Annotated in this window: 33 protein-coding genes and 1 pseudogene (2 of these 34 only partly in view); 32 read left to right on the top strand and 2 right to left on the bottom strand. The window is 26.2% G+C overall.

The window, feature by feature from the left end; translation table 4 throughout:
- Window positions 1-288: the final stretch of a lipoprotein 17-related variable surface protein gene (locus MYPE_RS04025; RefSeq protein WP_044891295.1), read on the top strand. Its footprint begins 4056 nt before the window's first position; the window shows 288 of its 4344 coding nt (coding positions 4057-4344); its start codon lies beyond the left edge, outside the window; it ends in the stop codon at window positions 286-288.
- Window positions 289-532: 244 nt separating this feature from the next.
- Here MYPE_RS04025 and MYPE_RS04020 read toward each other — a convergent pair whose 3' ends face one another.
- Window positions 533-2014 carry a transposase gene (locus MYPE_RS04020; protein ID WP_044891294.1) on the bottom strand — a complete coding sequence of 494 codons (1482 nt, stop codon included), beginning with the start codon at window positions 2012-2014 and terminating at the stop codon, window positions 533-535.
- A 610-nt stretch (window positions 2015-2624) separates the two neighbouring features.
- Between MYPE_RS04020 and MYPE_RS04015 the strand changes: the two genes are divergently transcribed.
- From MYPE_RS04015 to MYPE_RS03915, 20 genes and pseudogenes are all read left to right on the top strand, one after another.
- Window positions 2625-3389 carry a DeoR/GlpR family DNA-binding transcription regulator gene (locus MYPE_RS04015; RefSeq protein ID WP_129374514.1) on the top strand — a complete coding sequence of 255 codons (765 nt, stop codon included), beginning with the start codon at window positions 2625-2627 and terminating at the stop codon, window positions 3387-3389.
- Window positions 3379-5595, top strand: a complete 2217-nt coding sequence (locus MYPE_RS04010) for a PTS fructose transporter subunit IIABC (RefSeq protein ID WP_011077598.1) — start codon at window positions 3379-3381, stop codon at window positions 5593-5595. Before MYPE_RS04015 ends, MYPE_RS04010 begins: the two co-directional genes overlap by 11 nt.
- Complete coding sequence (locus MYPE_RS04005) at window positions 5549-6463, top strand: 1-phosphofructokinase (RefSeq protein ID WP_011077597.1); 915 nt, start codon at window positions 5549-5551, stop codon at window positions 6461-6463. The genes MYPE_RS04010 and MYPE_RS04005 overlap by 47 nt, the downstream gene beginning before the upstream one ends.
- A 264-nt stretch (window positions 6464-6727) precedes the next feature.
- Window positions 6728-9856 carry a hypothetical protein gene (locus MYPE_RS04000; protein WP_044891293.1) on the top strand — a complete coding sequence of 1043 codons (3129 nt, stop codon included), beginning with the start codon at window positions 6728-6730 and terminating at the stop codon, window positions 9854-9856.
- 210 nt (window positions 9857-10066) lie between these two features.
- On the top strand, window positions 10067-13192 hold the full coding sequence (locus MYPE_RS03995; protein WP_011077595.1) for a hypothetical protein: 3126 nt from the start codon (window positions 10067-10069) through the stop codon (window positions 13190-13192).
- Between the two features lie 288 nt (window positions 13193-13480).
- On the top strand, window positions 13481-16609 hold the full coding sequence (locus MYPE_RS03990) for a hypothetical protein (protein WP_011077594.1): 3129 nt from the start codon (window positions 13481-13483) through the stop codon (window positions 16607-16609).
- A 188-nt stretch (window positions 16610-16797) separates the two neighbouring features.
- A complete protein-coding gene (locus MYPE_RS03985) occupies window positions 16798-17715 on the top strand; it encodes a type I phosphomannose isomerase catalytic subunit (protein ID WP_044891292.1) in 918 nt (305 codons plus the stop codon).
- Window positions 17716-17801: 86 nt separating this feature from the next.
- Window positions 17802-19736 carry a PRD domain-containing protein gene (locus MYPE_RS03980; protein WP_011077592.1) on the top strand — a complete coding sequence of 645 codons (1935 nt, stop codon included), beginning with the start codon at window positions 17802-17804 and terminating at the stop codon, window positions 19734-19736.
- A complete protein-coding gene (locus tag MYPE_RS03975) occupies window positions 19721-19984 on the top strand; it encodes a hypothetical protein (protein ID WP_011077591.1) in 264 nt (87 codons plus the stop codon). Before MYPE_RS03980 ends, MYPE_RS03975 begins: the two co-directional genes overlap by 16 nt.
- A gap of 89 nt (window positions 19985-20073) precedes the next feature.
- A complete protein-coding gene (locus MYPE_RS03970) occupies window positions 20074-22203 on the top strand; it encodes a PTS fructose transporter subunit IIABC (protein WP_011077590.1) in 2130 nt (709 codons plus the stop codon).
- A complete protein-coding gene (locus MYPE_RS03965; RefSeq protein WP_044891291.1) occupies window positions 22188-22499 on the top strand; it encodes a hypothetical protein in 312 nt (103 codons plus the stop codon). Before MYPE_RS03970 ends, MYPE_RS03965 begins: the two co-directional genes overlap by 16 nt.
- Before the next feature lie 345 nt (window positions 22500-22844).
- A complete protein-coding gene (locus MYPE_RS03960; protein ID WP_011077589.1) occupies window positions 22845-25976 on the top strand; it encodes a hypothetical protein in 3132 nt (1043 codons plus the stop codon).
- A 175-nt stretch (window positions 25977-26151) separates the two neighbouring features.
- Window positions 26152-27534: an ATP-binding protein gene (locus MYPE_RS03955; protein WP_011077588.1), complete on the top strand. Its 1383-nt coding sequence runs from the start codon at window positions 26152-26154 to the stop codon at window positions 27532-27534.
- A 75-nt stretch (window positions 27535-27609) separates the two neighbouring features.
- On the top strand, window positions 27610-28347 hold the full coding sequence (locus MYPE_RS03950; protein ID WP_011077587.1) for a hypothetical protein: 738 nt from the start codon (window positions 27610-27612) through the stop codon (window positions 28345-28347).
- A 206-nt stretch (window positions 28348-28553) separates the two neighbouring features.
- On the top strand, window positions 28554-29126 hold the full coding sequence (locus MYPE_RS03945; RefSeq protein WP_044891290.1) for a hypothetical protein: 573 nt from the start codon (window positions 28554-28556) through the stop codon (window positions 29124-29126).
- A 198-nt stretch (window positions 29127-29324) separates the two neighbouring features.
- Window positions 29325-32297, top strand: a complete 2973-nt coding sequence (locus MYPE_RS03940; protein WP_011077585.1) for an MG321/MPN456 family lipoprotein — start codon at window positions 29325-29327, stop codon at window positions 32295-32297.
- A 181-nt stretch (window positions 32298-32478) separates the two neighbouring features.
- The gene (locus MYPE_RS03935) at window positions 32479-35484 is read left to right on the top strand and encodes an MG321/MPN456 family lipoprotein (protein WP_044891289.1); all 3006 of its coding nucleotides are present in this window, start codon (window positions 32479-32481) and stop codon (window positions 35482-35484) included.
- Window positions 35485-35626: 142 nt separating this feature from the next.
- The gene (locus MYPE_RS03930; RefSeq protein ID WP_011077583.1) at window positions 35627-38524 is read left to right on the top strand and encodes an MG321/MPN456 family lipoprotein; all 2898 of its coding nucleotides are present in this window, start codon (window positions 35627-35629) and stop codon (window positions 38522-38524) included.
- Window positions 38525-38650: 126 nt separating this feature from the next.
- Complete coding sequence (locus MYPE_RS03925) at window positions 38651-41569, top strand: MG321/MPN456 family lipoprotein (protein WP_011077582.1); 2919 nt, start codon at window positions 38651-38653, stop codon at window positions 41567-41569.
- Between the two features lie 112 nt (window positions 41570-41681).
- Window positions 41682-44595: pseudogene (locus MYPE_RS03915) on the top strand (MG321/MPN456 family lipoprotein).
- A gap of 19 nt (window positions 44596-44614) precedes the next feature.
- Here MYPE_RS03915 and MYPE_RS03910 read toward each other — a convergent pair.
- Complete coding sequence (locus tag MYPE_RS03910; RefSeq protein WP_011077579.1) at window positions 44615-45544, bottom strand: hypothetical protein; 930 nt, start codon at window positions 45542-45544, stop codon at window positions 44615-44617.
- Window positions 45545-45845: 301 nt separating this feature from the next.
- Between MYPE_RS03910 and rpsD the strand changes: the two genes are divergently transcribed.
- The 11 genes from rpsD to MYPE_RS03855 form a co-directional block, all read left to right on the top strand.
- Window positions 45846-46454 (top strand): 30S ribosomal protein S4, encoded by a 609-nt coding sequence (gene rpsD, locus MYPE_RS03905; protein WP_011077578.1) that lies wholly within the window; start codon window positions 45846-45848, stop codon window positions 46452-46454.
- A 356-nt stretch (window positions 46455-46810) separates the two neighbouring features.
- A complete protein-coding gene (locus tag MYPE_RS03900; protein ID WP_011077577.1) occupies window positions 46811-48580 on the top strand; it encodes an ABC transporter ATP-binding protein in 1770 nt (589 codons plus the stop codon).
- A gap of 2 nt (window positions 48581-48582) precedes the next feature.
- Window positions 48583-50376 carry an ABC transporter ATP-binding protein gene (locus MYPE_RS03895; protein WP_011077576.1) on the top strand — a complete coding sequence of 598 codons (1794 nt, stop codon included), beginning with the start codon at window positions 48583-48585 and terminating at the stop codon, window positions 50374-50376.
- Between the two features lie 342 nt (window positions 50377-50718).
- Window positions 50719-51177: a hypothetical protein gene (locus MYPE_RS03890; RefSeq protein WP_011077575.1), complete on the top strand. Its 459-nt coding sequence runs from the start codon at window positions 50719-50721 to the stop codon at window positions 51175-51177.
- A gap of 367 nt (window positions 51178-51544) precedes the next feature.
- The gene (locus MYPE_RS03885) at window positions 51545-52087 is read left to right on the top strand and encodes a hypothetical protein (protein WP_011077574.1); all 543 of its coding nucleotides are present in this window, start codon (window positions 51545-51547) and stop codon (window positions 52085-52087) included.
- Between the two features lie 425 nt (window positions 52088-52512).
- Complete coding sequence (locus MYPE_RS03880; RefSeq protein ID WP_011077573.1) at window positions 52513-53055, top strand: hypothetical protein; 543 nt, start codon at window positions 52513-52515, stop codon at window positions 53053-53055.
- A gap of 367 nt (window positions 53056-53422) precedes the next feature.
- On the top strand, window positions 53423-53986 hold the full coding sequence (locus tag MYPE_RS03875) for a hypothetical protein (protein WP_011077572.1): 564 nt from the start codon (window positions 53423-53425) through the stop codon (window positions 53984-53986).
- A 427-nt stretch (window positions 53987-54413) separates the two neighbouring features.
- The gene (locus MYPE_RS05455; protein WP_011077571.1) at window positions 54414-54923 is read left to right on the top strand and encodes a hypothetical protein; all 510 of its coding nucleotides are present in this window, start codon (window positions 54414-54416) and stop codon (window positions 54921-54923) included.
- A gap of 145 nt (window positions 54924-55068) precedes the next feature.
- Entirely contained in the window at window positions 55069-57096 is a 2028-nt protein-coding gene (locus MYPE_RS03865) for a cysteine peptidase family C39 domain-containing protein (protein WP_044891287.1), read from the top strand.
- A gap of 112 nt (window positions 57097-57208) precedes the next feature.
- On the top strand, window positions 57209-57445 hold the full coding sequence (locus MYPE_RS03860; RefSeq protein WP_160162152.1) for a hypothetical protein: 237 nt from the start codon (window positions 57209-57211) through the stop codon (window positions 57443-57445).
- A 55-nt stretch (window positions 57446-57500) separates the two neighbouring features.
- On the top strand, window positions 57501-57671 hold the 5' end (the start) of the coding sequence (locus MYPE_RS03855) for a GNAT family N-acetyltransferase (protein WP_011077569.1). It continues 516 nt past the right edge of the window; 171 of the gene's 687 nt are visible here — the first part of the coding sequence; its start codon is at window positions 57501-57503; the stop codon falls past the right edge of the window.

The raw sequence follows: 57671 nt of genomic DNA, 5'->3' as shown, positions 1-57671 counted from the left end.
TTAGATCCAACTACAAATACTGTATTACAAGAAAGCTCAAAAACTTATACAGGATTTGCTAGAGTAATTGATACTTCTGTTGGAACTAATTGAGCAGTAGTTGCAGCTTCAGCAATTGTTCCAATGATTCTATTAATTATTCCAGTAGTAGTATTTGGATATATCCAACAAAGAAGAGATATGAAAACTATTGCTAAAAAACTTTCTACTAGACTTCAAGAAGAGCAAGAAAGAAAGAGAAGAATGCAAAGAAGACAGCAACTTCTTGCTAAAACTAAAAACTTTTAATCTTAGAAAATGATAGTTAAATGACTATCATTTTTTTATTTTTTAATTTTACAGAAGATGAAATTCTAATAACCTATTTTTATGAATTAATTGAAAATAGATTTTTGCTTTCTTGCTTATTAATGTTAATTTTATGTGACTTTGTCACTATTAAATAGAGCTTGGAGCAACTAAATTATATCAATGAGAAAAATATAATTTAGTTGCTTTTTGATATTTTTGGTTTTTGCTTTTTATTGCTCAATTAAATATTTAAAGAAAGTTCAATTTCTCTAATTTTAATTTTTTCCTCCCTTTCTTTTAAACTGTCGCTTCATCTTTCTAAAGCTATTCTTGTGTTTTCATTTTTTTGATAAATAGCTTTAGAAGCAGCTATACTTTTTCTTTTAATTTTTTCTAATTTTAAAAACTCATTATCATGAATCTCATTTATATATTCGTTTAATAAATCATCATTTATTTCTCTGGCAAAATATTTTGTATTTTTATCAAGTACAAATTTTTCACCCGTTAACATGTTGGTTCTTAATAAGATTTGATTTTTCATATTAACTCTTTTATCTTCTTTGGTGAACAAACCCATAGCCTTCCCATTATGGAAAAAATAAAAACCTTTTAGAACTTTACAAATCTTAGTTGTATAGAACAAGTCTTTTAAATCATCTTTACTTATTTTTATGAATTGGTTTCTTTTTCCTTTTTCAGACTTTTTATATCTTTGATTGTAAGCGTCAACAATTAACTGATAGTTCTTTTGTATTTTTTCTTTAGTATTCAAACCATGTTTTAAAAATAATTTGTAATAAATTTGTTGTGCATTTTTAAATGATCTTTCAACATTAGCTTTAAAAGTTGGTTGGCTTTCTGACTTAACTTGTATTTCTAGTTTATTTAAACAATAAGTTAAATTGGTAACTGAATTTTCAGATCAAAATGTTTTTCTTCTATCTGTTTTTATAATGTTTGGAGCTCCATACTTTTCTAGGACCTGTTTAAGTAGTTTACAATACCCAAAATTTGTTTCCTCATCATCAATTCAAAAACCTAGTAACTTACCAGTCCCAGCATCAATGGCATGGTATATGTAGTATTTTTTAATTCCTATTCAAACACTAACGCAAGCATCTACTTCAACTATGTGACCAAAATCATAGTTGTGTTTTACATAAGGGGGATTTTTAGTTTTTAAATATTCTGTGTACGTTGGTTTATATTTTCTTAGAAATTCCAAAATTTTTTCCTGGATTTTTAACTCTGCTAAATTGCCTTCTTTAAGTTTTTTCTTCATAGTTTTTCTTGTGGTCTTTTTTGAATATGAAGTGAGTAAAAAATTTTCATTTAGAAGTTTATTTACAAATCCGTATTTAACATTAAACTTGTCTTTTATTTCATCTAAATAAAAATCTAAATGAGTCATTTCATAATGACCATCACTCATTTCTTTGCATGGAGTAGTTACTTCAATATATTTCTCTATAATTGCTCTTTTTACTTCATCTTTTATTTTGTTAACATTTTCCTTATTTTTGTTTTTATGGCTAATCAAAAAAGTATTATCTTTAAAACTTTTTATAAACCTTCTAGACTGTTTGATTGAATATCCTGTTTTATTACTTAAAGTTTTTGGATTTAACTTTCCTTTTTTATTCAAAGAACCCATTTCTTCTAAAATTCAGAACCTACTATTTTCAAATTTTGTTAAATTGTTTTTTATTATTTCTTTCATAAAAAAACACCTCACTAGATTAAACTCCAAGAGGGACAAAATCACAAATAATTGATTAGTCTTTTTTAGGGACAAAGTCTTGTAAAATCCACAATTAATTGAAAATAGATTTTTGCTTTCTTGCTTATTAAGTAAAATTTTAATAAAATTTAAATGTGCGAATTGTTAAGTAATAAAAAGTTTAATTTATCTAAAGAATTGGCTCTAAATTAAATACTAGTCATAATTTATGAAAAGTAACTTATTTTATAAGAATGAGTAAAAGGACATTTCTCTGACCAGGAAATGTTTGATGAAAAGGAAGGTAAAACAAAGTTTAATAAGTAAAGAAAGATGAAATATTTTTTTGAAAGTAAATTTATGAAGATTTATTAAATAAATAAAATGTAATGAACGCATAAAATTCGGTTGGACTTAAATGAATGGTAAGATGTAATTTATTTAGGACAAATGTGCATTTAACATTATTTGTTTAAGAAAGACTTTTAACAGGATGTATCGGGAATCCTGTTTTTTTATTCCCCTTAACAATTTATTTAAACTTATTCAAATTTATTTATAATTATTCACTTTTAAAAAAAGTTTATATATAATACTCTTTGGAGTGAATATGTCAATTTTAATAGAGCAAAAAATTATAGAGTATTTAAAACAAAAAAAGGTTGTTAAACCAAAAGAGATTGAACAAGTGTTTAATTTGACTCTTTCTACTACTAGAAGATACCTAGTAAAGTTAGAAGAGAAAAATATGATTAGAAGAACATTTGGTGAAATTATCTATAATGATGATCTTAAATCTAATGTTGATGCAAATGCTAATAATAAAATATTAGAGAATATAAATCAGAAAAAAGAAATTGCAAAAAAAGCAGTTAAATTAGTTGGTCAATATAAAACCATCTATTTAGACTCTGGTTCTAGTTGTTATTTCTTATTAGATTACTTAGACAAAGATGTAGTAATCTATACTAACTCAATCTTAAATGCTACTAGAGCAATTAATTTAGGTTTTAAAAATGTAAATATAATTGGTGGAACTATTAAAGAAGGAACTTTATCAATTGTAGATATTGATATGGACTTCATTAATAAAATTAACTTTCCAATTGCTTTTATGGGAGTTAATGGAATTAATGAAAAAGGGATTTTGACTACTCCAGAAAAAAGAGAAGGAATAACAAAAAAGATTTTAGCTTCTAAAAGTGATTTAGTTGTTGTGTTAGCTGAAAAACAAAAAATCAATCAGCAAAGTTTGTATGACTTTACACCAATTAATAAAAAGATCTTGGTAGTAACTGATCATGATAAATTGATTAATTTAGAAAATGAAAATCTTTTTTTCATATATACGAAAGGCGAAAGAAATGAAAACTAATGAATTTTTTAAAAAAGATTTAGTTGTTACCAATAAATCTTTTAAAGACAAAAAAGAAGCATTGTCTTTCTTTGCAAACTTATTAGTTGAAAAGAAATATGCTAAAAATTCAGAAACAGTTTTAAATAAAGCATTAGAAAGAGAAAGCCAATTTAGTACTGGAATTGGTAATGGATTAGCTATTCCTCACATTAGAGATGATGTGATGAATAAGTCTGTAATTCTATTTGCAAATATTAAACCAGTTAACTGAGAATCCTTAGACAACCTTCCTGTTGAAAAAGTTTTCTTTATTGCTATGAGCAGTAAAGAAGGCGAAAACTCTCACATGGATGTAATTGCAAATCTTTCTAAATTATTTATGAATCAAGAATTTGTAGATAAGTTAGCAAAAGTTAATTCATATGATTCATTAATTAAATTAATTAATGAATATACTGAATCTGAATCTAAAGAATCAGTTACTCAAGAATCTAAAAAAGAAACTAGTGAAAGCAGTGGATATGATGTTGTAGCTATTACTGCTTGTCCAACTGGTATTGCTCATACTTTTATGGCAGCTCAAAGATTAGAAGATGGAGCAAAAGAATTAGGTATTAAAGTAAAGGTTGAAACACAAGGGACAGATGGACCTAAAAATGTTTTAACTCAAGAAGAAATTAATAATGCTAAAGGTGTTATTATTGCAGTTGATAAAGTTGTCCAATTAGATAGATTTGCTGGTAAAGAAAATGTATTAGAAATGGGAACTAAAGCTGTTATTAAAGATCCTATTAAAGAATTAAAAAGATCTTTAAATAAAGAAGGAAAGAAGATGGAAGGTAAAAAAGCTTCTAGCAATAGTACTGAAATTGGTTCAGAAGATTTAATTACCTTCAAAGGCTTTGGTAAAAAATCATATAAAGCAATTATGAATGGGGTAAGCTACATGCTTCCATTTGTAGTGTTTGGTGGAATTATGATTGCTTTAGCATTTTTAATTGATATCCAAAATGCAGGGGACGGAAATTATGGTTCAGTGCTACCAATTGCAAAATGATTTAAGTTATTTGGTGGGTTAGCATTTGATGTAATAGTTCCAATTTTATGTGCTTATATAGCATATGGAATGGTAGGTAAGTTTGGATTACTTCCAGGTTTTGTTTGTGGTTTTATGTCTATTGGTAAATTTGTAACAACAGTTGATATTAATACTGGGAATATTAACTGACTACAACAAGTTACTGGAAGTGATGCTCAAAGTGGATTCTTTGGTGGTATCATTGGAGCATTTTTAACGGCTGCTGTTTTAATTGTTCTTATTAAATATGTATTTGTTTACTTACCGCAATCATTAAATGGAGTTAAAAACATTTTATTTATCCCTTTATTTGGAACTTTAATTATTGGTGCATTATTCTGAATTATTAACATTCCTTTAATTTATGTAAACTATGGATTTAGACAATTCTTGAACATCTTACAAGGACAATCTTATCTTTCTGCACTTCTAGGTTTAGTTATTGGTGCTATGATGGCATTTGACTTAGGTGGTCCAATTAATAAGGCTGCATATGTATTCTCAACAGTTTCATTAACAGCAGCTGATGGTTCTAGTCAAGCTACAATTGCAATGGCTGCAAGTATGGCTGGTGGTATGGTTCCTCCAATTGGTATTGCTTTATCTCTAACATTCTTTAGAAAACTTTGAACTAAAGAAGATAGACAAACAACTATTACATTATGAATTATGGGACTATCATTTGTTAGTGAAGGTGCAATTCCATTCACTACTAAAAAACCTAAACTATTAGTTCCTGCAAATGTAATTGGTGGAGCTATTACTGGTTTATTAGTTGGAGCATTATCAATTACTTTAGCTGCTCCTCATGGTGGTGTGTTTGTTTTTGCATTGGTTAAAACTACATTATTTGGTTCTAATGAATTAAACATTGGTCTTGGAATAACTTTCTACATTTTAGCAATAATAGCTGGTGCAGTTGTTGAAATGTTAGTAATCTGATTATTAAGTAAAGTTTATAAAAAAGATTCTAAACAAGAAGAAAATGTAGAAGAAGTTAAACAAGTACAAAAGAAAAATTGATTCAAATCACTAAAGAAAAACAAAGTAAACCAAACTACATTTAGTAATAAAGAAGTTAAAAGCTTAAATTTAAAATATGATTTACACAATAACATTTTCACCTTCAATAGACTATGTTATTAATACAAAGCAAGATTTTGTAAGTGATGGTTTAAACAGAGTTAGTGATTATCAATTGTTTCCTGGTGGAAAAGGAATTAATGCTTCTGTAATTTTAAAAAGAATTGGATTTGAAAATAAAGCTATTAGTTTTTTAGGAGATCCTGTTAAAAATCTATTTTTAGAATTATTAAAAAAAGAGGGATTAGAACTAGTAAACATTGATGTTAATGAACCAACAAGAATTAATGTAAAAATGTTTTCAAATAACCACTCATTTGAAATCAATGGTAAAAAACCTGAAATTACTAATAATGAATTTAATAAATTAAATACAATCTTAGATTCTTTAAACCAAGATGATATTGTACTAATCATGGGAATCTGTGATGAATCTTATTTAATTGAGATTGTTAAAAAACTTAATAATAAAAAAATTAAATTCATTTTAGATATTGATTCTTCTAATATGCTTGAATTAATTAAATACCAACCTTATTTAATTAAACCTAACTTAGATGAATTAGAAAGAATCTTATCTATCAAAATCAATAATGAAGAACAAATTAAAAGTTCTTTATTATTGTTAAAAGAAAAAGGTTGTATCAATGCTATGGTTTCTAATGGAGCTAAAGGTTCGTATTTAATTAATGATAAAAATGAAATCTATAAATCTACTATTCAACCAATTAAAGATGTAGTAAGTACAGTAGGTGCTGGTGATACACTAATTTCTTCTTTTGCAGCACTATATTTAAAATCTAATAATGTATTAGATTCATTAAAGCAAGCAACATCACTTTCAATTGGTACAGTTAAAAGTAAATGACTTGCTAGTAGAGAAGATTTAGCTAAACATTTAGATAAAATTGAAGTAGTCAAAATAAATTAATAATTATCCTTTGTTAATAAAATTATTAACAAAGGTTTTTTTATTTTGTTCATTTCAATTTATCAGTAAATATTAATTTATATTTTTCTTGCTTAATTTTAAGCAAGTATTTTTTTACTAATGCTTGTGGGTTTCATATCTTGATAATTGTATAAATTAAAATACTTATGAGTTAAAGAAAGATTTAACTAAGTTATGTCTTGTGGGTTTTTATATTTAAACCTTTAACATAATAAACTCTTAGTTAAATTCATAGGTAAAATTATGAATAAAAAAATACTAATATCTTCCTTGTTACTTGCAACATCAACCTTATCAGCAGTAAGTTTTGTTCAGTTAAGTAAGACAACAAGTCTAGATTCCTCTAAAATTGGTTCTAGATTGGATGCTAATACCAAAGCTGCAGATAGTGGACTAAAAGATTTAAGTGCTGAAGCTAGTCAAAATTCTCAAGTGTCTATTCCTCAAAGTTATTATCAACAAAATAGTTTTAAAAACCTATCTAATGATAATGGACCTATTTTATTATTTGATGATGCAAGATCATTTGGTGCAACTGATTGATATGGGAATCCTGCATGGTATATTACTTTAAATTCAGCAACTAGTAAAACGGATGGATATTATTCTGCTGCATGATTTAGTACATCAACTTCTTCTGCAATTGATTTTGCCCAAGCTGGTACTAAAGTTGTTGATTGAGCATACAATCACAAAACAGATAACTTATATGTATTAACAGATACACAATATTTAATTATTGTCTCTTCTAAAACTGGAACAGTTGTATCAACAAATAAAGTCAATAATAATGTTAATAAAATTCAAATTATTGATTTTAATAGTTCTGTTTATTTATGAAATAGTAAAGACAAAACTGGAAAATTTTATTCTGTTGAACCACAAACTGGTAAATTGTCAAATACTAATGGTAACACTTCAACACATTTATCTAATAAACATTTATATGGATTAATTCCTTTGGATGTTAACTATACAATAGCTGTGACATCTACAAGTGAACCATCTGATACTGATTCTTCTATTTCTTTATCTTTAGATTTTGTTGATGACAATTTAAACAAAATTACTGGGTCACCTACAGAAAATATTTCTTTATCTAGCACTAAACTTAGTTCTATTTACATTAATGGATTTAAAAGAAATAGTGACTATGTAATTTTCATTAAAAATAAAATCTATAGTGTTTCTTTAAATAAATCACTAATGTCTAATTCTAGCTTTACAAATTTATTAGACAATTCTAAAAACCCAGCATTAGGTAATTTTTCATTAACTAGCGGTTCTGATGACATTAATTCAGCATTTTTAGATGCAAATGGTCAAATATATTTTAAAGCAACTAATTCAGAAAACATTAATACATTATCTGTATCAAATGGATTTATAACAATGCAAATTCCAACTGGATTAAATACTACTTTTGCTAGTAATGCAGAAAAAGCAAAGAAAACACAAATTTTCCCAGTTGCAAATTCAAGTACTAGTGAAGATGTAATATCTCGTGCTTTTACAGGATATGTATTAAGTTGAGATGGATTTATAGGTACTGGATTTTTAAATGGTAGTGTTCTTTCTCAAAGAATGACTTCCCTATCTAGTGCACCAATATTTAATGTTTCAAATGCAGGTAATAGTTCTATTCCTAGTAGTGTAAATACAACTAACATTGCAAAAGGTAGTAGTAATTTATCTAATGTAACACTTGAAAATTCTAATGCTACTTTAATTGCAGATGATATTGCAGGAACATTATATGTAAGAGTTCCATATACTATAACAGGTTCTTGATATGGCAATGGATCAATATCTTCAGAATTTAATTCTAGAGGATTTCTAATAGGTAAATTTACTTTTAGACAAATCCAACAAGCAACAACTTGAGTAACAAATTTACCAGATGTTGTTAAAAGACTTGAGCCAAATCAAATTAGCCCTGAATTATTGAAAAGATATGCAACTTCAATTATTACTATTCCATCAAGTGTCCTTGCATTACAAAATAGTAATTTGAATATTGACTTTGTAATAACAAGTAAAAATAGTGGCAATGGAACTATTAAATTAATGGCAACTATTACATATAAAAATGCTTATGGTTCAATTGTTAGTTATAAAATGTCTCAAGAAAAAGAGTACTCTGTTAAAAAAGAAGCAGCTAGTTATGCATTTGCATTTGCTGGCCAAACTACGGCTGATCAAAATAAAGTTGATAAATCTAGTTTAGACATAAGCACTTTATTAACTCAGGCAAAAGATTCAGTAACTACAACTTCAGATAATTTCTTAACTGTTGATGTTGGTACACTGCAAGGTGACTTAGCTCAATATGCAAATGTATTACCATCACTATGAAATCCAAATGTAGTGAATGATTCATTTATTACTACAAAAGACAAATATCCTAATAATCCAACTATTACTTTATTTCCTGATGATGATGGTGGGAATATTATCATAGTCGTTAAATATGATAATTTAGCAGCTACTACTGCTAGTAAATTTGCAATTAGATATACTGGAATAACAAGCTATGCTAAAAGTACAGTTAAATTCCAAGGTAATAAAAAATCAGATTTAACTAGACCAAATGGACAACCAGCATTCCCACAAGAACAAGATAATATTCTAGATATTACTACAGTTAGTGGATTTGGAGAGTATGGCGCTAAATTAGTTTCAGATATTACTCCAAGTGAATTATCAAACCTATATAACTCTCCTTTAATTAGTTCAATGGGATTCACTCCTAAAGTTACATTTGCACAAGATGAAACTAGTGGGACTGAAGGTACAACTACATATGATAGTGAATATGGTTCATTCTTATTAAAAATTGATTTCACTGAATCAGTATCTTCTAACTTAAGAAATGCAAAAGATGAGTTTGTTCCATTCTCTGATACTCCATTTAAAGATAAGATGGGATTGAGTAATGGTGTAATCTATCAAAGATATGCAGGGTTATTGCCAATTGGAAGTACTTACAATATTTCAATTGATAGAAATAGTACTAGCTATAGATCATTAATTGCAAACAACAATGTTAATGCTGCATTAACATCAACTGATATTTTAAGTATCTTAACTATTAATGGATATGATAGTTCACAAGGTGATACTATTACAATCTTTAACTATAGATGAAATGGTGAAGTATTTGAATTCCAAATCTTTGCTAAATCTAAAACTTATGAATCAATTAGTACTACTCAAACTTTTGGAGTTAGTTGAAGTCCAAAATTTGCAAGTGTAAGAAACATGAGTTTATCAGTTGCTGTAATTACAAGTATTGTTGGTATTACTCTAGTTTCTTTAGGTGTTGCATTCTATATAATTAGAAGAAACAAAATCAGAAAATTATTAAAATAATTTAATTGCCTTATTTATTAAATGTGAGAATAAGAAAATTCTTATCTCGCATTTTTTTATTTCTTTATTAATAATGTGTGCCACTATATTTTTAAAAATTTTTAAATTATAATTATTTATGTTTGAAAAAGCAAAAAATGTGGTAAGAGAAAACTTATCTTTTTTTAATGCCTTTTCTAAAAGAAGTAAATAAATGTAAGGTAATTATTTATGAATAAGAAAAAAATATTATTAACATCTTTATTTGCAGTATCTGCTTTATCTTCAGTTGGATTTGTCCAACTAAGTAAAAATACATCTAATATTACTAAAACTGATTCTGAATTAGATGCTAGTGCTATTACAAAAGCAACTACTAGTGGATTAACTAATTTATCAACTGATACAACTGTAAATGGACAAATTAATGTTCCTACAAATTATTATCAACAAAATAGTTTTAAAAACTTATCTAATGATAATGGACCTATTTTGTTATTTGATGATGCTAAAACATTCGGTGCAAATGATTGATATGGTAATCCATCTTGATATATTACTTTAGGTGCATCTGATGGATATTATTCAGCTGCTTGATTTAGTACTTCTACTTCTTCTACAATCGACTTTGCCCAAGCTGGTACTAAAGTAGTTGATTGAGCATACAATCATAAGACTGATAACTTATATGTTTTAACTGACACTCAGTATTTAATTATTGTTGCTTCAAAAACCGGAACAATTGTATCAACTAATAAAGTGGGTAATGATGTTAATAAAATTCAAATTATTGATTTTAATAGTTCAGTATATTTATGAAATAATAAAATAGCAAAACCTACTATTTATGTAATAGAGCCACAAACTGGGATGGTAAAAAGTAATGTTACTTCTACAAGTTTTTTGAATTCAAAATATTTATATGGGATTATTCCTTTAGATACTAACTATTCAATTGCAGTAACTTCTACTACTGCACCATCTGAAACTGATGTAACAGTTAGTTTATCTTTAGATTTTGTTGATGACAATTTAAATAATATTACAGGACCCACTACTCAAACTATTTCTTTAAATAATACTAAAGCTGCAGATATTTATTTAAATGGTTTTAAAAGAGATAGTGACTATGTAATTTTTATTCAAAATAAAATTTATAGTGTTTCTTTAAATAAATCAGCAATGCAAAATTCTAAGTTTACAGATTTATTAGATGCTAATTCAAACTCATCTTTAGGTAATTTTACTGCTCTAACTGAAAAAGTTAACTCTGCATTTATTGATAGTAACAATCAAATTTATTTTAAAACTTCAAACTCCACAGACATTACTTCTTTATCTGTTAATAATAGTTTTAATAATATGCAAATCAGTACTACAACATTAGGATCTGTATTTGCTAGTAAAGAAACTTCAGCAAAATCTGCTCAAGTATTTGCAGTACCAGTTGAATCTCAAAATGAAATAATATCTAGAGGATATACTGGTTATATCTTAGGTTCTACAGATTTTACAGGAACTGGTTTTACAAATGGAAGTATTTTAACAAACACATACACTTCAAGATCACTTTCACCTTTATTTACAATTACAGGAAGTAGTAGTACTAGCTCAATACCGAGTAGTGTAAACTCTACGAACATAACTACAAATAATGGTAGTTTATCAAATGTAACATTAGAAACTTCAAATGCTATTTTAATTGCTGATGATTTATCAGGAACATTATTTGTAAAAGTTCCATATACTATAACTGGTGCTTGATATGGTAATGGTAGTGCAACTGTAAGATCTAGAGGATATTTAATTGGTAAATTTCAGTACCTAAATATTAAACAAGCTACAACTTGAGCTACTAACTTACCTCAAGCTATTAGAAATTATGAACCTTCTCAAATAACTACAACAATGTTAAAAGAGAATGCTACTTCTATTATTACTATTCCTCAAAGTATTTTGGTTTTAACTGATAGTCAATTAGATATTAATTTTGTAATCGAATCTTCTAATGGTGCTAATGGTACTATTACTTTATTTGCAACAATTAGTTATAAAAATGCATATGGTTCAATTGTTAACTATTCAATGACAACCAATAAGCAATACAATGTTAAAAAAGAATCAGCAAACTATGCATTCTTATTTGCTGGACAAACTGATAGTACAGCTGATAAAAATAAAGTTCAAAGAACTGAAGCTATTGGAGAACTAATTACTAAAGCACAATCTTTAGTAAGTGATGAGAGTCAAACAGAATTTTTAAATGTTGATGTTGGTTCATTATCTTCTGTTAACACTATCTTTAATACATACACTAATGTGTTGCCATCATTATGAAGTGCAGAAGTTGTTAAAAGTTATTTCATTGCTAAAAATGATAAATATCCAAGTGATCCAACAATTACTTTAATACCAAGTGATAGTACTGGAAGCATTATTATCATTGTTCAATACAATAACTTATCAAATAGCACTCCTAGTAAATTTGCAATTAGATACAATGGGATAACAAACTATTCTACTAGTGCTATTAGATTTTCAGGTTCTGAAATGACTATTAAAAGTAACAGAAATCCAAATGAGGATGTTTTCCCAGATCAAAAAATTCTCAACATTACTACAGTTAGTGGATTTTCAGATTATGATGAAAACTTAGTTTCTTCACTTGATCCAAACTCATTATCAGCTTTATACAATTCTCAACTTATTACTACCATGGGATTTGAACCAACAGTTAGTTTTGTATCAAGTAGTGATGCTAACAATCAAACAGATGGAATTACTACATATGATGAAGAGTATGGTTCATTCTTATTAAAAATTGATTTCTCTCAATCTGTTTCTAGATATTTTAGAGATAGTACTGGTAATTTAATTCCATTCTCTCAAACTCCATTTGCTAACCAAATGGGATTAACAAATGGTGTAATCTATCAAAGATTTGGTGGATTATTACCAATTGGAAGTACATATAACATTTCAATTGATAGAAGTAGTACTAGCTATAGATCATTAATTACAAATAATAATGTTAATGCTTCATTATCTGAAACTGATATCTTAAGTATCTTGACTATTAATGGTTATGATACTTCAAAAGGTGACACTATTAGAATTGAAAATTATAGATGAAATGGTGAAGTGTTTGAGTTTAGTGTCTTTGCTCATTCTGCTACTTATGATTCTATTAGTACTAGACAAACTTTTGGAGTTAGCTGAAGTCCAAAATTTGCAAGTATTAGAAACATGAGTTTATCAGTTGCTGTAATTACAAGTGTGGTTGGAATTACTTTAGTTTCTTTAGCAATTGCTTTATATATAGTTAGAAGAAATAAAATTAGAAGATTACTGAAATAGTTTTAATAATTTATTAATCAAAAAATGTGAGATATGAAATTCTTGTCTCACATTTTTTATTTTTATAAATTTTGCACAATTACTTAATTAATAACATAATCTAAAATATTTTCTTTTGATTATTAAAAATTATTACTTATGAATAACTAAATTTCCCAGTCACCATTATTGGATATTATTTTAAGTTAGAATAACATTGTTTTTAAACTACACAATTTAGATTTGATTAATAAAACCATAATTAAATTTTTAATAGTTTGTATCTTTATTAATCAGGAGGTAACAACTATGAACAAGAAAAAGATTTTATTAGCATCTGTATTTGCAACTTTTGCATTATCTACTGTTGGGTTTGCTCAACTTATTAATACTTCTAATGTTTCAAATGATATTTTTAAAAAAGAAACCAGTTTAGATGCAAATGCTTCTAGTAGAGCAACATCTAATAGTGGTTTAAAAAATCTATCTACTGATACTACTCAAAATGCACAAATTTCAATTCCTACAAGTTACTATCAACAAAATAGTTTTAAAAACTTATCTAATGATAATGGACCTATTTTGTTATTTGATAATGCTAGAACTTTTGGTGCAACAGACTGATATGGCAATCCATCTTGATATATTACTTTAAATTCTGCTGATGGTAAAAATGATGGATACTATTCTGCAGCTTGATTTAGTACCTCAACTTCTTCTGCAATTGATTTTTCAAAAGCTGGTACTAAAGTAGTTGATTGAGCATACAATCACAAAACAGATAATTTATATGTGTTAACAGACAAATCATTTTTAATAATAGTTTCTTCAAAAACAGGAACTATTGTATCTACTAGTGAAATTGGAAATAGTGTAGATAAAATTCAAATTGTTGATTTCAATAGTTCAGTTTATTTATGAAATAGTAAAAATACTATGTCTGTCATTTATACTGTTGAACCACAAACTGGTAAATTGAATACTTCTCAAATTAATACAACTGAATTCTCAGGTAAATATCTGTATGGAATAATCCCTTTGGATGTTAACTATTCTATTGCTGTTACTTCAACTACTAAACAAGCTGATACAAATTCTACTGTTTCTATAACTTTGGATTTTGTTGATGATAATTTAAAAAAGATAAGTGGTGCAGTTTCTGAAACTACAACTTTAAACAGTACAAAAGCAAGTGATATCTACATTAATGGTTTTCAAAGAAATAGTGATTATGTAATTTTTGTTCAAAATAAAATTTATAGTGTTTCTTTAAACAAGTCATTAATGTCTAGTTCTAAATTTACAGATCTATTAGGATCAAGCAACACTAATCTAGGTGGTTTCACATTACCAAGTGGTGGTATTATTAACTCAGCTTTTTTAGATGCAAACAATCAAATCTATTTTAAAACTTCAGAATCTAGAGATGTTAATTCATTATCAGTTTCTAACTCATTTAATAAAATGGAAATTCCAATAACATTAAATACTACTTTTGCTAACAAAGAAGCAAATGCTAAAAATACTCAAGTTTTTCCTGTGTTAAATTCAAGTTCAAACAATCAAGTAGTATCTCGTGGTTTTACAGGATACATATTAAGTTATGACAGTTTTATAGGTACAGGATTTTTAAATGGTAGTGTTATAAATTACCAATTCACAACGCAATCAAACTCACCATCATTTAATGTTTCAAATGCTGGTATCAGTGCAATTCCAAGCGGTGTAAATAGTACAAACATTGCAAAGAATAACAATAGTTTATCTAATGTCACTTTAGAAACATCTAATGCCATTTTAATTGCTGATGATATTTCAGGTTCATTATATGTAAAAGTTCCATACACAATGGTAGGTGCTTGATATGGTAATGGTAATAACTCTGTAATTTCTAGAGGATATTTAGTTGGAAAGTTTAACTTTCAAAAAATTGAAACAGCAACTACTTGAGCAACTAACTTACCAGCAAATATTGCAAGATTAGAACCTTCTCAAATTAATCCTGAGCTTTTAAAAAGAAATGGAACTTCAATTGTTACAATTCCTTCAAGTGTATTGGCATTACAAAATAGTAATCTTAATATTAATTTTGTAATAGTTTCTAAAAATGATAATAATGGTGAGATTACTCTAAAAGCTACTATTACTTATAAAAATGCATATGGATCAATTGTAAGTTATGCAATGGCAACTGATAAAACTTATAAAGTTAAAAAAGCAGCTGCTAATTATGATTTTGCTTTTGCTGGTCAAACAACTGCAGATAAGCCAAAAGTAAATAAACATAATTCTGATATTGGTACTTTATTAACTGAAGCAGCTGCAGCAGTTAAAGATGGTTCTGATAATTTCTTAACAGTGGATGTTGGAACATTAGAAGGAACATTAGCTCAATATGCTAACGTATTACCATCATTGTGAAATCCAAATTCAGTAAATGATTACTTTATTACTACTAAGGATAAATATCCTAATAATCCAACTGTTTCATTATTTCCAGATGATGAAACAGGGAATATTGTAATAGTAGTTCAATATAATAACTTATCAAAAGACACCCCTAGTAAATTCGCTATTAGATATACTGGAATTACAAATTATGCTAAAAGTAGTGTTAGATTCCAAGGTTCTAAAAAATCAGATTTATTAAAACCAGATGGAACTTCACCTTTCCCAAATGAACAAAATAATATTTTAGATATTACAACTGTTAGTGGGTTCTCAGATTTTGGGGCTAAATTAGTTTCACAAGTTAGCCCTAATGAATTATCAACAGTCTATAATTCAAATTTAATTAGTTCAATGGGATTCACTCCTGAAGTTAGTTTTGTTCAAGATACAACTAACGGAACTGAAGGAACTACAACATATGATAGTGAATATGGATCGTTCTTATTAAAAATAGATTTTAGTAAATCTGTTTCTAGCAATTTATTAAATGCAAAAGATGAATATATTCCATTCTCACAAACTCCTTTTGCTAATCAAATGGGATTAAGCAATGGAATAATCTATCAAAGATATGCAGGACTGTTACCAATTGGAAGTACTTATAATATTTCAATTGATAGAAATAGTTCTAGTTATAGATCATTAATTGCTAACAATAATGTTAATGCTTCTTTATCTTCAACAGACATTTTAAGTATTTTAACTATTAATGGATATGACACTTCAAAAGGGGATACTATTACAATCTATAACTATAGATGAAATGGGGAAGTGTTTGAGTTCCAAATTTTTGCAAAATCATTAACATATGATTCAATTAGTACTACTCAAACTTTTGGGGTTAGTTGAAGTCCTAAATTTGCAAGTGTAAGAAATATGAGTTTATCAGTTGCTGTAATTACAAGTGTGATAGGAATAACTTTAGTTTCTTTAGGAGTTGCATTCTATATAATTAGAAGAAACAAGATTAGAAAATTACTTAAATAATTTAATTACCTTATTTATATAAATGTGAGAATAAGAAAATACTTATCTCACATTTTTTATTAGTGAAAGCAACATAACAAACTGAAATAATAATTATTTAGAAAAATGCAAAAGCATTTGTAATTTTTTAATTACTTAATTGCTTTAAATTAGTTAATATAATTTTGTAATTAAGTTCTAGGATGATTATGAATAACACTTTAATATTTTTAAAACCTTATTATGATCAAAAAATTTGAGGTGGTAATAAACTTAAAAAATTTGGTTATGATATTCCGAGTGATAAAACTGGTGAAGCTTGATTAATTAGTGCTTTAAAAGATAAATCTAGTATTGTAATTAATGAAGAATATAAAGGGATGAGTTTTTATGATTTTTTTAATAACTATAGAGACACATTCTTTGGTTCATATACAAATGAGTATCCTTTACTTTCAAAAATTATTGATGCTAATGACAACCTAAGTGTTCAAGTACACCCTGATGATGAATATGCAAAAAATAAGCATAATAAATTAGGAAAAACTGAATGTTGATATATTTTAGATTGTTTAAAAGATTCTTCTATTATCTATGGTCACAAAGCTTTAAGTGTAGAAGAGATGAGTGAAATTATAGCAAAAGATAAATGAGAAGAAACTTTAATAAAAATTCCTGTTAAACCTGATGATTTTTACTATGTTCCATCTGGAACAGTACATGCTATTAACAAAGGGAATTTAATTTTTGAATTACAACAGTCAAGTGATATTACTTATAGATTATTTGATTATCATAGAAAAGAAAGTGATGGTAAAGAAAGAGAATTACATATAGAAGATTCTTTGAATGTAATTAAGTTTCCTTTTGAAATTCCTAGTGGAGAATCAGTTAAGAAAAGAAATGACTTTTTAGTTGATAACAATCTATTTAAACTAAAGAAAATAATTGTTAAAGATCATCAAATAATTAGTCCTCAAAAATTTTGAATGCAAGGAACTGTAATAGAAGGTAATTGTATTATTAATGGCAATGAATGTACTATAGGAACATCTTTTGTTTCTAAATCTAATACAGCATTAGAAATTAAAGGTAAAGCAACTTTATTATTAAGTTGAGTGGATTAATATAAGTATATGTTTTTGTAATTAAGTTATTGTTTCAATCAGGTGCTTAGAAATTATTATATATATTAAATAGAAGTGTAATAAAAATGCAATTAAATAAAAATATCAGAATTTTATTAAATCAGTTTTTAAAGAAAAAAATATTAACTATTAGTGAAATTCAAGATATTTTGAATTTAAAACAAAGATCTTGTTATTTATATATTGAACAGCTAAATGATTGATTAAAAGAATTAAAATTAAAACCAATTGATAGAGATAAAAACCTTAATTATGTTTTTGCTGAAGAAGCAAAAACCATTGAAGAAATATTAGATAAAGATAATATTTATTATTACTCAAACAATGAGAGACAAGATATTATTATTTTTCTACTTTTAATTTATAAAACCGTATCTACAAAAGAATTAAAAAGAATTCTTAATGTTAGTGAAATAACAATAAGAAATGATGTTGCAGAAGTATCTAAAATTTATAAAGGGATATTTGATTTATCATTCCAAAAAAATAATATTCAAATTAAAAAAATAAATGAAATAAATAAAAGATCAATTCTTTGTAAAATAATAAAATCCTCTAATAAATTCATTAATGATTTTTTAAATGAAATAGATTCAAAATTATTTTTATTGCTTTTAAGTTTGCTGGAAGAAAAATGTCTAATAACTATCTCAAATTATTTAAAAGATGTAATCATCAAATTTTTGAAAGCCATTTACTTATCTTTGTTTATAAATCCAGTTAGTCTTGATGGTATCAATTCTTATAATGAAAAAAATTCAAAAATAATTTTTAGAGATTGTAAAACCTTTTCAGAAATAGAAGAACACTTTAATGAATTTTTCTCACAAGAAAAATTTAAAGACATATTTTTAAATTTTAAAGAATGCAAAAATACTGCATTATTTGAGAAAGAAAATGTAAAAGATGAATTCAACTATTTTTGTTATTTCATTTTGTCAGGAAATATAAGTTGAAAAATCAAAAAAATGAAAATTGATAATTATGAAAAAATTTCATCTAGTATAGAAAAGTTGATTGAAAAATTTGAACAAGAAACTTTTGTATACTTGAATAATAAAAATATGGTTATTGAAGATTTAACCAAACACATTGCTTGTGCTTACCATAGAGAAAAAATTAAATTTACTTTTTTATTAGAAAATATTCCAAACTTTATTGTTAAATACAATAATTATTTTTTAGCTATAAAAAAGAATATTTATATAGTTGAACAATTATTGGATGTTAAATTTCAAGATATTGAAATATACTACATCCTTTTACATTTGATATCAAACATTGTTGTAGAGAAGGTTGCAACAGTTAATGTAGCAATTGATTGTAATGATATAAATAGTGTTTATAAATTTTTATATAATGAACTAAATAATCAGATTAAAAATTGTAATTTTTTTGATATAAAGTTTATTCATTCATTAAAAAATATTGATCTGATTTTAACTACAAATTCATCTAAAAATATTTATGAAAATTCAAATATAGAGGTTTTATATATAAATAAATTTTTAGTTTCTCATGATATTGAAATTATTAAAGAAAAAGTTAAAGAAATAATTAGTAAAAAAGAATCCACTAAAGATATTAATAATTTCTATGAAATAGATAATGATACTTCTATAAATAATGTAATAAATATCTTATCTTCACAATTTCTAAATAATTTTATTGATGAAACATATATCAATAATGTTTATAAAAGATTAGAAAATAATATGAATACTGTTAAAGTGAAAGATAATATTGTTGTTTTGCATGCAAACATAAATGAAGGTGTTATTAAAAATGGATATTGTATTTCAGTGGGTATAGTTAAAGGGAAAGAATTCTATTCTTATAAAAATGAAAAAATTAAAATTTTTATTTTTGTGGTTCCAGATTTATTTCTTCAACATATTGAAAATGTCTCAAATTTAATTACTGTATGTTCAAATGTTGATTTAAATTTAGATTCTAAAATAATACTAAAGGAGATTCAAAACAAATGAAAGACACTCTAATAATTATTAAATGTCCATCAGGTTTTATTTTTTCCCAAATAGCTAAAAAGAAAATAGAAGAAACAACAAAATTAAAAACATTAAATTATGAAGTTTTAATGAATCCTTCTTTTGAACAAATTAAAGAAATAAACCAATATAAAAAAATTTACTTAATTACAAATATTAAAAATGATGAATTATGAAAAAGTAAAGATTGAGAAAAAATTGATTTAAATGATTTTATCCAAAATCCCTCAAAGTACTAAATTTAACTTTTTGCAAAGTAAATAGTAAAAAGTTAAATTTATTTTTTATTTTATAAAGCAATAATAAATTTGTAAGGAGGTTGATAATTATGGATATATTTAATAAAAAATATATAAAAACAAACTTAGAAGTTTCTTCAAAAAATGATGCTTTAAAAAAGATATCAAACCTTGCAAAAGAATTAGGAATAATTAGTAGTGTTACTGATGTTACTAATGCACTAAAAGCAAGAGAAGAAGAATCTAGTACTGGTTTTGAAAATGGATTTGCAATACCTCATGCTAGAACAAAATCTATCTTAAAACCTGCAATACTTTTTATAAAATTTAAAAAAGCAATTGATTGAAAATCTTTAGATAAACAATTAACAAGTTGTGCTTTTGTTTTATTAATTCCAGAAGAAGTTAGTTCAGTTCATTTAGATTTCTTATCTAAAATTTCAACTGCACTAATGGATAAAAATTTTGTTAATAAAATTAAAGAAACAAACTCTAAAGATTTAATTTATGAAGAAATAAATAAATACTTTACAACTGAAGATTCTGCAACTAACAATTCAACTGTCAGTGACAATTCACAAAAAAGAATTATTGCTTTAACTGCTTGTCCAGTTGGTGTTGCTCACACTTATTTAGCAGCAGATAAATTAAAAGAAGCTGGTAAATCTAAAAATATTTGAATTAAGGTAGAAACCCATGGAAGTGTTGGGATTAAAAATCAAGCAACTAATGAAGAAATTCAAAAAGCTGATGCAATAATAGTTGCTAGTGATATAGGTCTAGATTTATCAAGATTTAATAATAAAGTATTAATCCAAACACCAATTAAAGAAGCAATTCATAATCCAAGTGAATTAATTGATAAAGCACTGAATTCTAAATCAATTTATAAATCATCAGAAACAAAAACAAATAATTCTCAAAAAGAATTTAATAAAGATGAAAAGAAAAAGATGTCTGTCATGAAACATATTCTGTCTGGAATAAGTTATATGATCCCATTTGTGATTTTAGGTGGTATATGTATTGCTTTATCTGCAGGATTAGGTAAAGCTATATATGGCCAAGATAACTCAGCGCCTCAAGGAGACTTCTTTTACTACCTTAATGAAATTGGTAGTGTTGCATTCACTTTAATGATAGGAGTTTTAGGTGCTTATATTGCTTACTCAATTGCAGGAAGAGCAACACTTGCCCCAGCATTTATAGTTTCAATTGTAGGTAATACACCAAATGCAATATATACATTTGCTGGAATTCAAAATGATGGTGTGGGAATGGGCTTTTTAGGTTCAATATTATTTGGGCTTTTAATAGGTTATACAGTTAAATGAATTAATACATGAAAAATTCCTAAATCAATTTCATCTATCATGCCTATTTTTGTAATTCCTTTAGGTGTTGGTTTATTCTATGGTTTAATAGCAATATTTGTAATTGGTGCTCCAGTTGCATTTGTAATGGGGCAATTTATTAATGCTTTAAAAAGTATTTTTGTTTCAGGTAATACTTCAAATGCAGTAAGTAAAGATATTAGTTTAGGAGTAAGTATTGCAATTGGAATTCTAATAGGAGCAATGGCTGGTTTTGATATGGGTGGACCAATTAATAAAGTAGCTTTCTTAACTTGTACAGCTTTAATTTCTTCTAATGTTAATGAACCTATGGGAATGATGGCTGCAGCTATTCCGGTTGCACCACTTGGAATGGGTTTATGTACAATGATCTTTAGAAATAAATTCAATAAAGAAGAAAAAACAATGGGTATAAGTGCATTTATAATGGGCTTTATTGGTATTAGTGAAGGTGCTATTCCATTTGCAATTTCTGATCCTAAAAGAGCAATTGCATGTAATGTTATAGGAAGTGCAATAACTGGTGGAATTGCTGGTGCTTTAGGTATAACTTGTGCAGCTGCACATGGTGGACCAATAGTTGGAATTTTAGGTGCAGTTAGTAGTAATCAATTTGGATTAGTAGGTGGTATTGGATTATTCTTTGTAACTATTATTATTGGTATGCTAATTACATGTTTCTTATATGGAATAATTAGAAAAAGAGATAAAAATAATAATCAAGAAAATTTTAAAGATGTTTTTAAAATTTTTAAAAGATCTAAAAATGTTAATAAAGCAAATTTATATAAACAAGAAAAACTTTTTAAAAATCAAAAAGTTTTAATCAATAAAACTAGAGGTAATTTATGTTTGAATTTATAAAAAATATATTTAATTCAAAACAGAAAATAATATTTTCAGTACTTATAACATTTTTAGTAATATCTATAATTATAGGAATAACTTTACTAGTAGTAGGAATAGACAACTATAGCAACTTTGTAACTCAATCAAAAGCTATGTTTGAAAATCAAACAAGTGATAATGGGAATTTACCAGATATTACAGCCTTTATATATGGAATATTCTTTTTAGTTATGAGTTTATTATTAGCAATAGCTTCAGCACTATATGGAAATTCATTATTTAATAAAAAATTGAATCTTGAAGAAAACTAATTAATTTGTATGAAGATTTAAAACACTCCAAATTAATGGAGTGTTTTTAAATTGCTGTTATTAAAATTAAATAAAGTGAATATAATTAACAAATTGTTTCAATAAACATACTACATATTTTTTAAGATATTAATTAAGTCATAAAAACCAGAAATAAATTCTTTTTAGTTCTATATATTTACTAAACATAACCACTAATTAAAACAGGGGGGGGCGCTACATTTTGGGTACTTTTTAAGTTAAAATATAAATATTATGAAAAAATAATGTGAATTTAATTAGATATATCCTAATTAAATTCTTTTAAACAAATTTATATTTAATTTGGTTGTAAGGGTAATAAATATGAATAAGAAAAAAATATTATTAGCTTCTGTATTTGCAACATCAGCATTATCAGCAGTTGGTTTTGTTCAACTTGCTAGCACTTCTAATATTTCCAATAACATTTCTAAAACTGATTCTAGTTTAGATGTTACTAGTGCTTCAACAAAAGCAACAGCTAGTGGGTTAAAAAATTTGGCAACAGAAACTCAAAATGCACAAATCTCAATTCCTACAAGTTATTATCAACAAAATAGTTTTAAAAACTTATCTAATGATAATGGACCTATTTTGTTATTTGATGAAGCAAGATCATTTGGTGCAACTGACTGATATGGAAACCCAGCTTGATATATTACTTTAAATTCTGCAAGCGGTCAAAACAATGGATATTATTCTGCTGCATGATTTAGTACATCAACTTCTTCTGCAATTGATTTCACAAAAGCAGGTACTAAAGTAGTTGACTGAGCTTATAACCATAAAACTGATAATTTATATGTATTAACAGATACTCAATATTTAATTATTGTTTCTTCTAAAACTGGAACTATTGTTTCTACAAGTGAAGTGGGGAATAGTGTAGACAAAATTCAAATTATTGATTTTAATAATTCTGTTTATTTGTGAAATAGTAAAACTACTAATCCTCAAGTCTTAACAATTGAACCACAAACAGGTATGGTTAATTCAGCTAAAATTACATCTACTTTTTTGTCTTCTAAACATTTATTTGCTTTGATTCCACTAGATGTTAACTACACAATTGCTGTAACCAGTACTTCACAAGTTACTGATACAAATGGTAATGTAAATTTTTCATTGGATTTTGTTAATGATGATTTGAATCAAATAACTAGTTCTAAAACACAATCTGTATCTTTAACAGGCACTAAAGCTAGTGATATTTATATTAATGGTTTTAAAAGAAATAGTGATTATGTAATTTTTATTCAAAACAAAATTTACAGTGTTTCTTTAAATAAGTCTTTAATGTCTAACTCTACTTTTACAGATTTATTAAGTTCTTCTAATAGTAATTTAGGTGGTTTCTCAATAACTACAGGAAGTATTAACTCTGCATTTATTGATGTAAATAATCAAATTTATTTTAAAACCACAGAATCTAAAGAAGTTAACACAATGTTGGTTTCAAATTCATTTAATAAAATGGATATTCCAACAACTTTAGGAGCAACTTTTGCTGGAAAAGAAGAGAATGCAAAAACAACTCAGATTTTCCCAGTTTTAAGTTCTGCTTCTTCTAGTAGTGACAACTTAATTTCTAGAAGTTATACAGGTTATTTATTAAGTTCTAATGGTTTTATTGGAACAGGATTTTTAAATGGTAGTGTGATTTCAAATCAATTTACTTCACAATCAAGTGCTCCATCTTTCAATGTTTCAAATGCTGGAAGTAGTTCAATTCCAAGTGGTGTAAATAGTACTAACATTACTAAAAACAACACTAGCTTATCTAATGTAACTTTAGAAACTTCAAATGCTATTTTAATTGCTGATGATATTTCAGGAACTCTATATGTAAAAGTTCCTTATACTTTAGTAGGTTCTTGATATGGTAATGGATCTCAAACTTCAGAATTTAACTCAAGAGGTTTCTTAATTGGTAAATTTACATTTACAAATATTCAAACTGCAACAACTTGAGCTTCTAATTTACCTGCTGATATTGCAAGATTAGAACCATCTCAAATTAGTACAGATATTTTAAAAAGAAATGCAACTTCAATTGTTTCTATTCCATCAAGTGTATTGGCATTACAAAATAGTAATTTAAATATAAACTTTGCTATTGTTACTAAAAATGACAATGCTGGACAAATTACTCTAAAAGCTACTGTTACTTATAAAAATGCATATGGTTCAATTGTTAGTTATGCAATGGCTAATGATAAACAATATACTGTTAAAAAAGCAGCTGCAACTTATGCTTTTGCATTTGCTGGTCAAACAGATGCAGATAAACCAAAAGTAGATAAATCTAGTTCTAGTATTACTGATTTATTAGCAGAAGCTCAAAGTGTTTTAACAAATGGTTCTGAAAAATTCTTAACAGTAGATGTTGGGACATTAGAAGGAAATTTAACTCAATATGCTAATGTATTACCATCATTATGAAATCCAAATTCAGTAAACGATTACTTTATTACTACTAAAGATAAGTATCCAAATAATCCTACTATTACATTATTCCCAGATGATGAAAATGGAAATATTGTGATTGTAGTTCAATATAACAACTTGTCTAACAATACTCCTAGTAAATTTGCTATTAGATATACTGGAATTACAAACTATGCTAAAAGTAGTGTTAGATTCCAAGGTTCTAGAAAAACAGATTTATTAACACCTTCTGGAACTTCTCCATTCCCTTCTGAACAAAACAATATTTTAGATGTAACTACAGTTAGTGGTTTTTCTGATTATGGTACAAAATTAGTTTCTGATGTAAGTCCAAATGAATTCTCTACTTTATATAGTTCAAACTTAATTAACTATATGGGATTCACTCCTGAAGTTACTTTTGTTCAAGAACAAAATGGAAGTGAAGGTACTACAACATATGATAGTGAATATGGTTCATTCTTATTAAAAATAGATTTTAGTAAATCAGTTTCTAGTAACTTATTAAATGCAAAAGATGAATATATTCCATTCTCTGAAACTCCTTTTGCTAACCAATTAGGTTTAAAAGATGGTGTAATTTATCAAAGATATGCAGGGTTGTTACCAATTGGAAGCACATATAATATTTCAATTGATAGAAACAGCACTAGCTATAGATCATTAATTGCTAACAATAATGTTAATGCTGCACTATCTTCAACAGATATATTGAGTATCTTAACTATTAATGGATATGATAGTTCACAAGGTGACACTATTACAATCTTTGACTATAGATGAAATGGTGAAACATTTGAGTTTACTGTTTACGCAAAATCAAGCACATATGATTCTATTAGTACTACCCAAACTTTTGGAGTTAGCTGAAGTCCAAAATTTGCAAGTATTAGAAACATGAGTTTATCAGTTGCGGTAATTACAAGTGTGGTTGGAATTACTTTAGTTTCTTTAGCAATTGCTTTATATATAGTTAGAAGAAATAAAATTAGAAGATTATTAAAATAGTTTTAATAATTTATTAATCAAAATGTGAGATAAGAAATTCTTGTCTCACATTTTTTGTTTAGTAAGTTTTGAATAGTATTAAGATATTTAAAAAAGGATTAAATTAAATATTATTACTCAGAAATTTTGACTCAAAAAAATTGAGTAAAAACTTAAAGTTGTAAAAAAGGTTTTTATGTTTGTAGGAAGAGAAAAGGAATTAATAGATTTGAAAAAATGTTATCAATCTGAAAAGTTTGAAAACATTTTAATTACAGGTAGAAGAGGAATAGGGAAAAGTACATTTGTAATAGAATCATTAAAAGATTTTGATGGATATAAGATTTATTATCAATGTATTAACCAAGATATAAAAACTAATTTAAAATGTTTTTCTGAATTAGTTTTTTCAGCATTAGATAGTTTCATTAAAGATAGTAATACACTTGACACTTTTGAATCATTATTGGAATTAATTTTTGAAATTGGGATTAATCATAAAATTTTATTAATAATTGATGAATACCTTTATCTACAAAATGATATGCCCTCAATTGATAGTATTTTACAAAGAGTTATTGATAAGTATCATAGGGAGTCAAAATTAAAACTAGTCATAATGGGTTCTAATGTAACTGCTATGAATCAACTAAACTATTATAGTGCTCCACTATATGGAAGGTTTACTTATAAGATTATTTTAAGTGACTTGGATTATTTGCATGCTAGCAAATTTTATAGCAACTATTCATTAGAAGACAAAGTTAAAGCTTACTCAGTATTTGGTGGCAATCCTTTTTATTTATCATGGATTAATCCAAACTTAACAATTGAAGAAAATATTATAGAGAAAATATTAAATAATAATTATTTGATAGAAACACCATTAAATGTGTATTCAAATGAGATCAAAAATTTACCAGCAACTAATACTATTTTTACTCAAATCAGTAATGATAACCATAAATACATTGATTTGATTAATACTACAGTCTCTTCATCTAATCTACCTAATATTTTAAACCCACTATTTGATATGGGTTTAATCACAAAAGAATTTCCTATCAACATGCTTAATAATGATAAAAAAATATTTTATTATTTAGAAGATAATTTCTTAGATTTTTATTATCACTATATCCATTTAAAAGATTTCAAATTATTAAATGGTCAACACAAAGCTTTTTTCAACAACTATATAAAAGAAGATTTGGAAAAGTTTTTTATTCCCAAAAAATTTGAAAAAATTGCAAAACAAGCTTTGATTTTAATGAATTTTAAAGATAAATTACCAAGCCCATTTTTTAATATTGGTAAGTACTGATATGATGATCCAAATAAAATAGTTAATGCAGAATTTGATGTAGTATATAAAGACATTAAAGATTTATATTACTTTTATGAAGTTAAATATACAAATAAACCAATTGATGAAAAGGTAGTTAATCACATGATTTCTCAATTAGATAAATTAAATGAAAAAGATTATAAGTTGGGTTTTGTAAGTAAGTCTGGATTTGATTTAAAAGATAAAAAAGATTATGTGCTAATAGATTTAAATGATTTATATAGTTTGTAAATTCTTTAATAATTTTCTTGAATTAATTTAATAACTTTTTGCATTTGTAATAATCTTAATTTAAGAGGATAAACTATGGGAATGTTTAATGAAAATAATTCTATTAACTTTGATGAAAAATATATAAGAGGAGATAAGGAACAAAAAGAATTTATAGAAAGATATATTTTTAAAAGTGTTCACAAACATAAAGTAATAGCTGACAAAGAAATGAAGAGTTTTTCAGGTGCAGTAATTACAGATGTTTTTTATGTTTTTTTACTTGAAGATAAAACAGACAAAAAAATTAAGAATTTTATTTTTGGTAAAGATAGTTTTAAATCTTTAGTAGAAAAATATGGCTTAGATCCTAAGAGTGTTGTTAGATTTTATGAAAACCCATTAGAAAGTGCAAAAAGAAGATTTTTTGGTATTGGTAAGAAACATAGAACTAAAAATGAAATAAGATCTAATGGTGAAAATATAGAAGAACTAAAGTGACATGAAGCTGCAAAGCAATTATATAATTTGATTGAATTAATCATATTGCATTGGGAAGATAAAGGATTATATAAGGGCAATGTTTCTCCTTTATATATGCAGCGTGATCATATAATTACTTATTATTATTGTGCTCCTTATCCAAAAATAATTAGAAAAACTATAAATACATTTTCAAAGGGTAATGAGAAAACAGTTAAAGAAATGATAGATAACCTTTCTAAAAAGAATCCTAACTTTAAAAAAGAGTATTCTGATTTTAGTAAACTAAAAGAAATCATTACAAAATATAATGAGCAGAATCTTGAAAAACCAATACTAGATATTTTTTAAAAAGAAAGAATTTAAAAGCAAAAGTTTTACATAAACTTTGCTTTTTTCATTTTATTAGTGTTTAATAGATTTAATTATTATTCATAAACAGGAAAAACAATTTTAGTAAAGTTAACAATTAAATAACTTTTATAAGGATGAGGTTTTTACAAATATAAAAAGAATAATATAATAAAAACTAAATATTAAGAAGGATGAGATTTATTATGAATAAAATATCTAAAAGAATATCTTTATTAATAATAAATTCTGTTTTAAGTATTAAAGCAGGAATGGTTTTTCTTGTCTTTAGTAATGAAATTAAAAATTCTTCTATTATCAACATTCCTAGTATTAACAGAATTAAAACACCAAGTGAAATTATTTCATTTGAATATTGTAACCATAATACAAATCTTTATATGACTACCCAACCTATTATTTTTCTAGGTAATAAAATTACAACTTTTGATTGATGTGCTATCAAATCTTGAGATAAATATCTATCTGATATTATTTGCATGGAAGATAAATACACTAGTGAAACTTTGGATTATAAAAAACAGATTATTATAATTTCAATTTTAGGTTTCTTAATTTGAAAAAATAAAATAAAAACGCTTTTGGATATGTGTACCTTAATAGGAAAAATAAAAGATCAAATTAATATTAATTTTGATATTAATGTTGTAATGAAGTTTACTATTTTGTATCAGTACTATCTTATGTTTACATTGGGTAAATTAAAATTACAAGATTCAATTTCATTATTAAAACATTCAACAATTTATCTAATTTAATAAATTAATAAATAATAAATACAAAAATTATTTTTAATTTCCAAATAGTGTTTTTAGAAAATAAAAACTATATTTTGTTTTATTAACAAATTATTTATCAAAATATCTTTTCATTTGTTTTTATATAAATTAGTCATTTAGTTTAGTATACTTAAATTTAATAAAAAATTTTTTTACAAAGTAACAAAGGAGGTTAACATGAAAAGAAATAAATTTTTTAAACTAGCAAGCTCATCAATTTTAGGTGTAGCTATAACAATTGGTATATCTTCTTGTAGTTTGCCATATAAAAGTAATGGAGTGTTTCAAACCTATAATTCTACAGATCTTTTAGCAGATAATAATAGTCCATTGAATAATTCTTTCAATAACTCTCCAATAAGCACATATGCTCAATCAATTTTAAATAACTTAACTACTTATCAAACAGTTGGTGATTTTTCATTTAGTAGCAACGGAGGAGATGATGAGACTACTAAAGACTTTTTAACTTTAGATGGTGCAAAAGCTGTATTGGTTTTCAAAGATCAAAACACAGCAGAGAGAATTGATAATTTATTGAAAGATAAAGGCTTTGATATAACTACTAATACTGCAGTAACAGAAGATGCATATAAAAATGTTATGAGTTCTTTAAAAACTGATACAAAAAGTTTGGAGAATTCTGCTACTAGTAGTGGTTCTAGTTCATCGGGGTCATCTTCATCAACAACTTCAGAATTAAAAGAAGGTACAGATTACTGAGTTTTTCAGAGAAGTTTAGGTGCTCTTCAATTTCAAAATGGATTAGATAAAGAGGCATGAGATCCTGCTAATACAAATAACACAAGTAATGGACAACCAAGTGAATTAACAATCACTTCTCAGACTGACTACTATAAAGATGCGATTTCTTCAGGAACTGTATACCAATTTATTATTGACACAGACAATAAATGAGTTGATAGTAAAGGAAATGTTAGACAATCAGTTTCAAGTAAAGACTATGAAAGATCAATTGAATCTTATAGTTTAGCAGCAGATCTAGGGTACAACAGAAATGGATATTTCTTAAGTTTAATTGGTTTAAATTTTGATAAAACACTGGACTATACAGACAATAATGGAGGCACATCTTCATATAGAGATAATAATGGTGTAATGAATTGAGAAAATTTTGACACTACAAATTGAGCTAACAAAAATGATAGTATTTTCACATTATATATAGATACTCCATATCCATATACCTTTGGTTTAATTTCAAAAGAATACTTCTCAGCTTTACCACATACAAATCCAGAGGTTGTTTCAATTAACTTAAAGAGTGGTTCACCAATTTCTTATGTAAAACTTGGTAACACATATTCAATTGACCAGAGTCTAACTGATTGAACTAGAATTTATGGTTCTGGTGGTCTTGGAGAATTTTCAAAAGATGTGTGATATTCAGGTTCTTACTACATCTCAGCATTCACTTCAGCTAACTTAATCTTTGAATTAAATAATGTTTATATGAACACAGTTGGTAAAGATTTATTAGATTCAGAAACTGGTAGTGCTAAAACAAAAACTTCTAAAGAGTCAAAAGTTAAAACTATATCAGTAGTATTTGGTAGTGGTAATGATGACACTTACTATGAATTATTTAAATCAAAACAAAATGATTTTTTAAGTGCTGTCCCATCTAATAAAATGAGTGATGCTGCAAGTTTATTTAAAGACAATGGATTAGTTCCTAAAAAGATTGTTCAATCAACTAGATCTAATTATATGGCATATACTCCAAACCCTTATGTTGTTTCATCAAATGGTGCAGTTACTGAAAATCAATTCTTAGGTAATATGGCTAAATTCTTATATCAATGAAATAATCAGGATGCATATACCATTAGAGCTGGGATTGCTGGGTTAGTAAATTGATACCAATTAAGTTTAATTAATTTACCAATTTCAGGTGATTTCCAATTAAGTGCAACTCCATATGGTGTATTTAGTGGGTACTATGAACAAATTGAAAAAGGCAATATGTTTGGTGCTTTACCTAGAAATCTAAGTGAATATACTTCATCAAATGAAAGGGTTTTATCTAGTGGCTTTACATTACCTTATTATGAATACACAACTAGTGGAATCAATATAAAAAACATCAATGTTAACAAATCTACTTTTATTGATGCTTTAAGAAAATATGGAGCTACAACAAGCAATCCATTAAACTTCTCTATTAAGTTTGGTGAAAGTTCTTTCTCTACAAATTATCAAAACTTTTTAAATGCTATGAAAAATGTTATTGAGGATTTAAGTGATAATTTAATAAGAGTAACTATAGTACAGAGATTAGCAAATACTCCAAGTGCTACAGTTTGATATAATAATCAATCTTCACCACTAGGATTTAGTTACTGATCTCCAGATTATAATGGTGTTGGTACTTGAGTAGAAGCTGATACTACTATTGAAACTAAAACTATTGGTGGCCAATCAGTTGAAGGTGCTCCTTCAACTAATGCACATAATAGTTTCAATACTTTCCTATCAAGTATGGTAACAGCAGTTAAGAAAATGAATGCTAATTATAATAATGGCACAACTAGTGGTACAACTACAACACCAGGTAAATATACTGTTTCAACACTAGAAACAACAAATGATCCTTTTAAAGATGATAAAAGAATACAAGCTGCTTTTAGTAATACAGCATTAGAAGATATGAAAATTGCATTAAAAACTAATTCTACTACTAGTGGTACAACTACATATGATGAAACTTATGCTGCTACAACTAGTGTAAGTCCAGGTAATAGATATGGTTTATTAGCAATTGGATTACTAAACAAATTAATTGCAAATGGTGTAATAGATCAAGCTAAATTCGCTGATTATGTAACTAATCCATCAAAACTTCTTTATAGTAAAGAAAGACCTTCAACTTATTCTGAAGTTTGGGTTGGTGGAGATGTAATTAAATCAGGTAAATCACAAGAATTCTCTAAATGATTAGGTGTATATGCTGGTGAAGATGTTCTTTATGCATTGTATGAAAACACAGTATTAGATAGTGATTACAGTTTTATTCCAAGATCTGAATCTGGTGTAACAGATAAAATCTATTCATTAGTTAATCCTAACTATACAGCTAGAGTTGGTACACAAGGTACAAACTATAGAGATTTTGGATGAAAAAAATAATTCAAACATTTAATTTTTAAAAAAACAAAAACAAATTAATGACTTTTAACAAAGTTTATTAATTTGTTTTTTGTATTATTTATATTCAAAGTAAGTTATACTTAAACTTGATTAAAAAATCATAAAAACTAAAAAACTAAAATTTAATACAAAAATGACATTAGAAATTAAGGAGTCTAAAATGAAAAAAAGTAAGTTTTTTAAGTTTGCTAGTGCTTCTGTTTTAGGAACAGCAGTAACAGTTGGTTTAACTTCTTGTAATGTACCATACCAAAATAGTGGTGTTTTTCAAACTTATACTGCTACAGATTTACTAGAGAATAACAACAGTCCTTTAAATAGTGCATTCAGCAATTCTCCTATTAGTACATATGCTGAATCTATTTTATATAATTTAGTGACTTATCAAACTGTAGGTAATTTTTCTTTTAGTTCTAATAACACTACAAATAGTACTACTAGTGATTATTTAAAATTAGATGCAGCTAAAGCAGTTTTCATTTTCAAAGATGATACAACTGCTACTGCAATTAATAATTATTTAACATCTAAGCACTCAGATTTTGATTTGACAAAACTAGGTAGTTTAAGTAATGATTCATATGAAAAAATTCTTGAAGAATTAAAAGTTGAAGAATTAGATACAAATGGAAGCACATCTAGTGGTCAATCTTCTAGTTCTACAAAATTCAAAGAAGGAACTGACTATTGAGTTTTTCAAAGAAAAGATGGTGCTTTACAATTTCAAAATGGAATTGGTAATACTCCTTGAGACCCAAGAAAAAATAGTAGCTCTAATTCACAATCTAGAATTACTGCAGAAACTCAACCTAATGAAGTAACTGTAAATTCTCAAACAGAATATTATAAAAATGCAATTTCAAATGGAACTGTATACCAATTTATTGTTGATACAGATAATAGTTGAGTAGATAGCAAAGGGAATGTAAAACAAACTGTATCTAGTAAAGATTTTGAAAGAGCAATTGAAATCTATAATTTAGCAGCTAGCTTAAATTACAACAGAAATGGATATTTCTTAGATTTAATTGGTTTAGATTTCAATAAAACTGCAGGATATACAAGCACATCAAATTCAAGTACTTATTCTTATCAAGAAACAGATAGTGAAGGACACACTTATATAAAGTGAGAAAACTATAATGTGAACAACTTTAAAAACTTGAATGACAGTGTTTTTACATTTTATATAACAGAAGCTTATCCTTATACTTTTGGAATGTTAACAAAAGAATATTTTGCAGCATTACCAAACACTAATCAAAAAATAAAAAACATCCATTTACAAAGTGGGACTCCAATTGATTATGATGTAAATGATGGTAGTTATGCTATTAATCAAAGTGACACTAATTGATCTAGGATTTATGGTTCAGGTGGACTAGGTGAATTTACTCAAGATGTATGATTTGCAGGTGCTTACTATATTTCAGCATTTACTTCAGCTAACTTAATTTTTCAATTAAATAATACATATATGGAAAGTGCTGGCAAAGATTTATTAGATTCTTCTACTGGAAGCACAAATAAAACTAGTAGAGAATCTAGAATTAAAACAATTTCAGTTTCACATGGTAGTGGTACAACAGATACTTTCTATGAATTATTTAAATCTAAACAAAATGATTTCTTAGCTGCTGTTTCATCAGATAAAATGAGTGAAGCTGCTGGATTATTTAAAGGCAGAGGTTTAACTCCTAGAAAAGTTGTACAAGCTAGCCAATCAAACTATATAACATATACTCCAAGTGCCTATGTAATGTCTGGAACTTCAGTTATTAAAAATGAATACTTAGGAAATATGGCAGATTTCATTTATCAATGAAACTCAGAAGATTCTTATACTATAAGAGCAGCAATTTCAGGATTAGTTAATTGAAAAAACTTAAGTTCTGTTAATTTGCCTTCTTCTGGTGATTTCCAATTAAGTGCTACTCCTTATGGAGTGTTTAATGGATATTATGAACAAGTAGCTGCTGGGAATTTATATGGTGGTTTACCAAGAACATACACAACTTACACTAGTACAACAAATGATATGTTAGGAGACTTTACTATTCCTTACTATACTTATAGTTCTAGTTCTTCTGGAAGTAGCAGCAATAATTCTGGGGTTACAGTAAAACAACTAACAATTAGTCAATCTTCGCTGCAAACAGCATTAACTAATTTTGGAGCAACAAGAAACAACCCTCTAGAATTTTCTATTAAATTTGGTGAAACTTTTACTTCAAATTACCAAAATTATTTAAATAGAGTTAAACAAACTATAGAAAGACTTAGTGGTGGTTTAATTAGAGTTTCATTAATTCAAAGATTAGCCACAACTCCTTCTGCCAGTGATTGATTCAATAAACAATCTTCTCCATTGGGGTTTAGTTACTGAAGTCCTGACTATAATGGTGTTGGAACTTGAATTGAAGCTGACACTACTATTCAAAGTTCTAAAATTGGAGAAACAACTGTTGAAGCAATTCCTGCAACAAATGCTCATAATTCATATTTAACATTCTTATCCAGTATGGTGTCTGCTGTTAAAGTTATGGGTGCAACATGGGATAGTAGTTCAACACCTAACAAATATACAGTTACTTCTACAACAAATGGCACAACTAGAAATTTAAGTACTAATAATACTTTTGATAGTGATACAAGAATTGCTACAGCTTTTAAGAATGATACTTTAAGTGCCATGGGAATTTCTCTTTCTGCTGCTTCATCAACTCCTTCTTCATATGATATTAGTAATATTACAGATTCATCAATGTCTGCAGGGAATAGATATGGATTGCTAGCAATTGGATTATTAAATAAATTAATTGAAAATGATGTTATAGATCAATCTAAATTCCAAGAATATGTAAATGATCCTTCTAAACTGAACACAAAAACTAGTGCTCCTACTAATTACAATGAATTATATATAGGCAATGATGTTATTAAAGCGGGTGCTTCTGGATATTTCTCTAAATGAATTGGTGTTTATGCAGGTGAGGGAACTGCACAAGCATTATATGAAACAACAGTATTAGATAGTGATTACAGTTTCTTGCCAAGATCTGAATCTGGATTAACTGATATTATTTATTCTTTAGTAAATCCAAACTATACTGCAAGAATTGGTACTCAATCAACAAACTATAGAGATTTTGGTTGAAATAATTAATAAAACAAATACTTTTTTAAAGATTAATTAGAATTAACTAATTAATCTTTTTTTATTTTTCCAAGATTTTAATAATTAATTTAATAGTCAATTAGTCTAAAACTGTTTTATTATTAAAAAATAAATAGTTAGGTAACTAAAAATGAAAAAGAGTAGATATTTTAAGATATTTGGTTCTGCAACTTTAGCTAGTGCTGTAACTATTGGATTGTCTTCTTGTGCAATCCCTTATCAGTCTAGTGGGGTTTTTCAGACTTATTCAGCAACTGATATTTTAGCTGATAATAATAGTCCATTAAACAGTGCTTTTAATAACTCTCCAATTAGTACATATGCTCAGTCTGCTATATATAATTTGGTAACTTATCAAACTGTTGGTGAATTTTCATTTGATGATAAAGGAAATACACAAAGTACTACTAAAGATTTTTTAACTTTAGAAGGTGCAAAAGCTGTTGTTGTTTTTAAAAATGAAGAAACTGCTAATTCTATTAATGAAGCTTTAAAAACAAAAAATTCTGCTTTTGATTTATCTGCAACAAATTTAAGTACTGATGCTTATAATAGCATGATTAGTAATTTACAAACTAGTATAGAAGGAACTGAAACTAACAATGGCACAGGTGGTTCTTCTACAACTAAAAAAACTTATACTGATGGAACCGATTATTGAGTATTTGAAAGATCTAGAGGTGTTTTACAATTACAAGAAAAATTGGGTAGCACTGATAAAAAACCAACAGATTCAGGTGTAACTACAAACACTCAAACTGAATATTATAATGGTGCTATTTCTAATGGAACTGTATATCAATTTATAGTTGATACAGATAATTCTTGAGTTGATAGTAAAGGGAATAAGCAAGCTCAAATATCTAGTAAAGATTTTGAAAGAGCAATTGAAATATATTATTTAGCAGCAAGTTTAAGCTACAACAGAAATGGTTATTTCTTAGATTTGATTGGTTTAGATTTTTATAAAACTGCAGGATACACTAATGGATCTCCATCATATAGATCTTCTGGTTATCTAGACTGAAGACAATATGAAACTGAAAATTATAAAAGTGTAAATAATAGTGTTTTCACTTTGCATATAACAGAAGCTTATCCTTATACTTTTGGAATGTTATCAAAAGAATACTTTGCTGCATTACCACACACTAACCAAAAAATTAAAAACATTCATTTAAGAAGTGGAACTCCAATTTCTTATACTTTTGATTCAGGCGAATTTGCAATTGATCAAAGTGGAACTAATTGATCTAGAATTTATGGTTCTGGTGGATTAGGTGAATTTACTGATGGTGTTTGATTTGCTAGTGCATATTATATTTCTGCATTTACTTCAGCTAATTTAATTTTTGAATTAAACAATGCTTATATGGATACTGTTGGTAAAAACTTATTAGACCATACAAATGGTAATGTTACTTCATCTGGGACTAGAGAATCTAGAATTAAAACAGTTTCGATAACTTATGGTAGTGGAACACCAGATACTTATTTTGAATTATTTAAATCTAAACAAAATGACTTCTTAGCTTCTGTTCCTTCTACTAAAATGAGTGAAGCTGCAAAGTTATTTAGTGGTAATGGTTTAGTCTTGGAAAAAGTAGTTCAAACTAGTCAGTCTAACTATATTGCTTATACTCCAAATCCTTATGTATTATCTGGTTCAAGTGTAGTACCAAATGATTATTTGGGAAACATGGCTCAATTTATTTACCAATGAAATTCTAAGAACTCATATATTATAAGAGCTGGAATTGCTGGATTAATCAATTGATATCAATTAAGTTTAATTAATTTACCTTCTTCTGGTGACTTCCAATTAAGTGCAACTCCATATGGTGTATTTAGTGGATACTATGAACAAGTATCTCAAAATAATTTATATGGTGGTTTACCAAGATCTTTAAATGATTACCAAGGTTCAGTAAGTTCTACTTTAGGAGAGTTTGAAGTCCCTTATTACAATTATGGAAGTACTGGAGTAACTGTTGAAAAATTAAAGATTAATGAGACTACTTTTAGACAAGCTTTAGAATCATATGGTGCAAGAAATAGTCCATTACAGTTTTCTATTAAGTTTGGTGAAACATTTACTTCTAACTATCAAAATCTATTAAATAGAATGCAACAAGTTATAGATTCAGTAAGTGGTGGATTATTGAAAATGACTGCAATCCCAAGACTAGGAACAACACCTAGTGCTTCTGTTTGATTTAATAAACAATCCTCTCCACTTGGATTTAGTTACTGATCTCCAGATTATAATGGTGTAGGTACTTGATTAGAAGCTGATACTACTGTTCAAAGTTTAAAAATAAATGATTCTACAACAATAGAAGGTGTTCCTGGTACTAATGCTCATAACTCTTATATAACTTTCTTATCTAGTATGGTTGCAGCTGTTAAAGCAATGGGTGCAACATGAAATCAAGGTGAGAATAAATATGAAGTAAAAACTTTACCTAATTCATCAACATCAAATGGATCTTCTTTAGAAAATGACACAAGAATTCAAAAGGCATTCTCTAGTGACACATTAAGAGCGATGGGTGTTAGTTTAACAACTAATAATGGAAGTAATAGTTCTTCTTCATATGATGAAAGTAGGATTACAGAAGAAAATATGTCTGCTACAAATAGATATGGTTTATTAGCAATTGGATTATTAAATAAATTAATTGCTAACAATGTATTTGATCAAACTAAGTTTGATGCATATGTTCAAAATCCTTCTAAATTAATGTATTCAACAAATACCCCAAAAGATTACAATGAACTTTATGTTGGAAATGATGTTATAAAAGCAGGTGCTTCTGGACTTTTCTCTAAATGAATTGGTGTATATGCAGGACAAGGAACTGCTCAAGCATTATATGAAACTACTGTTTTAGATAGTGATTACAGTTATGTGCCAAGATCTGAATCTGGATTAAACAATATTATCTATTCTTTAGTAAACCCTAACTACATTGCTAGAACTGGTACTCAAGGTACAAACTATAGAGATTTTGGTTGAAAAAACTAATTTATAAAAATTAAAAGATTAATTTAGTGCTTTCTAAATTTGTCTTTTATTTTTTTACTCCCAAAAATTAAATAACCATTTATTAAATTACTGTTTTATTTTTAAGGAAATATAAGGTAATGAAAAATGAAAAAGAGTAGATATTTTAAAATCTTTAGTTCTACAGTTTTAGCATCTGCTGTAACTGTTGGATTGTCTTCTTGTGCAATCCCTTATAAATCTGATGGAGTTTTTCAAACCTATTCTGCAACAGATATTTTAGCTGATAATAACAGCCCATTAAATAGTGCTTTCAATAACTCCCCAATTAGTACATATGCACAATCTGCTATATACAATTTGGTAACTTATCAAACTGTTGGTGATTTTGAATTTAATACTGATGGTTCTACAAAAAGTACTACAAGTGACTATTTAACTTTAGATGGTGCAAAAGCAGTTTTTGTTTTCAAAGATGAAGCAACTGCAAATGCAATTGATGAATATTTAAAAGGTAAAGAATCAAGTTTTGATATAAGTGGTACTATTTCTGATTTGAGTGAAAATGGATATAGTAATTTAATTACTAATTTAAAAAGTCCTATAACTGCAAATATATCTAATAATGGAAGTAATGGTACAACAAGTAAAACATTTACTGAAGGAACAGATTATTGAGTATTTGAAAGATCAAGAGGGGTTTTGCAATTTCAAGATAAATTAGGAGGCACAAGTGATTTAAAACCAACTGAAGCAAGTGTCACTACAAATAGCCAAACTCAATACTACAAAGATGCAATTTCTCAAGGAACTGTATATCAATTCATAATTGATACAGATAATAGTTGAGTTGATAGTAAAGGTAATGTAAAACAACCAGTTTCAAGTAAAGATTTTGAAAGAGCAATTGAGATATATTATTTAGCTGCAAGTTTAAGTTATAACAGAAATGGTTATTTCTTAGACTTAATTGGTTTGGATTTTGATAAAACTGCAGGGTATAAAGAAAATGGATCTTCTTCTTATGAATCTAATGGTAATTTAGAATGAGAAAAATTTAAAATAGATAACTATGCTAATAAAAACAATGATATTTTCACATTCTATATTACAGGTGCATATCCATATACTTTTGGAATGTTATCAAAAGAATATTTTGCTGCATTACCACATACTAATCAAAAGATTGAAAATATCCATTTACAAAGTGGTACTCCAATTGCATATGAAAAATCTGCTAATGGTTCATATAGTATTAATCAAAGTGGCACTAACTGATCTAGAATTTATGGTTCAGGAGGATTAGGAGAATTTACTCAAGATGTTTGATTTGCAGCAGCATATTATGTTTCAGCATTTACTTCTGCTAATTTAATTTTCCAATTAAATAACACTTATATGGAAAGTGCTGGAAAGGATTTATTAAATCCTGCAAATGGGTCAACTGAGAAAAACAATGTAAAAGAATCAAAGATTAAAACAGTTTCTATAACTTATGGAAGTGGAACTGCTGATACTTTCTTTGAGTTATTTAAATCTAAGCAAAATGACTTTTTAGCTTCAGTACCTTCTACTAAAATGAGTGAAGCTGCTCAACTATTTAGTGGTAATGGATTAGTGTTAGAAAAGGTTGTCCAAACTAGTCAATCTAACTATATTGCTTATACTCCAAATCCATATGTATTAAATGGTAGTAGTGTAGTTGCAAATGATTTTTTAGGTAATATGGCAGATTTTATTTACCAATGAAACTCTAAAGATTCATATACTATAAGAGCTGCAATTGCTGGATTAATAAACTGATATCAATTAAGTTTAATTAATTTACCATCTTCTGGAGATTTCCAATTAAGTGCAACTCCTTATGGTGTATTTAATGGATACTATGAACAAGTATCACAAGGAAAATTGAGTGGTGGCTTACCTAGAAGTTTTGATGACTATAAGAAAAATGTTAATTCTACATTAGGTGATTTTTCTGTTCCATATTATAAATATGAATCTACTGGAGTAACAGTTGAAACAATAAATATTAATAAAACAACTTTAAAAGCCTCTTTAGCTAAATATAATGCAACAATATCTAATCCATTACAATTCTCAATTAAGTTTGGTGAGATATTTACTTCAAACTATCAAAACTTGCTTAACAGAATGCAACAGTTAATTTCTGATATTAGTGATGGATTGCTAAAAATGACTGCTGTGCCAAGACTTGGAACAACACCTAGTGCTACAGTTTGATTTAATAAACAATCTTCTCCTCTTGGGTTCAGTTACTGAGCACCAGATTATAATGGTGTTGGTACTTGATTAGAAGCTGATACTACTCTTCAAACTTTACAAACATCAGATGGTAAAACATATGAAGGGGCTCCAGGAACTAATGCACATAACTCATTTATTACTTTCTTATCTAGTATGGTGTCTGCAGTTAAAGTAATGAATGCAACTTGAGATTCTACTGGCAATAAGTATAGTGTTTCTTCAACATCAAGTGGGTCTGGAACAAACGGAAATGTGAAACAAGACAATGAATTTGATAAAGACTCTAGAATTAAATCAGCTTTCAGTAATGACACTCTTCAAGCTATGGGAATTACATTGAATGGAGCGGCTAGCGGCAGTACATATGATGAAAAAAATATTACTCAACAAGATATGACTCCTGGGAATAGATATGGTTTATTAGCTATTGGTTTACTAAACAAATTAATTGAAAACAAAGTATTTAAAAAAGATAAATTTGACGAATATGTAGCAAACCCATCAAAACTAATGTATTCACAAAACAAACCAACATCAGCTGAACAACTTTATATTGGTCATGATATTTTTGAATCAAGAGCTTCTTCAAACTTTTCTAAATGAATTGGTGTATATGCAGGAGAAGGAACTGCACAAGCATTGTATGAAACAACAGTTTTAGATAGTGATTATAGTTATGTTCCAAGATCAGAATCTGGACTAAGCAACATCATATATGCTTGGGTTAATCCAAACTATGTTGCAAGAGCAGGTACTCAAGGAACAAATTATAGAGACTTTGGTTGAAATAATAATTAATTTACAAAAGATTAATTCAATTAGGAATTAATCTTTTTTTATCTACTCTGTAAATTAATTTAATAATTATTTAATTTAAATGTGACTTATTATTTAAAAAAAGGTAATAAATATGAAAAAGAGTAGATATTTTAAGATATTTGGTTCTGCAACATTAGCATCTGCAGTAACTATTGGATTATCTTCTTGTGCTATTCCATATCAGTCAAGTGGTGTATTTCAAACTTATTCACCAACAGATATATTAGCTGACAATAATAGTCCATTAAATAGTGCTTTTAGTAATTCTCCAATTAGTACTTATGCTCAATCTGCATTGTACAATTTAGTTTCTTATCAAACAGTTGGAGAGTTTTCTTTTGATAGTCAAGGAAACACACAAAGTACTACAAAAGATTTTTTAACTTTAGATGGTGCAAAAGCTGTAATAGTTTTTAAAGATGATACAACTGCAAAAGCAATTGGAGAATATTTAAAATCAAAAGAATCTCAATTTGATGTATCTTTAGAAAATTCAAATTGAAATGATAGTACATATAACAATGTTATTGATGCTTTAAAAAACACTATTAGTGTTACAACTACTACAAACGGAAACTCTTCTGCAACCACTTATAATGAAGGTACAGATTACTGAGTTTTTCAAAGATCAAAAGGGATTTTACAGTTACAAAATAAATTAAGTGAATCTCCTTTAGAACCAACAAGTAGTGGTGTTACTACAAACACACAAACTGACTATTTATAAAAAAGCTATTTCAGATGGAACAGTATATCAATTTATTGTTGATACAGACAACCATTGAGTAGATAGCAAAGGAAATCAAAAAAGGAAAATATCTAGCAAAGATTTTGAAAGAGCTATTGAGATATATTATTTAGCAGCAAGTTTAAGTTACAACAGAAATGGTTATTTCTTGGATTTAATAGGTTTAGATTTTAATAAAACTGCAGGATATACAACAAGTAGTTCTGATTCTAGTGCTCCTTATGAATCTAAAGGTTATCTTGAATGAGAAAACTTTAGAATTGATAACTATGCTAACAAAAATGATAATATTTTTACTTTTTATATAAATGGTGCTTACCCTTACACTTTTGGTATGTTAACAAAAGAATACTTTGCTGCATTACCACATGATAACCAAAAAATTAAAAACATTCATTTACAAAGTGGAACTCCAATTTCATATTCAAATGATTCAGGTGAATACAGCATTGACCAAAGTGGAACTAGTTGATCTAGAATTTATGGTTCTGGTGGATTGGGTGAATTTACACAAGATGTGTGATTTGCAGGTGCTTACTATGTTTCTTCTTTCACATCAGCTAATTTAATTTTCCAATTAAATAACACTTATATGGAAACTGCTGGAAAAGATTTATTAAATCATTCTAATGGCTCAACAAATAAAAATGGTACTAATGAATCTAGAATTAAAACAGTTTCTATAACTTATGGTAGTGGAACTGCAGACACATATTTTGAATTATTTAAATCTAAACAAAATGATTTCTTAGCTTCTGTTCCTTCTACTAAAATGAGTGAAGCTGCTTCATTATTTAGAGGTAGTGGTTTAGTTCTTGAAAAAGTTGTTCAAGTTAGTCAATCTAACTATATTGCTTATACTCCAAATCCATATGTATTGGATGGAACAACAGTGAGAGCAAATGATTATTTAGGTAATATGGCTCAATTTATTTACCAGTGAAATTCTAAAGAATCATATACTATAAGAGCTGCAATTTCAGGATTGATAAACTGATATCAATTAAGTTTAATTAACTTACCATCTTCTGGTGATTTCCAATTAAGTGCAACTCCATATGGTGTATTTAGTGGATACTATGAACAAGTTTCAAATGAAAACTTATATGGTGGATTACCTAGAAAATATAATGACTACAAAAATCAAGTAAAACAAACTTTAGAAACTTTTACTGTACCATACTACAACTATAGTTCTTCAGATGTGACAGTTGAAAATATAACTATAGATAAAGCTGCATTAAAATCTGCTTTAGAAAAATATGGAGCAAATGCTAGAAATCCTTTACAGTTCTCAATTAAGTTTGGAGAAACATTTACATCTAACTATCAAAACTTACTTAACAGAATGCAACAAGTGATTAATGATATTAGTGATGGTTTATTACAAATGACTGCAATCCCTAGACTTGGGACAACTCCAAGTGCTTCTGTTTGATTTAACAAGCAATCATCTCCATTAGGATTCAGTTACTGATCACCAGATTATAATGGTGTTGGTACTTGGTTAGAAGCTGATACTACTTTACAAAGTCTTAGAAATGGTGATTCATATATTGAAGCAGTTCCTGGAACTAATGCTCACAACTCATTTATTACTTTCTTATCAAGCATGGTTTCTGCTGTTAAAGTAATGGGTGCTAATTGGGATAGTAATGCCAAAAAATATACAGTTTCAACACTGGCAAGTAATAGCAGTTCTTCTACTGCTAATGGAACGCCTTCAAAAAACAAATTTGATGATGATGCAAGAATCGCAGCTGCTTTTGATGACAAAACTCTACAAGCAATGGGTTTAACTATTAATGGAACATCTACTGGAAGCTATGATGAAAATAGCATAACTCAAACTAATATGTCTCCTGGAAACAGATACGGTTTATTAGCGATAGGTTTATTGAATAAATTGTTTGCAAATGATGTTTTTGATCAAACTAAATTTGCTGAATATGTCACTAACCCCTCTAAACTTGTGTACTCAGCAACTGCTCCAACTTCATATCAACAACTATACATTGGTCATGATATTTTTAAACAAAGAAAATCTTCAGACTTCTCTAAATGAGTTGGTGTATATGCAGGGGAAGGAACTGCACAAGCATTATATGAAACAACAGTTTTAGACAGTGATTACAGTTATGTTCCAAGATCTGAATCTGGACTAAATAACATTACTTATTCATTGGTTAATCCAAACTATATAGCAAGAACTGGTACTCAAGGTACTAACTATAGAGACTTTGGTTGAAAAAACTAATAATGTAAAAAAGATCAACTTAATTATTTAATAGTTGATCTTTTTTATTTTTATTAAATTTAACATATTGGATTATAGAACTTATTAAAATTCATCCTACTAAAATAACAATTGAAACAAAGACCACAAACCCTATTGTGTAGTTTAATATTTCCATAGACTGAGTTGCCCCATAATATGCAAGCATTGTTGTTTGTAAAATAACAACTGTTACTAAAAGTTCAATAAACCTTATTTTCTTTAAAATTAATTTTAATGGTTCTTTTGTTTTTCATTTTTTTAAAGAAACAATTATTGTAATTAACCTTATTGTTGTTAAAGAACTAAAAATTATAATTACTCAATTGTCATATTGAACTTTATTAGGTTGAAAAATTATAAGTGTAATAAAAAGACATATAACAATGTTTAATAACAATAATAGTAATGAGGATATTAATTGAATCCTTTTTTGTACATCTTCTCTATTTTTAAATTTTAAAATTCCTAAAATAATTAATATTTTTATACATATTGATAACAAATAATAAGCAGAAAAGATTCCATAATATTTTGAACTATATATAATTCCAAAAGTAATTAGAACCAATACATAAATCACTGAATAAATAATTGATAGTATATAAGATAAAATTTTCCTATCATAATGATTAAATAGTTTTGAATTTGACAACTTTGTATAAGTATTAGTATTCTTTATTTTTGAAGATATAAACTGATTGATATATTTTTTATAATGGTTAAAAAATAAATATAAAAAATATATAAAAAAGAAACAAGTAAAACCATAAATAATAGAATTAAGAATCTTAGTATCTAAAAATATAGCTATTAAAATAGATGTTATAACTAATGCAAATGTTAAAGCAGTTCAAATAATTTGAAAACTTTTAGATGGTTTTTTAATAAAAGAAATTACCTTATTAATTCTTTCTCTTTTTGTAATCATAGTTATGATAATTAAATCATTAAAATAATATGGAATTTTAACATATTAAATAAATCAATTTAAATAAATTAAAAAAGCTTTTTATTGTATAATTATTTTTGCATAGTCAGCATTTTGATATTTAAATAAATAATTTAATGGCTATTAAGCTTTATTAGTAAGTATGCTGAAATACTGAACATATCTACATTAAATTATCTTTAAAGAATCAAGAACCTTATTATGTATTTTATTTTTTACTTGTTTTTAAATTTTTATAAAAAATAAGTTTTTATATTTTAAATTATTGGAGATATTAATTATGTCAAGATACTTAGGAAGTATTACTAAAAAATCAAGAAGATATGGATTCTCTTTATTAGAAACTGAAAGAGAGTTTATTAAAGGTAAAAAAAGAACTTATGCACCAGGTCAACATGGTAACAAAAGAGTTAAATTATCAGGTTATGGTGAACAATTACAAGAAAAACAAAAAATGATGTACTTGTATGGTCTAAATGACAGACAGTTCAGAAGAACTTTTGTAATTGCTAAACATATGAAAGGTGCTTTGACTTTAAATACTTTCATTGCTTTAGAAAGTAGATTAGATAACTTAGTTTATAGAATGGGATTTGCTCCAACTAGAAGAGCAGCTAGACAATTAGTTAACCATGGTCACATTTTATTAGATGGAAAAAAAGTTACTATTCCATCATGTATGGTTAAATTAGAACAAACTATTGAAGTTGCACCAAAATCTAAAGATTTACCAATTGTAGCAGCAGGTGCTAGCAACACTCCTTGTAAGTTTGTAGATTCTGATCTTAAAACTAAAAAAGGTAAATATGTAAGATTCCCTGAAAGAGATGAATTACCAGAAGGAATTAATGAAGCTTACGTTGTTGAATGATTCAACAGATTAGTGTAGTTTATATACTTATTATTTTTAAAGCATTATGGATAAAACCATAATGCTTTTTATTTTGTATTAGATTGTGCTCTCAATATCTTTCTAATAATTATGTTTATCTCTATGATAAGATTTAATAGATTTATGAAAGGAGTATTTATGAATGTTGTTTTAATGAATTGAAATTTTCTTAATAAGTGAATTAATTTTTTTAATTTAAAAGAATTTACTCCTTTTTTTGAGAAATTCTGATGTTCTTATAGAACTTTCTATTAGATTCCTTTTCTTTTTAAATTTTTGTTTAAGATTGTATTTTTTAAATACTATCTTTGTTATGTATTTTTTATATTTTTTGTAAAAGAAGAGGATATATTATGATTAAAATTTTTAAGCAATTTAAAAAGAAAAACACCCTTTTTCTTATTATTGCTTTAACTTTTTCAGCAATTGAATGTGTATCAAGTACTTTCCAACCTTTCTTACTTTCAGAGATTACAAGACACTTTAATAATATTGCTATTGGAAATTTAACATCTGACCAAGTGAATCAAGAAATTCATCAAGTCTTAATTATTTTTGCAGTGATAGTTTCTATGGTGACAGTTGGATTTTTATGTAGAGTAACCTCAAGGTTTTTCCACATTAAATCTGCTGTAGAAATTGTAGAAAGGTTAAGAAACAATTTATTTTGAAGACTGCAATGAATTAAAGATAATGAGTTTAATAAGCTTTCAGTTTCTTCAATTGTTTCTAGAGCAACAAATGATTCATATCAATATCAAGAAACAATTTTTACTTTCTTTTTGTTTTTCTTTGAAAGTATGATGTTAATTACAGGGGTTGTTATTTTTTGTTTAACAATTAGCCCTATTTTATCTAGTGTTTTTGTATTAATAATTCCATCAATTTTAGCAGTTTACTGAATTAGTAACCAAAAAGCTAAAAAGTATTTCACAACAAGTTTTGAAGAACTTGATAATGTGAATAGAGTAATGCGTGAAAATATTGCAGGTACTAAAACTGTAAGATCATTTAGAATTCAAAAATATCAATCTGAAAGATTTGATATTCACAATATTGCTTGATACAAATCTATTTATAAGGGTGAAACTTTAGTTTACTTTGGGATTATCTTTTTATTCTTTGCTTTGAATGCAGCAATTATTATTGTGGTTTTTATTAGTGGTACAGTAAACTATGTTTCTGTTGGTAATCAAACAATTGCAATTAATGAAGTGATTGCTTTTGCTAATTATTTAATCTATGCTGTATTTTGTGTCTTTGGAATTTCAATGACTTTAGTTTCTGTTAATAGAACTAGAATTTGTATTGAAAGAATTGAAGAAATATTAAAAATAGATATTGAACAACCTACTGAAGTGGATTTTGAAAATGAATTTGTGCCTTCTTTAGAATTTAAAAATGTAAGTTACTCATATGGAATAGTGAGTGATGAAAAACCTATTATTGATAACATTTCTTTTAAAGTAAATCCAGGAGAGATTTTGGGAATAATTGGGCCTACTGGAAGTGGTAAATCTACTATTGTTGCACTTGCTGCAAATTTAGCAGAACCAGAATCAGGTGAAATTAGATTTGGTGGATACACAAGTAGTGAAGTTAGTACTAAAAATATAAGAAAACAAGTTAGTGTTGCTTTACAAGAAAAATTCATCTTTTCTGGAACTATTAAATCAAATATTACAATGGGGAATAACCAAGCATCTCAAGAGAAAATTGAGTGAGCTGCAAAACTAGCTTGTGCTGATGAATTTATTAATAAAACTGAAAAACAATATGATTCTGAAGTACTTCAAAATGGTAATAATTTCTCAGGTGGACAAAAGCAAAGAATGGCAATAGCGCGTGCTTTTGCAAAAAAATCTGGAATCTATATTTTAGATGATAGTTTGAGTGCTCTTGATAATTTAACAAGAGATAAAGTTTTAAAAAATATTAAAAATAACTTTAAAAATAAAACTTTTATCATTGTTTCTCAACAAGTAAAAACTATTAAAGATGCAGATAAAATTATTGTTTTAGATAAAGGTCAAATCATTGACATTGGTACTCATAATCAATTAGTTAAAAAATGTGCTTTATATAACAAAATTTATGATTCACAAAAAACAATTGGGGAATAATTATGAAACAACATATTGGATATATAAGTGTATTTAAAAGACTAATATTGATGTTGAGTAAAAACAAAAAAGCTTTTTATGGTGCAATCTTTTTGTCATTATTGAAAACTACTTTTTCTGTTGCTACTTCAATTGGTTTAGGAATTGTGATTCAAAACTTTTTCTATGATTTAAATAGCAATTCACCAGCTTCTGCATTTATTAACTTCTCAATTGGTTGTGCTTTAATCATGATAGGTTATACTTTATACTTTTTTGCATATATTATCAGTCAAAAACTAATCTTAAAATTGACCTATCATATTGGTTATTCTATTAGAGAATTATTCTTTAATAAGATTAGAAGAATGCCTTTTAAAATTGTTGAAAAAGCAGCAAGGGGAGATTTAATTAGTAGAGGTACAACTGATACTAATGCACTTGCAATTAATTTATCTGTTTGTATTGGGGAAATCTTTACAGCACCACTTGTAGTAATTGGTGTGTTTATTGGATTACTTATTATTTCACCAATCTTAACTGCTATCACATTAGGTTTTTATTTAGTGTTAGTTACAGTGTCATTTATTATCTCTTTAAAAGCAGGACCAAAATACATGAGAATGCAAAATGAAGTTGGTAAATTAAATGGAGTTGTTGAAGAATATGTTTCTGGAAGAAAAGCAATTAAATCTTTTTGTTATGAAGAAAAAGCATTTAATTTATTTAAAGAAATAAATCATAATCAAGCTAAAGAATCTAGAGGGGCTGAAATGATTTTAAATTTCATTTGACCTTGAAATGATTTTATTGAAACAGTGATGTATGCTTTTATTTATGTGTTAGGAATTATCTTTTTTGTAAACAATATTAATAGTGGAAGTATCTTTTTTCCAAGTTATGAAATAGGATTATTAACTTCTTTTGTTTTATTGGCAAGAATTGCAACTGGTGAAACAAGTAATTCATTAAGACTTGCTGGAACTTTACAAAAAACAACAGTAGCATCAAAAAGAGTGTTTGCAGTGTTGGATGAAATCAATGAAGTGGATCAAGGAAAACTTGAACCTACAGTTCAAGGAAAAATTGAATTTAAAAATGTTAATTTTTCATATGTTGAAGATAGACCAATTTTAAAAAATGTTAGTTTCACAATCAACCCTAATGAAACAGTTGCAATTGTTGGGCCAACAGGAAGTGGTAAAACCACAATGGCATCTTTGATTTCAAGATTTTATGAAATTGATTCAGGAGAGATTTTGATTGATGGAACTAATATTAAAGATATTAGTAAACAAAGTTTATTTAAAAACATTTCAATTGTTTTACAAGATCCTTTCTTATTTTCAGAAAGTATTGAAAAAAATATTTGATATGGAAACACTAATGCAACAGCTGAACAAGTTATAGATGTTTGTAAAAAATCTAATGTTGATTACTTTATTAAAAAATTACCAGATGGGTATGAGACTATCATGTCTGAAAAAATGAGTGATTTGTCACTTGGTCAAATTCAGTTAATTTCAATTGCAAGAGCATTTATGTCAGAAGCTAAAATATTAGTATTAGATGAAGCAACTTCATCTGTTGACACAAAGACTGAAATTGATATTCAAAATGCTTTAATGAAAATTACTAATAACAAAACTGTAATTGTTATTGCACACCGTTTATCTACTGTTGTCAAAGCAGATAAAATTATTGTTTTAAAAGATGGTGAAATTCAAGAAATTGGTAATCATAAACAACTATTAAAAAATAAAGGGTTTTACTATAGTTTATATAAAGCAAATGCTGTCATGGAAGACCATGAATAAAATTTAAAAAATGAAAATACTCAAGAAATTGAGTATTTTTTTATGACATTAATCTCAAATTTTTACATTAATATAATGAAGACATAAAAAAGACATTGTCTTCATTTTAGAAACTTTTGATTCAATGATTTAATTTTTTAACATATAAAAATTAAATCAACAATTGATATTTTTAAAATTTGAAATTAATGAATAGTCAAACCTAAACTAATGTTTAAAAACTTGAAGAAGCTTTATTACCATTTATTAATTTCTCAAAAGTTTATTTAAAGAACTTAATAATATTGCTTCATAAGCATTATTAACTTTACTAACTTAATTAAATTAAAAAAGGAGATTTTTATGGTTAAAAACAATAAAGAAAATAAAAATAATAAAGTGTCTAAACCCTTTACTGGCAGATATTCTGAAAAAGAATTTACTAACATTATTAAAGGTTGTAAATTTGTTGATGTAAAAAACTTCAATGTTAGCTTTGACTCATATGAGGACGAAAAGACTGGTGATATAATAGAAACATCAGTGTTTGAAGGTAATATGAAAATTTATAAAACTAAAAGACAACCAAAACCAATTGATATTCCGCCACCTGGTGATGATGATAAAAAAACAACTGATTTAAGTAATGAAATTAAATTTATTAAAGATTCACTAGGCATCATTCTTTCTGATATGAAAGAAATGAAACAAGATATCAATTATCTTAAAGAAAAAGTTACAGTTCTTGAAAATGATGTGTCAATTCTTAAAACTGATGTTTCTGAACACTCAAAAATATTACAAGTTTTGCAATTCAACTAACCTTACTTTAATGCATAAACAATTATTCATTGTAATGACAACTAAATTAAAAAGTTGTCATTTTTTTATGACATTAACCTCAAATTTTTACATTAATATAATGAAGACATAAAAAAGACATTGTCTTCTTTTAAAAACTATTGATTTAAATTGCTTTACTTTCTGGATGAAAAAATTATATCCATGCTTTACGGTTTTTAAAATTGGAAATTAATAAATAGTTAAACCTAAACTAATGTTTAAAAACTAGAAGAAGCTTTATTACTATTTATTAATTTCTCAAAAGTTTATTTAAAGAACTTAATAATATTGCTTCATAAGCATTATTAACTTTACTAACTTAATTAAATTAAAAAAGGAGATTTCCATGACTAAAAATAATAAAGAAAATAAAAATAATAAAGTGTCTAAACCATTTACTGATAGATATTCTGAAAAAGAATTTACAAGTATCATTAAAGGTTGCAAATTTGTAGATGTTAAAAACTTCAATGTTAGTTTTGACTCATATGAGGATGAAAAGACTGGTGATATAATAGAAACATCAGTGTTTGAAGGCAATATGAAAATTTATAAAACTAAAAGACATCCAAAACCTATTGAGGTTCCACCACCTAGTGATGATGATAAAAAACCAACTGATTTAAGTAATGAAATTAAATTTATTAAAGATACATTAGGGATCATTCTTTCTGATATGAAAGAAATGAAACATGATATTTCTGTTCTTAAAGATGATATGGTAGAAGTTAAAAGTGACATTAAAATTCTTAAAGAAAAAGTTACAGTTTTTGAAAATGATGTGTCAATTCTTAAAAAAGATGTTTCTGAACACTCAAAAATATTACAAGATCACTCAAAAATATTACAAGATCACTCAAAAATATTACAAGATTTGCAATTCAACTAACATTACTTTAATGTACAAGTTATTATTCTTTGTAATGACAACTAAATTAAAAGTTGTCATTTTTTTATGACATTAACTTCAAATTTTTACATTAATATAATGAAGACATAAAAAAGACATTGTCTTCTTTTAAAAACTACGGATTCAAATTATTTAACTTTTTAATGATAAAAATTCAATTATTTCCTACATAGTTTTTAAAATCTGAAATTAATAAGCAGTTCAATCTAATATTTAAAAGTTTTAAAAAGACTTAGATTCCTAGCTAAATGGAATATTTTCTAAAAATCTGTGGGACTAGCTTTGCCAAAAAACTTTATTACTATTTATTAATTTCTTAAATGTTTATTTAAAAAACTTAATAATAATGTTTCTTAGACATTATTAACTAACTAATTTGAATTAAATTAAAAAAGGAGATTTTCATGACTAAAAATAATAAAGAAAATAAAAATAAAAAAGTTTCTAAACCATTTACTGGTAGATATACTGAAAAAGAATTTACTAACATTGTTAAAGGTTGCAAATTTGTTGATGTAAAAAATTTCAATGTTAGTTTTGATTCATATGAGGATGAAAAGACTGGTGATATAATAGAAACATCAGTGTTTGAAGGCAATATGAAAATTTATAAAACTAAAAGACATAGAAAACCTATTGAGGTTCCACCACCTGGCGATGATGATAAAAAACCAACTGATTTAAGTAATGAAATCAAATTTATTAAAGATACATTAGGGATCATTCTTTCTGATATGAAAGAAATGAAACAAGATATCAATTATCTTAAAGAAAAAGTTACAGTTCTTGAAACAGATATGGTAGAGGTAAAAAGTGACATTAAAATTCTTAAAGAAAAAGTTACAGTTCTTGAAAATGATGTGTCAATTCTTAAAAAAGATGTTTCTGAACACTCAAAAATATTACAAGATCACTCAAAAATATTACAAGATTTGCAATTCAACTAACCTTACTTTAATGCATAAACAATTATTCATTGTAATGACAACTAAATTAAAAAGTTGTCATTTTTTTATGACATTAACCTCAAATTTTTACATTAATATAATGAAGACATAAAAAAGACATTGTCTTCTTTTAAAAACTATTGATTTAAATTGCTTTACTTTCTGGATGAAAAAATTATATCCATGCTTTACGGTTTTTAAAATTGGAAATTAATAAATAGTTAAACCTAAACTAATGTTTAAAAACTAGAAGAAGCTTTATTACTATTTATTAATTTCTCAAAAGTTTATTTAAAGAACTTAATAATATTGCTTCATAAGCATTATTAACTTTACTAACTTAATTAAATTAAAAAAGGAGATTTCCATGACTAAAAATAATAAAGAAAATAAAAATAATAAAGTGTCTAAACCATTTACTGGTAGATATTCTGAAAAAGAATTTGCAAGTATCATTAAAGGTTGCAAATTTGTTGATGTTAAAAACTTCAATGTTAGTTTTGACTCATATGAGGATGATAAGACTGGTGATATAATAGAAACATCAGTGTTTGAAGGCAATATGAAAATTTATAAAACTAAAAGACATCCAAAACCTATTGAGGTTCCACCACCTAGTGATGATGATAAAAAACCAACTGATTTAAGTAATGAAATTAAATTTATTAAAGATACATTAGGGATCATTCTTTCTGATATGAAAGAAATGAAACATGATATTTCTGTTCTTAAAGATGATATGGTAGAAGTTAAAAGTGACATTAAAATTCTTAAAGAAAAAGTTACAGTTCTTGAAAATGATGTGTCAATTCTTAAAAAAGATGTTTCTGAACACTCAAAAATATTACAAGATCACTCAAAAATATTACAAGATCACTCAAAAATATTACAAGATCACTCAAAAATATTACAAGATTTGCAATTCAACTAACATTACTTTAATGTACAAGTTATTATTCTTTGTAATGACAACTAAATTAAAAGTTGTCATTTTTTTATGACATTAACTTCAAATTTTTACATTAATATAATGAAGACATAAAAAAGACATTGTCTTCTTTTAAAAACTATGGATTCAAATCATTTAACTTTTTAATGATAAAAATTTAATTAATTCCTACATAGTTTTTAAAATCTGAAATTAATAAACAGATCAATCTAATATTTAAAAGTTTTAAAAAGACTTATAGATTCCTAGTTAAATGGAATATTTTCTAAAAATCTGTGAGACTAGCTTTGCCAAAAAACTTTATTGCTATTTATTGATTTCTTAAGTGTTTATTAAAAAACTTAAGAATAATGTTTCATAAACATTATTAACTTTACTAATTTGAATTAAATTAAAAAAGGAGATTTCCATGACTAAAAATAATAAAGAAAATAAAAATAATAAAGTGTCTAAACCATTTACTGGTAGATATTCTGAAAAAGAATTTACAAGTATCATCAAAGGTTGCAAATTTGTTGATGTTAAAAACTTCAATGTTAGTTTTGACTCATATGAAGATGAAAAGACTGGTGATATAATAGAAACATCAGTGTTTGAAGGCAATATGAAAATTTATAAAACTAAAAGACATAGAAAACCTATTGAGGTTCCACCACCTGGTGATGATGATAAAAAACCAACTGATTTAAGTAATGAAATTAAATTTATTAAAGATACATTAGGGATCATTCTTTCTGATATGAAAGAAATGAAGAAAGATATTAATTATCTTAAAGATGATGTTTCTATTCTTAAAAATGATGTTTCTGTTCTTAAAGATGATATGGTAGAAGTTAAAAGTGATATCAAAATTCTTAAAGATGATGTTTCAAAAATCAAACAATGTCCTACAATTGCTAAAGAACTAGCTCAATTATAATATTTATGAAAAGATCAATTGATTTGATCTTTTTTATTTACCCAAACAATTTAAGAAGATCAAATATTTAAAAAACGTATTTTTTAACTATTTTTTTATGACATTCACCCCAAAAATTTACATACATATAATAGAGGGGGTAATAATGAGAATTACTGATCAAACTAAAAGCAATGATTGTGGTGTTTGTGTTTTGCATTCACTTTATGATCATTTATATAAAAAAGAATTGAATGAAAAAGAAATCATAAAAGATTTTAAATTATCTAAAAATGGAATGAGTATTTATGATTTTGAAGTTCTAGCCAAAGACATAAATATTGAAACTGAAATTTATCAAGCTACCTTTGAGGAATTAATAAATACCCACTATAAAGATTATTTTGTTACATTATTGAAAAGTGAAGCTGGTAATCATTTTGTTGTTTGTAAATTTAGAAAAGGATATGTTCAAGTTTTAGATTCTGTAAGTGGAGAAACAAAAATACCATATAGTGAATTTGAAAAAATATATAACAATACCTTTATTGTTTTTTATAAATCAAATATTCAAAAAGACATTGATGAAAACATATCTTTTAAAAAAATAAAATTTTTTGATATGCCAAATGAAACATTATTTTGTTTGCTGATTGTACTAGTTGATTTAGGAGTTTTATTTATATCATTAATTGCTAGCAGTGTTGTTAAAATTGCTATTAATTTTGTTGGGGACAACATTCCTCAGAACTTATTTTTTATAGGTTTATATTTTATTTTTATGTTTTTATTTCAGTCACTTCTTGAATATTTATTGTGTTTAATGAAAACTAAAAAATTAGATATTTTGGGTAAGAAAAATTTTATCTTTTATACCAATTATTTACAAAACAAAAATAGTTTATTTTTTAAAGATACAAAAAGAAAAGAATTGTTTCAATATCCTGCAGCAATATCAAAGGTTTTATCTACAAAATATGTTGGTAAACCACAATTAATTGCTGATGTTATATTTTTTGTTTGTTTAATGTTTATGATGGGGTACTTATCTTTTTACTATATGATTTTTGCAATTGTATATAGTGGGATATCAATTACATTAAGTTATTTTTTAAAAAAATATAATGAGAAAAACTTTGAGAATAATAACTTAATAAAAAATGAATCAGATTATTATTTTCAGATTTATTATGATTTTTTACATAAAGAAAAAAATATTTATAAACTTAATTTTTTAAATGAAAAATCTAAATCACTATTTTGATCTTTTAGTAAACAAAATATTAGCTACAGCACATATCTATTTCAAAATAATTTTTTAAATTATTTTTTAAAGAAAATTGTTTTTGTTTTATTTATTATTGTTTCCACTTTTTGAATCATAAATAACTCAAATCAAAATATTGATATTAGTAAAATGATTTTTGCAATTTCAGTTTTAAATTTATTTGATAACACATCAAATTCAATTTTTAGTTTTGTAAGTGATTATGCAAATTACAAAAAAAGCAAAGAATTATTAAATGATTTTTTAACAACTGAAAATAAAAATTTTTCTACAAGTGAAAAAATAGAAATTAACAAAATTAAATCAATTGATATTCAAAACCTAAATTTTAAATATGATAATGAAAAAACAATTTTTGAAGATTTTAAAATAAAGCTTAAAAACCAAACAATTTTATATGGGAAAAATGGAATTGGTAAATCAACTCTTTTAAAGATATTATCTTTGAATTTAATGTCTGATAAAGGTACTGAAATTTTAATTAATGATATTGATAGAGATAGTATCAATCTAAAGAAATTGGAAGATAAAATTTTTTATATTCCAAGTGATGCAACTGCAATGGAAGTAGATTATAGTGGCATACTTCATTTAAATCCATTGTTAACTCAAGAACTATCTAATTTTTTAAAAGTTACTAAATTATCATCTAAACAAACTAATGAAATGAGTAAAGGTGAGGCTCAATTATCAAATTTAATTTCACTTTTAAAATTAAAGGATTGTTTGATTTTATTGGATGAATGTTTTTCAAACATATCAGATTCAAATATTGAATTGTTTATGAATTATTTTTTCCAAAAGATATGTGACCATAATTTTGTTATTTGTGTTTCACATTCAAAAAAGATTAGAAAATACTTTGAACACGAAAAGGAGATCAATAATGATCAATGTAAAAATTAAGGTGATTTCTTTATTTTCGCTTTTTATTTTTGTAATCTTAGTTTTGTTTTCTATTTTTTATAATATGCAAACTTTTTTCAGTGGAACTTTAATAGAGTACAGTGGAATACAAATGGTACAAGTTGCAAAAAATGATGAAACTGATTTTTATAAAAATAAAACTATTTATATAAAACAAGATAACACAACTTATAAAACTTATATTCAATCCTGTAATGAAGATGGAAATTTTTATTATTTAAATTTATCTAAGTATTTTTACAATTCAAAAGATATAAAAAATATTTGAATCTATAATAAAAAAGTTTCTTTAATTAAATATGTGTTTTCTTCTTTCTTTGATTTTTAAAATTATCAATTTTATTAACTTATAATCTATTAAGTTTGATTTTTTAAGGATATTTATGAGAATTGTAGAAATTACAGAAAAAGATTATGATGATGTTGTTTTGTTGGCAAAAGAGATATTTGACTTTGATTATTTATTAACTAAAAGAAATGATGAATTTAATATGGCATTATCTAGGTTTGTAACAAGCACTATTGTTAAAAATGCAACAGGTGGATATTTCATT

This window comes from Malacoplasma penetrans HF-2, assembly GCF_000011225.1.
GTDB classification, from domain to species: Bacteria; Bacillota_I; Bacilli_A; order Mycoplasmatales; family Mycoplasmoidaceae; genus Malacoplasma; species Malacoplasma penetrans.
Note: the sequence above shows the minus strand (reverse complement) of the source record. Positions and strands in the feature narration are given on the sequence as shown.